Below are 57205 nucleotides of genomic sequence, written 5' to 3' on the forward strand. Positions count from 1 at the left end.
GCCACGAAAGGTTTGCGGCAGGGAACGGCCGTCGTCGGAGCGCAGGATCGGCAGCACTGGCATCCATTCGCCGACTTTCAATTCGGTCTTCGACACCTTGGCCTTGAGGGCGACACCCAGGCGACCGAAGTCATCGGCGGGGCGACCATCGTCATGCACCGGCAGCAATTGCGTACCTGCCGTGCCACGGCCGCCGTCGAGCTTGAGCGAGTACGTGCCGAGCACGTCCACGCCGAAACCGACCACGCCCTGGGTGAAACCGGACTTGGCGTCGAGGATGAAACTCTGGGTCCATTCCTCGGCTTTGCCTTGGGCATTGTTCGGGTTGGTGAAGTTACGGTTGAAATAGGCGTTGCGCAGGTTCAGCGTGGCTTTGGCATCATCGACGAAGCCTTCGGCGCTGGCGGTCATCGGGAGAAACAGAGACAGGCTGCTGCAACCGAGCAGGATCAGTGCAGGGCTGGTGTTGAGAAGGGTACGGTGGTTTGGACGGTGCTCGGGCGAAAAACGGACACGTGTGCTCACTATGACGCTCCCTACTTTTTTGTTGTTTTTATTTGTTATACGTCGTCGTACAACATGAGGGCGATTATTTGGAAGCCGCACGTCGTTGTCAACTGGCCATTATCGGAATTGTCCAAGCCGAGGGTGCTTCAAAATGAGGCATTTCAATGGTTGCAGGTGAGCGAAGTGAAGATAGAAGGCTTTGACGCCAGGCCTGTGCGGGACTCTGAGGGCGCGTTGCGCGGGGTTGGTTGTGCGATGACTGGTCTAAGACATTAGTCGAATGCCCACGATCTAACAGACGAAGAAGTCTCCTGTGGCGAGGGAGCTTGCTCCCGCTGGACTGCGAAGCAGGCCCAAGTGTAGATCGTTCCCACGCTCTGCGTAGGCATGCAGCCCGTGACGCTCTGCGTCACCTCCAGAAGCGGAACGTGGAGCGTCCCTGGCGGCATTCCCACGCGGAGCGTGAGGAACGATCTTCCACAGCCGCCGCGACCCGATCGTTCCCACGCTCTGCGTGGTAATGCATCCCGTGACGCTCTGCGTCACCTTCCAGAAGCGGAACGCGGAGCGTCCCTGGCGGCATTCCCACGCGGAGCGTGAGGAACGATCTTCCAGCGCCTCCGCGACCCGATCGGCAGGCGTTTGTTAACCCGTGTTTCCAGTCCAAACAGGGCAGTGTTTATCCGAATGTAGGATCGTTCTGGATCGGGCTACGTTGTCTTGCGCCATTGCCTACACCTGCGCCAGAATCCGCCGGCTTGTGCGCCTGGCGGTCGGGTTTTATCGTTTCCGGGTCGCTGATGAATCAGCGATCGGGTTTGGTAGCCCGGTTTTTTCTGGCGCAAGTGCACCTGATGCAGAAGATTTTTACGCCTCTGCTTTATGGTGGTCATGCGTAGGGCGTCCTCGGACGCGCCGGGTGCCAGATGACCGGTCTACCAACCTTCGTATGGCCACCACCCTTCGTTTGGTAGCGAGAGTGATGGCTCCAACTTTCTCATCTGGAGTTTCATCATGTTCAAAGCAACCCCGAATCCACCTAATACCGATCCCACGTCACCGCGCAAGAAACTCGACGAAGCCGCTGAGCGCGCCCTCGACTACTACCTCAACCCAAAACCGGACAAACCCGAAGCAGCAACTGCGCCCGTCCAACTCTTCACCGTCATCCAAAACGTCGACACCGAAAGCCTGCTCGCCAACCTCAGCGAAACCCTGGCCTCGGCCAATGTCATGGTCAGTGACCTGGCTTTCGACCTGGATGGTTCACGCCGGCATTTCCTCCTAGGCATCCAACAACTGATCGAACTGGGCAGCCTGCTTGCCAACCGTGCACTGGACAACATCGAAACCCGTCAGCCGACATAACCCCCCGTGGCGAGGGAGCTTGCTCCCGCTGGGTGGCGAAGCCGCCCCAAAAAAATTGTGCTGAAACAAAGAACTTGGGCCTGCTTCGCAGTCCAGCGGGAGCAAGCTCCCTCGCCACAAGGGCACTATGTACATCCGCCTGAACATGCACGGTCAAATAGGGAGCGAGCCCCCAGTGTTATCGAAAGTGAGTGAATGCTAACCTTGGTCAACGCTGTCCCCAGGGAGCCCTCATGGGCAATCACAAGATCGAGATTCGTCGCAGTAACGTCGAGAAAATCCTGCTGGCCGCCGAGAAGGTCTTTGCCGAAAAAGGCTTTGGCAGCACCGCCATGGCCGACATCGCCGCCGAAGTGCAATTGCCCCGTTCCAACCTGCACTACTACTTCAGCACCAAGAGCGAACTGTACAGCGCCGTGCTGTTCGACCTGCTGGAGGTCTGGAAGCAGGACGCCTTGTGCTTCGAAATGTTCGACGACCCCCGGGTGGTGCTCAGCAGCTACATCCGCGCCAAGATGAACCACTCCCGCAGCCGCCCCTACGGCTCGAAAGTCTGGGCCAACGAAATCATCCACGGCGCCCCGACCCTGGGCCAGGCCTTGGACGCCAGCCTCTACGACTGGGCCAAGATGAAGGAAGCGAAGATCCGCCAATGGGTGGAAGACAAACGCATCCTCCCGATAGAACCCTCAAGCCTGCTCTACATGATCTGGGCCTCGACCCAGCACTACGCCGACTTCGACCACCAGATCAACATTCTCAACGACCACCAGCCGCTGTCGGACATGCAGTTCGAGCGGGCGGTGCAGACCGTGACCAGTGTGATTTTGCGGGGGATTGGGTTGGAGCCGTAGTTCGGGCGCTATGGGGGGGCGGTAGCTGATGAAGTTGGATAGCGGTGTTTCACGCTCTATTGTCTGCGAATTTTCTCGGTTTTTCCTCCTCGTTTCTTTCTGAGAGTGATTCCGGTTTCAAATCCCATTTTCCTTAGAGAGATTATTTTCAGGTCCAGCCGAAGCCTTTGGACTCTCGCGGCCTCCTGGATGATCAATTCCGGCTCGGCCCTTTTTTCTCTAAGCGCTTCCAGATTTGCAGTGGCGGCATCGAATTCCGTTGTATCTATCGATATACGTCTGTTGGGGTATTTTTCTATCCATCCACCTACGACTTCATCGTAAAAGTGTCCAGCCGCTTGGCGCTTTCTTGCGTGATTTAGACTGGATTTTTGCTGTGGGGGTTGTTGGCCGGTATGGTGAGAACTGAATCCTCTAGGCTCGCCCTCAGGAAGCAATATTCTAAATCTCATATGGGTCGCATTAGTAATAGGATTGGCAGCTGGCGTGGCCGAAGTTGATCGGGAATTGGCTAGCAAATTCCTCGTTGGGTTAACTCGCCCTATAAGAATGGGTCGGGAAGCAGTGGGGCGGGAAATAATGGTGGATTGGATTGTGAATGTTGAGTATCTATTTGGATAACTTATTGGGATATTCCATACTTTGTAATTCCCACTCGGATCATATTGATTAATCGGATCATTCCCACAATAAGCATACGCATTAATCCCCCCCTCCCCAAAAGGACTCAACTCATCCGGACTATTGAACCGCATCAACACCGGATTAAAAGCCCGATTACCCTGTCCCAACAAATAATGACCGGTTATCGAGTCAGGACGCTCCCCATTAAAACCGAGCAGGCAACTCAAACCGCTTTCCCCAGGGCGATAACCATAGGCGGTATAGACCATCTGTTGCGAGTGCGCATCCGCCACTGTCCTGAGCAACGAACGTTGTTGATCCGTTGCCAACAGCGTCGTCTCAGCGGCGTCGTCGTCGGTGCCTGATCGTTGCGCCAGCGGCTGGGGGCCGTGACGCATGATCGTCAGCTGCGACTCACCCTCTATCTCGTTAACCAACTCGTCTTCTTGATAGAAACGTTGGGTGCCTGGGCTCTCCAGAGGCTTCAAGCCTACGAGGCGATCCAGTGGGTCATATTGATAGCGGCACAGTATTTTCATTGGCGGCGCTGACATGGGCTGGGTTCTGCTTGGCGAACTGGGCTGTGTCAGACTCGGATATTTTTGGGAGGCCGTCTACTAACAGAACTGTTAGTTGGATAGGGCGCTTCTGGTGGGGGAGCCCTGAGGTTTTGTGCTGTGGCTTAGGGCCTCATCGCGAGCAAGCTCACTCCCACAGGGGATTGTGTCGTTCACAGATGTTGTGTACGCCAGAGATCCAGTGTGGGAGCGAGCTTGCTCGCGATGGCGTCAGCCCAGGCACCTCAACTTTCAAACCGCCACATGATAGGGATTACGCGGATCATGGTTCCAATCCAGGAACGGCTTGCCGGTGTCCACCGTCACCATTTCGATGCAGTCCTGCACCGGGCAGGTGATCTGGCACAGGTTGCAGCCCACGCATTCTTCATCGATCACCTCATATTTGCGTGTGCCGTCCGCTTGCTTGAGGCTGGCGATGGCCTGGTGTGAGGTGTCTTCGCAGGCGATGTGGCAGCGACCGCAACCGATGCAGGCCTCTTGGTCGATTTTTGCGATGACCTGGTAGTTGATGTCCAGGTACTTCCAGTCGGTGGTGTTGCTCACTGCGCGACCGGAGAAGGCCTGGAGGTTGGCGTGGCCGTGTTCGTCCATCCAGCGTGACAGGCCGTCCTTCATTTCTTCGACGATACGAAAGCCATGCAGCATTGCGGCGGTGCAGACTTGCACCGCGCCGCTGCCCAAGGCGATGAATTCCGCCGCGTCGCGCCAACTGCCGATGCCCCCTATGCCGCAGATCGGCAAGCCGTGGGTCTGTGGGTCGCGGGCGATTTCGGCGACCATGTTCAGGGCGATGGGCTTGACCGCCGAACCGCAGTAACCGCCGTGGGTGCTCTGGCTGCCGACGCTGGGCAGGGCGACCATGCGGTCGAGGTCGACGCTGGTGATGGAGTTGATGGTGTTGATCAACGACACCGCATCCGCGCCGCCGCGATGGGCGGCCCGGGCGGCGACGCGGATGTCGGTGATGTTCGGCGTGAGCTTGACGATCACCGGCAACGAGCAATAGGTCTTGCACCAACGGGTTACTTGCTCGACGTACTCCGGCACCTGGCCGACCGCCGCGCCCATGCCGCGTTCCGGCATGCCGTGGGGGCAGCCGAAGTTCAGCTCGATGCCGTCGGCGCCGGTGGCCTCCACCAACGGCAGGATGCGTTTCCAGGATTCTTCGACGCAGGGCACCATCAGCGACACGATCAACGCCCGGTCTGGCCAATCCTTTTTCACCTGGGTGATTTCCCGCAGGTTGATCTCCAGGGAACGGTCGGTGATCAGCTCGATGTTGTTGATGCCCAACACCTCGCGATTGGCGCCGTAATGGGCTGAGTAGCGCGACGACACGTTCACCGCCGCCGGATCCTCCCCGAGGGTTTTCCAGACCACGCCCCCCCAGCCGGCCTCGAAGGCGCGGACCACGTTGTAGGCCTTGTCGGTGGGCGGCGCGGAGGCCAGCCAGAACGGATTGGGGGCTTTGATGCCGGCGAAGACAATCGACAGATCGGCCATTTACGCAGCCTCCACGTTGAGCATCAGTTGAGCGTTGATCGCCTCGGCGGCGAGCTTGCCGTGCTGCACGGCCTGCACGGTGAGGTCCTGGTCCAGGCTGGTGCAATCGCCGCCGGCGTAGACACCGGGAATGCTGGTGCGCAGGTGTTCGTCCACCAGGATCCGCCCGTCCTGGCGCTTGAGCTCCCGGGCCAGCGGGTCCACCAGTGCGGTGTCATCGAAGGCTTGGCCGATGGCTTTGAAAATGGCGTCGGCGGGCAGGTCGAAGGTGTCGGTGCCGATGACCAGCCGACCGTTTTCCAGGTGGGTGCGGGAGAAGCGCATACCGCGCACATGCCCCGCGTCGTCGAGCAAGATCTGTTGCGGCTGGGCCCAGGTCAACAGGCGCACTTGATTGGCCTTGGCAATGTCCTGTTCATGGACGGTGGCGCCCATGTCCTCCAGGCCGCGACGGTACACCAGGCTGACGTCTCGGGCGCCGAGGCGGGCCATCTGCACGGCCATGTCGATGGCGGTGTTACCGGCGCCGAGCACGATGCAGCGGTCGGCCAGCGGCAACTGGCTGAGGTCGTCGGCCTGGCGCAGTTCGCGGATGTATTCGGTGGCGGCCAGCAGCCCCGGCGCCTGTTCGTCGCTCAGGCCCAGTTGTTTGCTGGCGGCCAGGCCGAGGCCGAGGAACACTGCGTCGAACTGCTGGTGCAGGTCGCTCAGGCTCAGGTTTTCGCCGAGTTTCTGGCCATGGCGGATTTCGATGCCGCCGATCTCCAACAGGAAGTCCAGTTCACGTTGGGCGTAGTCGTCCACCAGTTTGTACTTGGCGATCCCGTATTCGTTGAGACCACCGGCTTTTTCACGGGCCTCGAAAATCACCACGTCATGGCCGTGCATCGCGCTGCGATGGGCGCAGGACAAGCCCGCCGGGCCGGCACCGACCACCGCGATGCGTTTGCCAGTGGTGGCGGCACGTTTGAACGGGTGTTCGCTGAAATGGGCGTTATCCACGGCGTAGCGTTGCAGCTGGCCGATCAATACCGGCGCGCATTCATGGACGTTGTTGCGCACGCAGGCTTGCTGGCAAAGGATCTCCGTGGGGCAGACCCGGGCACAACTGCCGCCGAGGATGTTGGCCGAGAGGATTTTCTGGGCCGCGCCTTGGACGTTGTCCTGGTGGATGTTGCGGATGAATGAAGGGATATCGATTTCGCTTGGACAGGCGTTCACGCACGGTGCGTCGTAGCAATACAGGCACCGGGAGGCTTCCAGGTGGGCCTGGCGCGCATTGAGCGGTGGCGCCAGGTCGCTGAAGCGGGCGGCGAGGGTGGCCGGGTCTTCCTGGGAATGGGGGAGGTGACTCAAGGGCTGGATCATGGAGTGGGCCTCACGGTGTTTGAGGTGCTGCCTCTGGTGGGCAGTGGTTTTTTTCGTTGCCTTGATCGTTCCCGCGCTCTGCGTGGGAATGCAGCCCGGGACGCTCTGCGTCCCAGAGCGGAACGCGGAGCGTCCCCAGAGGCATTCCCACGCGGAGCGTGGGAACGTTCAAAGGCCCGGATTTCAGCGTTTCACGGCGGTTGGCTTGTTCAACTCCGCCCGCTTGCTCAGCAAATCGAACACCGCCGGATACGCCGGCCGCTCGATGTAGCGCCCGGCGCCGCGCTCGGCCCGCAGGTCGCCGTCGGCCCACACCAGCCGGCCCTGGCTGATGGTGTGGCTGGGCACGCCGCGCACGGTCTTGCCTTCGAAGATGTTGAAGTCCACCTGCTGATGGTGGGTCTTGGCGGAAATCGTGCGGCTGCCTTGTGGGTCCCAGAGCACCAGGTCGGCATCGGCGCCGACGCGGATCGCCCCTTTGCGCGGGTAGAGGTTGAAGATCTTCGCGGTGTTGGTGGAGGTGAGGGCGACGAAGTCGTGCATCGACAATTTGCCGCTGTTGACCCCCTCGTCCCAGAGCACGGCCATGCGGTCTTCGATACCGGCGGTGCCGTTGGGGATCTTGCTGAAGTCGTCGCGGCCGGCAGCCTTCTGTTCGGCGCAGAAGCAACAGTGGTCGGTGGCGGTGGTGTGCAGATTGCCGGATTGCAAGCCGTGCCAGAGAGCCTCTTGATGCCCGCGTGGGCGAAAGGGTGGGCTCATCACGTAGCCGGCGGCGGTCTGCCAGTCGGGGTCGCGATAAACACTGTCGTCCAGCAACAGATGCCCGGCCAGTACTTCACCGTAGACCGGTTGGCCCTTGCTGCGGGCGTAGGTGATTTCGTCCAGGGCCTCTTTGGTCGACACATGCACCAGGTACAGCGGTGTGCTCAGGGTTTCGGCGATGCGGATGGCGCGGCTCGCGGCTTCGCCTTCCACTTGCGAAGGGCGCGACAACGGATGGGCTTCGGGGCCGGTGATGCCCTGGGCCAGTAGCTTGCGTTGCAGGTGATAGACCAGTTCGCCGTTTTCGGCGTGCACGGTGGGCACCGCGCCCAGTTCCAGGCAGCGCTCGAAGCTTGCGACCAAGGTGTCGTCGGCCGCCATGATCGCATTCTTGTAGGCCATGAAATGCTTGAAGCTGTTCACCCCATGATCGCTGACCAGCTCGGCCATTTCTTCGCGAACCTGCTCGCTCCACCAGGTGATTGCCACGTGAAAACCGTAGTCACTGGCACTTTTCTCGGCCCAGCCACGCCATTGGTGAAAGGCTTCCATCAACGATTGCTGGGGGTTGGGAATCACGAAATCGATGATCGAGGTGGTGCCCCCGGCCAGACCGGCTGCCGTGCCGCTGAAGAAGTCCTCGCTGGCGACCGTGCCCATGAATGGCAACTGCATATGCGTATGGGGATCGATGCCGCCGGGCATCAGGTATTGACCGCCGCCATCGAGCACTTCGACAGCGGCCGGAACATCCAGGTTGTCACCAATGGCCTTGATCACGCCGTCGGCGCAAAACACATCGGCGCGATAACTTTCATCATGGGTAATAACGGTGGCGCCACGGATCAACAGAGACATTCCGAGTTCCTCGCAGGCATGACCGACTGTTGCCGGTTCTTTATGTTTTATCGATCACGGTAGGTAAAGTCGTGGCGGTTTATATTCTTGTCACGACTGTCAGGATTAGACGCTAGCTGGAGTTTATGAAATGAGCAAGATTATTTTTTATAAGCTTATGCGTTAATTAACTTATTGAAATTAAAGGATTAATTTATAAATTCACCAAAATGGTGAGCCTGCTCACCATTTTGACGCACTTGACAGGATCGTTATTTGAGCGAGATTTGTCATGGTAAATCAGCGGCTTGAAAGCGTTGCAAGTGCGGTCTAGACACCTTGCGTTGATCCGGGGTGCACCACTTTGAATCTCCCCCTCGACAGGGCGTGAAGGTCATCTAGCCTCAAGAGCGGTAAGCAGGGAGTGAAACAAGGCAACAACGTGGCTTTAAAACGTTAAACATCAAAAGGTTGAAAGGGTTATATCGATCATCCGGTCAGCTCAGCGCATTATCCGGCACGGTTATTGAGTGCCGTCGTGGGTCTGGCGGGGTGGTCGGTAGCACGCGTGCAAGTACTCCGGCCATCGCCCGTCGATGAGCAAAAATAATGAAAACAGTGGAGCGGACATGACCAGATCAACAGTGACCGAGCGCGACGGATTGTTCGAGCTTGAAGCCGGCAGCGACGTCCTCGACAGCCCCCGTTATAACCACGACATCGCGCCGACCAAGGTGCATGAGCGAACCTGGAACAAATGGCACATCACTGCACTGTGGGTGGGCATGGCGATTTGCGTGCCGACCTACACCCTCGGTGGCGTGCTCACCGCCTATTTCGGCCTGACGGTGGGCGAGGCGCTGCTGGCGATTCTGTTTGCCAACATCATCGTGCTGATCCCCCTGACCCTGAATGCCTTTGCCGGAACCAAGTACGGCATTCCGTTTCCGGTGCTGTTGCGCTCATCCTTCGGCGTGATAGGTTCCAACGTGCCGTGCCTGATTCGCGCCCTGGTGGCCTGTGGCTGGTTCGGCATCCAGACCATGTTCGGCGGGCTGGCGATCCACCTGTTTCTCGGCTCGGTGTTCGAAGGCTGGAAGAGCCTGGGTGGCACCGGCGAAGTGATCGGCTTCATGGTGTTCTGGGTCATCAACCTGTGGGTGGTGCTGCGCGGTGCCGAGTCGATCAAGTGGCTGGAAACCTTGTCAGCGCCGCTGCTGGTGCTGGTGGGCGTCGGTCTGTTGGTGTGGGCATTGCCCAACGTTTCGTTGACTGAACTGATGGCGGTCCCGGCCAAGCGTCCCGAAGGCGCCGGCGTGACCAGCTACTTCCTTGCCGGCCTGACGGCCATGGTCGGTTTCTGGGCCACGCTGTCGTTGAACATTCCTGACTTCAGCCGTTATGCCAGGAGTCAGAAAGACCAGATCGTGGGGCAGATCATTGGCCTGCCATTGACCATGTTCCTGTTCGCCTCCCTCGGCGTGGTCATGACCGCCGCCTCGGAAAAACTGGTGGGGGTGACCGTCTCCGACCCGGTGACCTTGATCGGGCACATCCAGAGCCCGGTATGGGTGGCCCTGGCCATGGTGCTGATCATTGTCGCCACGCTCTCGACCAACACCGCCGCCAACATCGTCTCGCCCACCAACGACTTCCAGAATCTTGCGCCGAAACTGATCGGTCGCACCAAGGCGGTGATGCTCACCGGGTTGGTGGGGCTGGCGCTGATGGCCCACGAACTGCTGAAGAAGCTTGGCCTGATTGTGTCCGAGGTCAGCCTGGAGTCGGTCTATTCCAACTGGCTGCTGGGTTATTCGAGCCTGCTGGGGCCGATTGCCGGGATCATGGTGGTGGATTATTTCCTGATCAAGAAACAGCAACTGGACCTGGCCGGGTTGTACCGCGACGACACTTACCCGGCGTGGAACTGGAATGGCTTCATCGCCTTTGGCGTGCCGGTGGTGCTGACGCTGTTGTCCCTGGGCAGCGATGCGTTCAGTTGGTTCTACAGCTACGGCTGGTTCACCGGCTCGGCGCTGGGCGGGGTGATTTATTACGGGTTGTGCAGTATGCGAGCGAGCCCATCCGTCGCTAAAACCGCGGTGTGAGGAAGGGCCTCATCGCGAGCGAGCTCGCTCGCGATAGTGGCCTCAAGTACACCGAAAACATGCCTGAAAAAATGGAGATCCCCATGAACGCAGCCATCGACGTCCTGCAATCCACCCACCCGCACATCAATCGCGATCGCCTGTGGCAATCGCTCATGGACCTGGCCCAGCTCGGTGCCACGGTCAAGGGCGGTGTGTGTCGGCTGGCCCTGACCGACCTCGACCGCCAGGCCCGCGACCTGTTCGTGCAATGGACCCAGGCGGCGGGCTGCACCGTCAGCATCGATGCGGTGGGCAATATCTTCGCCCGTCGCCCGGGGCGCAATCCGAACCTGCCACCGGTGATGACCGGCAGCCACATCGACACCCAACCCACTGGCGGCAAGTTCGACGGCTGCTTTGGCGTGCTCTCCGGGCTGGAGGTGCTACGCACTCTCAATGACCTGAACATCGAAACCGAAGCACCGTTGGAAGTGGTGGTGTGGACCAACGAAGAAGGCTCGCGTTTCGCCCCGTGCATGATGGGCTCCGGCGTGTTCGCGGAAAAATTCACCCTCGAAGAAACCCTCGCCAAGGTCGACGCCGAGGGCATCAGCGTGGGCCAGGCGCTCAATGCCATCGGCTATGCCGGCCCGCGCCCGGTCAGCGGGCATCCGGTGGGGGCGTATTTCGAGGCGCACATCGAACAGGGGCCGATCCTCGAAGACGAGGGCAAGACCATCGGCGTGGTGATGGGCGCATTGGGGCAGAAATGGTTCGACCTGACCTTGCGCGGCGTCGAGGCCCACGCCGGCCCGACCCCGATGCACCTGCGCAAGGACGCCCTGGTGGGCGCCTCGATCATCGTCGGCGCCGTCAACCGCGCCGCCCTCGGTCATCAACCCCATGCCTGCGGCACGGTCGGGTGCCTGCAAGCTTATCCGGGGTCGCGCAATGTCATCCCCGGCGAAGTGCGCATGACCCTGGACTTTCGTCACCTGGAACCGGCGCGGCTGGATTCGATGATTGCCGAGGTCAAGCAGGTGATCGAAGACACCTGCCAGCAGCACGGCCTGACCTTCGATTTGAAACCCACGGCCGATTTCCCGCCGCTGTATTTCGACAAGGGCTGCGTCGACGCCGTACGCGGCGCTGCCCAAGGGCTGGGCCTGTCCCACCTGGACATCGTCAGCGGTGCCGGTCATGACGCGATCTTCCTCGCCGAACTGGGCCCGGCCGGGATGATCTTCGTGCCTTGCGAAGGGGGTATCAGCCACAACGAAATCGAAAACGCCGCCCCGGACGACCTCGCCGCCGGTTGCGCAGTGTTGCTGCGAGCGATGCTGGCCGCCTCACAAGCGATAGCCGAGGGGCGCATGGCGGCTTGAAGGGCCGATGCACTATTGCAAACCCATGTGGTCGTAACCTTCAACGCATCCATGCTTGAAACCTACTGACCACATGGAGACCCAATGAATCAGCAAGTCCCGACCACCGATACCAACCGTCGTCAATTGCTGCAGATCATTGCCGGGCTGTCCGACGGGGTGATGTTGATCGAGGTCGACCAGACCATTGCCTGGGCCAACGCAGCGGCCTTGGCGATGCACGGGGTCAAGGATCTCAGTGAGCTGGGCACCACGGCCAGGCAATACGCCCGGCGTTTCAATTTGCGTTATCGCAACAATCACCCGCTGAGCGACGACAACTACCCCATCGCCCGGGTTGCCCGTGGCGATGAGTTCAGCGATGTGCTGGTGGAAGTCACGCCCCAGGCCGACCCGGATCGGACCTGGGTGCATCGGATCCGCAGCATGGTGCTGGCCGACCGCAACGGCGAGCCGGAGCTTCTCGTGCTGATCCTCAGCGATGCCACCGAATGGGCCAGCGCCGAGCAGCGCTTCGAGAAAACCTTCGGGGCCAACCCGGCACCAGCGGTGATCTGTCGCCTCAGTGACCTGCGTTACATCAAGGTCAATCCGGGATTCCTGGAGATGACCGGCTACAGTCGCGAGCAGGTGATTGGGCGTTCGGTCTATGAGCTTGACGTGCTTGAAGCCGCCGAAAGACGCGACCTGGCCATCGAACGCCTGGGGCAGGGCGCGACCATTCCGCAAATGCAGGCCGAGTTGAAATTGCCTGACGGCACCTGCAAACAGGTGATCGTCGCCGGCCAGCCGCTGGACCTGCACGACGAAGACTGCATGCTGTTTTCCTTCATGGACATGGAGCCGCGACGCAAGGCGGAAACGGCTCTGCGCCAGAGCGAGGAGCGCTTTGCCAAGTCGTTCCGCCTGTCGCCCGTACCCACGCTGGTGTGCAGCGCTGAACAGCAGTTGTTGGAAATCAACGAGGCGTTTCTCCAGACCACCGGTTACGCCAGCGAAGAGCTGCTGGGAAAAACCGTGGAGGAAATCGGCTTTCTCGACAAGGACGCCAGCGCCGCGCTGTTTGCCCGGCTGGAAAAGGCCGCCGCTGTCTCGAGCATCGACGTCAAGGTGCACAAGAAGGGTGGCGAACTCATCGACTGTGAGGTCGCCGCCGATACGGTGCTCATCCAGGACAAGCCTTGCTATCTGCTGGTGCTGATGAACATCACCGAGCGCAAACGCTCGGAGCTGGAGCTGGTGGCGGCTATCGAAGAGGTGATGAAAGACGCGTCCTGGTTCAGTCGGACCCTGATTGAAAAATTGGCTAACGTGAAGAGCATCAACGCCCAGGTGCCCAGTGTGTCATTCACCGAGCTGACGGCCCGGGAGCGTGACGTGCTGGGGCTGATTTGCGAAGGCTTGGCAGACAAGGAAATCGCCGCGCGCCTGAAGCTGGCGCCCAATACCGTGCGCAATCACGTGGCTACGCTGTATTCGAAACTGGATGTCCATAGCCGCAGCGAGGCGATTGTCTGGGCGCGGGAGCGGGGTTTATTCGCAAACGAATGGCGAATGAAGGCACCATGATAGCCAGTGCAAATGCACCGGGCATGCTGGTGCAAATTCGGGTTTTGCATGGGGGGGCGGTTCCTTAGGCTGTCAGTGTGCGACATCGTCTGTGATGTCGCGTCCCCACGAAACAGTCAAGGAATACGCCACAATGCGCAGTGAACTAACCCAGTATGAGAGCGACAGGATGCCTATGCGGACCAGGAGGTCGGTGCTGTCCACCGTTCATTTGTGCCCCCAGGGCTGAGGTGCATTTCATGACCCATCTGGCCCCCTTGCGCACCCGCCTGGAAGAAAGCTTTACGCCGCTGGCCTGCGAATGCAGCCTCAATGGTGACGGCACCCTCACTGTACGCCTGTATCACCGTGAAAGCGGTGAGGTGGACCTGGTGGTGAGCGGCATGAGTGTCGACAGCGTCCGTTCGGAAGAGAGCATCGCCAAGTTGATCGACGAACTGCGTTATGAGCTTGAAAACACCCCGCTGCATCGCAGTGACCCGGTATAAATGATCAGGACAGCCTAATCACCAAAGATCAGGCACCGCACACCTTGTGGCGAGGGAGCTTGCTCCCGCTGGGTCGCACAGCGGCCCTGGAACCCGGCGACGCGGTGGATCAGGTTGATTGAGTGAGCTTGAGAGGGGCTGCTGCGCAGCCCAGCGGGAGCAAGCTCCCTCGCCACAAAAAGCAGTCAGCGCACGGCACTGACCCCGTCCAACGTGGAAAACGACGTGTCCTTGGCCGTCAGCAAAAAGTCGCGCATGTACGGCGCGTCGAGCATGTCGGTGCGCACCGCCGCGTAGAGCGTGGCAAACAAGCCTTTCTCCCCCAGCCGCTTGGCCTTCACGTACCCCCGCGAACTGTATTCATGCAGGGCCCAGTGCGGCATGCCGCAGACGCCGCGACCGCTGGCCACCAGTTGCATCATCATCACCGTCAGTTCAGAGGTGCGCACCTGGGCCGGTTCGATGTCGGCCGGTTCCAGGAAACGGGTGAAGATGTCCAGCCGGTCGCGCTCCACCGGGTAGGTGATCAGGGTTTCGCTGATCAGGTCCTCGGGCACGATGTAGGGCTTGCCCGCCAGTCGATGCTGGTTGGCCACGGCGAGCATCGCTTCGTAGGTGAACAATGGCACGTAGGTGATGCCGGCCAGCTCCAGCGGGTCGGAAGTCACCACCAGGTCGAGGTCGCCCCGGGCCAGGGCTGGCAACGGCGCGAAAGCGAAGCCCGAGGCCAGGTCCAGCTCGACTTCCGGCCAGGCATCGCGGAATTGGTCGATGGTCGGCATCAACCACTGGAAGCAGCTATGGCACTCGATGGCCATGTGCAGCCGTCCGGCGGTGCCGCCAGCCAGGCGGGCGATGTCCCGTTCGGCGCCACGCAGCAAGGGCAGGGCGGCATCGGCCAGTTGCAACAGGCGCAGGCCGGCGCTGGTGAACCGTACCGGCTTGGTCTTGCGCACGAACAACTGCATGCCCAGGCGCTCTTCCAGTTCCTTGAACTGGTGGGAGAGGGCGGACTGGGTCAGGTGCAGGCGTTCGGCGGCTTCGACCAGGCTGTCGGCTTCGCGCAGGGCGTGCAGGGTCTTGAGGTGACGGAGTTCAAGCACCGGAGTTGCTCCATGAGTAAAACTTGTGATCAACACGAAAAGGTTGAGTTTGTCTCATGTAAGGTCAGCTGTCGACAATGGCGCCATCTTTTACAGGAGGACGCACACCATGGCCCTGGCCCACACTCTCGGTTTCCCTCGCATCGGCGCCGACCGCGAACTGAAAAAAGCCCTCGAAGCCTACTGGAAAGGTGACCTGGCCCCGGCCGCGTTGCAGGCGGTGGGTCGCGAACTGCGGGCCCGGCACTGGCAATTGCAGAAAGACGCCGGCATCGACCTGTTGCCCGTCGGGGACTTTGCCTGGTACGACCAAGTGCTCGGCCACTCCCTGACCCTGGGCGTCGTGCCACAGCGTTTCCACAGCACCTTGAATGCCCATGGCCGACCGACCCTCGACACCCTGTTCGCCATGGCCCGTGGCGCCACGGCCAGTTGCTGCGGGGCCGACCACGGCCAGGCGCAATACGCCCAGGAACTGACCAAGTGGTTCGACACCAACTACCACTACCTGGTCCCGGAGTTTTCCGCCGACCAGACCTTCGCCCTGAGCTGGGAACAGTTGTTCGATGAAGTGGACGAGGCCCATGCCTTGGGCCATCAGGTCAAACCGGTGATCATCGGCCCGTTGACCTACTTGTGGCTGGGCAAGGCCAAGGGCGAGGCGTTCGACAAGCTCGGCCTGCTGGAGCGCCTGCTGCCGGTCTACGGGGAGATCCTCAACCGTCTCAAGGCCCAGGGCGTGGAGTGGGTGCAGATCGACGAACCGATCCTCACCCTCGACCTGCCTCAAGCCTGGAAGAGCGCTTTCGAACGGGCTTATCACATCCTCCAGTACTCGCCGCTGAAAAAACTCGTGGCCACCTATTTCAGTGGCCTGCAAGACAACCTCGGCCTGGCGGTCAGCCTGCCGGTGGATGGCTTGCACATCGACGCGGTGCGCGCCCCGGAACAACTGGGCCAGGTGCTGGACCGCCTGCCGACCTACAAGATTCTGTCGGTGGGCCTGGTCAATGGCCGCAACGTCTGGCGCTGTGAACTGGAACAGGCGCTGGCGCAGCTGCAACCGGCCCAGGAGCGCTTTGGCGACAACCTCTGGGTCAGCACCTCATGCTCGCTGTTGCACAGCCCGGTGGACCTGGAGCGTGAAGACCGCCTCGATCCGGAACTCAAGAGCTGGCTGGCCTTTGCCGTGCAGAAGTGTGGTGAAGTCGCGGTGCTGCGCGATGCCCTGAACGATCCACACGCGCCCGCTGTGCAACAGGCCTTGGCCGACAGCCGCGAGGTGCAGGCCAGTCGCGCCCGTTCGGCGCGCATTCACAAACCCGCGGTCCAGGCGCGCCTGGCGGCAATCGGGCCACAGGACAGTCAGCGGCGCTCGCCGTTTGCCAAGCGCATCGAACGCCAACGCGCCCGTCTGAAACTGCCGGCCTTTCCCACCACCACCATCGGCTCCTTCCCGCAGACCCCGGCCATACGCCTGGCGCGCCAGGCCTACAAGCAAGGCAAGCTGTCGGCCAATGACTATCAGGACGCCATGCACACCGAGATCCGCCATGCCGTGCAGATCCAGGAACGCCTGGGCCTGGACGTGCTGGTGCACGGTGAAGCCGAGCGCAACGACATGGTGGAATACTTCGCCGAGCACCTGGACGGCTACGTCTTCACCCGTTTCGGTTGGGTGCAGAGCTACGGTTCGCGCTGCGTGAAACCGGCGATCATCTATGGCGACATCAGTCGGCCGAGCGCCATGACCGTCGACTGGATCCGCTACGCGCAAAGCCTGACCGACAAGGTCATGAAAGGCATGCTCACCGGCCCCGTGACCATGCTGATGTGGTCGTTCCCCCGTGAAGACGTGTCGCGCCAGGCCCAGGCCCGACAACTGGCCCTGGCCCTGCGGGACGAAGTGCTGGACCTGGAAAAGGCCGGGATCAAGATTGTGCAGATCGACGAGGCGGCGTTCCGCGAAGGGTTGCCGCTGCGTCGCGGGCAATGGCAGGAATACCTGGACTGGGCGGTTGACGCGTTCCGTTTGTGCGCGTCGGGGGTGGCTGATGAAACCCAGATCCATACCCACATGTGCTACAGCGAATTCAACGATGTGATCAAGGCCATCGCCGACATGGACGCCGATGTCATCACCATCGAGACCTCGCGTTCGGACATGGAATTGCTGGAGGCGTTCGAGGCGTTCGACTACCCCAACGACATCGGCCCGGGCGTCTACGACATCCACTCGCCACGGGTGCCGGACACGGCCGAGATGGTTGCGCTGATGAGCAAGGCAGTGAAGCGGATTCCCGCCGAGCGGTTGTGGATCAACCCCGACTGTGGGTTGAAAACCCGGGGCTGGCCGGAAACGGAAGCGGCGTTGGTGAATATGGTGGCGGCGGCGCGGCAGTTGCGCAGTCAGTTGGCCTGAGGCCTCGGGTGTTGTGGACGAGCACCCTGTTTCCGACATTTTTTGTGGCGAGGGAGCTTGCTCCCGCTGGGCTGCGCAGCAGCCCCAACATCTATCTGTCGCCGCAGTGCCCCAGGCAGAGCCCCGGGGGTTGCTGCGCAACCCAGCGGGAGCAAGCTCCCTCGCCACAGGGTGTCCACCATGTCCCCGGTCCAAACAGGTGCCCACATGGCTTCAGATCACCACTCGGCAATCTTCATCAAACTGTCACGCAACTGTGGCAGCGCGCTTGAACAAACTTCATCAGACTCGCGCTCTACTGGGGTTCTGCGTTTCGGTGTTTCTTCATGCGTGTATTCATTTTCCTGGCCGCGTTGTTTTTCGGCCTGCCGTCGATGGCGGCTTCTCGGTGTGACATCAATGTTGCGACCCAACGGGTCGATCTGGATCAGGTGAGCCTGGCCTACCAAAGCGTTGGCCGTGCCTCGGATCCGGCGCTGTTGCTGGTGATGGGCCTGGGTGGGCAGTTGATCCATTGGCCGGACGAAGTCGTGGTCGCCCTGTGCGAGCAAGGTTTCCGGGTGATTCGCTACGACAACCGCGACGTCGGCCTGTCCACCTGGCGCCAGGCGCCCGGCAGCGCCAACCTGACCTTTGAAGCCCTGCGCTACAAACTCGGCTTGCCCGTGGCCGCGCCTTATACCTTGACCGACATGGCCGATGATGGGCTGGGGTTGATGGATGCCTTGCAGGTGCAAAGCTTCCACGTATTGGGCGTGAGCATGGGCGGTATGATCGCCCAGCACATGGCCGCCATGGCGCCGCAGCGGGTCGAAAGCCTGACCCTGATCATGACCAGTTCCGGTGCCGAAGGCTTGCCCGCCCCCAGCGCCACGCTGGTGCAGTTGCTGTCGCGGCGCGGTGCGCCGAATCGCGAAATGGCCCTGGAACAGCAGGCCGATCTGCTGGCCGCCCTGGGCAGCCCGATGGTGGTCGATGACCGCGAGGCGCTGCTGCATCAGGCCGCAGTGGCCTATGACCGGGCCTTCAACCCCGAGGGTGTAAAGCGTCAGATCATGGCGATCATGGCCGAGCCAAGCCGGGTGGCACTGCTCGATCAACTGCGCGTGCCGACCCTGGTCGTCCACGGCACCGCCGACCCGTTGCTGCCGGTGATGCATGGCGTGCATCTGGCGGCGCATATCCAGGGCAGCCAGTTGAAGCTGATCCCGGGCCTGGCCCATCGTTTCCAGGAGGCATTCAAGGCGCCGTTGCTGGGTGCCGTGTTGCCGTATCTGCAGCAGCACCGCGAGGACACCTCGCACTGGGCGCAGATCGAGCCGGTGCAGGCGCCTAATCTGCTCTGACAAGCCCGTACTGATCTCTTGAGCCTGGTGGGATCATGTGGCGAGGGAGCTTGCTCCCGCTGGGCTGCGCAGCAGCCCCATCATCTACCTGCCGCCGCAGTGCCCCAGGCAGACCCCAGGGGTTGCTGCGCAACCCAGCGGGAGCAAGCTCCCTCGCCACGGTCCTGTTCATCCTTGAATGATCTGGGTGGCTGACGCTTACCGCGCCTTGGCCTGCTCCACCAACCACCCCATCAAGGCCTGCAACGGCCCTGACACTTCGGGTTTGTGCGGATGCACCAAGTGATAACCCAGCCCGGTCTTGACCTTCAGTTCAAACGGCATCACCAGTCGGCCGGCGCTCAAGTCATCGCCGATCAGCGACCAGTCGCCAATTGCCACGCCCGTGCCTTGGGAAGCCATGGACATCGCCAGGTCCAGGGTTTCGAAATGCTGGCCCTTGCTGACATTGCTCAAGTGCACATCGGCTGCCTTCAGCCAGGCGTTCCAGTCGCGCTCGTCACGGGTGGGGTGCAGCAGCACGTGTTGTTGCAGGTCGGCGGGTTCATGCAGCGGCACCGGCCCTTCCAGGACCGGGCGGGAGCAGACGGGCGTCAGTTGTTCATCGAACAGATGTACGCACGCCAGCGAGGCGTCGGGTGCTGGGCCATAGACCACCGCGGCGTCGAAGGCTTCGCGCTGGAAATCCACGCCGTGCCTGACCGTGGTGGTCAGTTCCACCGGCACGTCCGGTCGTTCCTTCTGCCATTGCAACAGGCGCGGCAGCAGCCAGCGCATCACGCAGGTCGGGGCCTTGAGTTGCAGGGTCTGGCGTTTTTCGCCGACCTGCTCAACCGCTTCGCCGATCAGGCTGAACACCTGCTGCACCCGGGGTAGCCACGCCTGGCCTTCGGCAGTCAGGGTCAGGCCGCGTGCCTGGCGCTGGAACAGTGCATAGCCCAGATGATCTTCCAGCCCGGCGATCTGCCGGCTCACCGCGCCTTGGGTGATATGCAGTTGTTCGGCGGCCCGGGTGAAATTGCAGCATTGGGCCGTGATCAGAAATGTGTGCAGCGCCGGCAGCGGGGGAAGTCGTTTCATTTCGGATCCAAGCCATGACGTGAGGACATGGCTAGTATGACTTTTTATCCATTGTTGCCGCTATGGTCGGACCGTTCCAATAACGCCATTCCCAAGACAGAAAAAGGGTCCCGCCGCATGCCGTGCGAGGCCCTTTACACGACACGAAAAGGCAATGGCAATGGCGACGTGCGGCGAAGTATTGGTCAAGTTACTCCACGCGTATGGCGTGGAGCAGGTGTTCGGCATTCCTGGCGTGCACACCGTCGAGTTGTACCGCGGGCTGGCCCGTTCCAACATCCGCCATGTGACCCCGCGTCATGAACAGGGCGCAGGCTTCATGGCCGACGGTTACGCTCGGGTCAGCGGCAAGCCCGGCGTGTGTTTCATCATCACCGGCCCCGGCATGACCAACATCACCACCGCCATGGGCCAGGCCTACGCCGATTCGATCCCGATGCTGGTGATCTCCAGCGTGCAGTCGCGCAACCAGTTGGGCGGCGGGCGCGGCAAGTTGCATGAACTGCCGAACCAGGCTGCATTGGTGGGCGGTGTCGCGGCGTTTTCCCACACGCTGATGTCCGCCGCTGAATTGCCCGGTGTGCTGGCCCGGGCGTTCGCCGTGTTCCAGGCTGGGCGCCCGCGGCCGGTGCACATTGAAATTCCGTTGGACGTGCTGGTCGAAGACGCCGATGCCTTGCTCGCCAGTGTGCCGGTGAACATCAACCGTGCCGGTGCTGCGCCGAGTGCCGTGGCGCAAATGGCTGCAAAGCTGGCATCGGCTCAACGGCCGTTGATCCTGGCCGGCGGCGGTGCCATCGACGCGGCGGCCGAATTGACTGAACTGGCCGAACGTCTCGGCGCACCCGTGGCGTTGACCATCAATGCCAAGGGCCTGTTACCGTCCCGGCATCCGTTGCTGATCGGCTCCACGCAGAGCCTGGTCGCCACCCGCGCGTTGGTGGCCGAAGCGGATGTGGTGCTGGCCATTGGCACCGAGCTGGCCGAGACCGACTACGACATCACCTTCGCCGGCGGCTTCGAGATTCCCGGTGCGTTGCTGCGCATCGACATCGACCCGGACCAGACCGTGCGCAACTACCCGCCGTACCTGGCGCTGGTGGCCGACGCTCGCGTCGCCACCCGGGCCGTGCTCGATGCGTTGAGCCAGCACCCCTTGGCCGAGCGCCGTGACGATTGGGGCACGACGCGTGCCGCCCGGTTGCGCGCAGATCTTCAAGGCAGTTGGGACGCCGCGACCCGCGCCCAGACCTTGTTTCTCGACACCGTCTTGCAAGCGCTGCCGGAGGCGGTGTTCGTCGGCGATTCGACCCAACCGGTGTACACCGGCAACCTGACCTTCAACCCGGAGCAGCCACGCCGCTGGTTCAATTCATCCACCGGCTACGGCACCCTCGGCTACGCCTTGCCGGCGGCCATTGGCGCCTGGCTTGGTGGCAAGGACCGGGGCCATGGTCGCCCGGCAGTGGTGTGTTTGATCGGCGACGGCGGGTTGCAGTTCACCCTGCCGGAATTGGCCAGCGCGGTGGAGGCGCGCACACCGGTGATCGTGCTGCTGTGGAATAACCAGGGCTACGAAGAGATCAAGAAATACATGGTCAACCGCGCCATCGAACCGGTGGGCGTGGACATCTACACCCCGGATTTCATCGGTGTCGCTAGGGCTTTGGGCTGCGCTGCGCAAGCCATCGACGGCGTGGCGCAACTGCACGCCGCGTTGCTCGCCGCTTGCGACCGGCAGGGCCCGACGCTGATCGAAATCGACCAGGCAACCTGGATGGCGCAGGTGTCGAAATGAATTTCCCTACGACGCAAGACGGGCTGTACATCAACGGTGAGTGGTTGGCCGGCGATCAACCGCTGCGGGTGATCAACCCGGCGACCGAAGCGTTGCTGACCACCGTTCATGGCGATGGTGAACGCGCCGTCGATCAGGCGTTGAACGCCGCGACCCAGGCTTTCACGCACTGGTCGATCACCACCGGCGCCGAGCGTGGCGCGATCCTGCGCCGGATTGCCGCTGGCGTGCAGGCAGGCCGCGAGCGGTTGATGCAATTGCAATCGAGCAACAACGGCAAACCGTTGTTCGAAGCGGCCATCGATGTCGACGATGTGGTCGCCACCTTCGAGTATTACGCCGAGTTGGCCGAAGGCCTGGACGCTCGGCAAGACAGTCCGTTGGCATTGCCCAGTGCTGATTTCAGCGCACGCCTGCGCCGCGAACCGTGCGGCGTGGTCGGCTTGATCGTGCCATGGAATTTCCCGATGGTTACCACGGCCTGGAAACTCGCCCCGGCGTTGGCTGCCGGCTGCTGCGTGGTGCTCAAACCCTCGGAAGTCACACCGTTGCCGGAGCTTGCGCTGGCGTCGATCATCGCCGAATCCGGCTTGCCCCACGGGGTGTTCAACCTGGTCTGCGGCACCGGCCTGGCAGTTGGCGCGCCGCTGGCGGCGGACCCGCGCGTGGCGAAGATCTCCTTCACCGGCAGCAACGCGGTGGGCGTGCAAGTGATGCAACGGGCGGCGGAAACGGTGAAGGGCGTGAGCCTGGAACTGGGCGGTAAATCGTCCCTGCTGGTACTGGCGGACGCCGACCTGGACCTGGCGGTGGAGCTGGCCTGTGGCGGCGCTTTCTTCAATGCCGGACAGATGTGTTCGGCCACCAGCCGCGTGCTGGTGGCCGATGAGCTGGCCGATGAATTCCTGCGCCGGCTCAAGGCCCGTGCCGAAGCGATCCGCGTGGCCGATCCGTTCGATCCGGACGTGGAGATGGGGACACTGGTCAACCAGGCGCAATACCAGCGGGTGCTGGGGCACATCGACCGAGGCCTGAGCGCCGGAGCGACCCTGGTGTGCGGCGGCCAGCGACCGACGCACCTGCCGCGCGGCTTTTTTCTACAGCCGACAATCTTCACTGACGTGCCCCTCGACAGTGCGCTGTGGTGCGAAGAGATCTTCGGGCCAGTGGTGTGCGTACGCCGTTTCAGCAGCCAGGCGCAGGCCATCGCCCTGGCCAACGACAGCCGTTTCGGTCTGGTGGCCAGCGTGGTCAGCCGCGATGCCGAAGCCGCCGGGCAGGTGGCCGACGCGTTGCAGGCTGGGCTGGTGTGGATCAACGCGCCCCAGGTGATTTTTCCCCAGGCGGCGTGGGGAGGGTACAAGCAGAGCAGCCTGGGCCGCGAGTTGGGACCTTGGGGGTTGGCCGCGTTCCAGGAAATCAAGCATGTGGTCCGGGCGATCTGACGGCACGTTTTCAGGTCATGCATGCCTCGAAAAAAGGCATGCGCCAAGGACATGGCTCCAATGAGTTTTTTTCGATAGTCAGGGATTTTGCACAACCTCAGGATGGCCGCAGGCGGCGGCAAAGCCCAGGCAATACGGGGCTTTCGTCGACGCCGAACGGTGCGGGCACAACGGTTTTACCCACCTCATACTTAAAAGAATAAAGGGAGTCCTCATGGGCGAGCATGATCTGAACAGACGTCAATTCATCAAGACTGCAAGTGTGGTTTCGGTTGCAGCGGCGGCCATGAGCATGCCGTTCATCAGTGCGCGGGCCAGTGACACGCGGTTCGTCGGCAAGACCCTGCGCCTGCTGACCTGGTCCGATGACACCGGGCTGGCGGCGCTGCGCAACATCGCCGCCACCTTCGAGGCCAAGACCGGGGCCAAGGTCATCGCCGACCGCACCGGCAGTACCTCGGAGATGGTGGCCAAGCTCAAGGCCGGTGGCGACCGGCCGCAGTACGACATCATCACCCTGGCAGGCGTCGGCGCCGAGGGCCTGGCCGTCGCCGGGCTGCTGGAAAAGCCTGACCTCAACCGCATTCCCAACCTGGCTGACGTGCCGGCGCAATACCGCACCGGCGCTGGCGGCCATGGCATCGGTTACCTGCTGTGGTGCAACAGCCTGGTCTACAGCACCCGTACCTTGCAGCAGGCACCGGACAGTTACGCTGCGCTGTGGGACGCGGAGCTGGCGCCGAACATTTTCCTGCCGCCGCCGAACTGGACCGAGGCCATGGACCTGATCATCATCGCCGCCAAGCTGGCCGGTGGTGATGAACACAACATCGAACCCGGCTTCAAGAAACTCGCCGAACTCAAGGATCGGGTGGTGACCCTGGGGGAAAACCCGAACCAGATCGCCGAGCTGTTCCGCACCGGTTCCCTGGACATGGGCGGCTTGTATGCGCCGGCGTTTTTCCCCAAGCAGATCCGCGACCCGGCCTACGGCCTGGGGGCGACGTTCGGCATGAAGGAAGGTTTCTACACCGACCTGATGCTCTCGGTCATGCCAAAAAACCGCCCGGGCGACACTGACCTGGCCTACGCCTTCATCGACCACTCCCTCGACCCGCTGGTGCAGGGCAAGATGGCCGAAGACATCTTCAACGGCCCGGTCAACGCCAAGGCCATCATCTCCAGCGAAGCGCGCAAGAGCCCCTACATCCTCACCCCGGAGCAAATCGCCGACAAAGCGATCATGCATGACAACGCCTTCCTGGCGACGGTGCATGACCAGTGGATTCGTCGGTACACGGAAATCTTCTCTTCCTGAAACAAGCGCTGCACACCGCCTGCCCAGCATAGGGAATTGAGGAGTACGCGGCCTCTGTGACCACCCGAGATCCAGTGTGTGAGCGAGCTTGCCCGCGATAGCGGTAGGTCAGTTGAAGGAGATGTCGACGGTGCTGCCGCCTTCGCGAGCAAGCTCGCTCCACAGGGAAGTGGGTTGTTTTGAAATTGTGTTTGTCCTGTCGTGTTCCTCTGACGAGATCTTGCCATGGAACCCCAACCGTTAACCCATCCCCAGCGCGTCGCATCCATGCGTCCACCCCGGGAGATTTCACCCACCGGCCGAGCCTGGCTGTTCCTGTCGCCGTCGATGTTGTTTCTCGGTGTGCTGATCGCTGCCAGTCTGTTGGTGCTGCGCATGAGCGTCGGCACCAAGGGCGCGGAGTGGAGTGGGTTCAGCCTCGCCAGCTATGGGCAGTTGCTGGAGCCCTATTACCTCAAGTCCCTGTTGCTGACCTTGCGCCTTGCATTGATCAGCGCGGTGATTGCTGTGCTGCTGGCGATCCCCGTGGCCTACACCATGTCGCGCCTGGCCTCGCCGTTGTTGCGGCGGGTGTTCCTGGCGGCGGTGCTGTTGCCTCTGTTGGTCAACCTGCTACTGCAAAGCTATGGCTGGCTGGTGATCCTCGGCCCTGCCGGCATGCTCAATCAGGCGCTCCTGGGCCTGGGTTTGATCAAGCGGCCGGTCATGCTGCTGTACAACCAGAATGGTGTGTTGATGGGCCTGGTCCAGACGGCCTTCCCCCTGGCCGTGCTGCCCATCGCCAGCGCCATGCGTGGGGTCGCCCGCAGCTATGAAGAGGCCGCCGCGACCCTCGGCGCCAGCCGCTTCCAGGTGTTTCGCCAAGTGGTGCTGCCCATGAGCCTGCCGGGCATCATCACCGGCGCGACGCTGGTGTTTGCCTACAACGCCAGCAGCTTTGTCGTGCCGCTGCTGTTGGGCGGCCGGCGGGTGCCGATGCTGGCGGTGATGGTCCACGATCAGATTGCCCCGTTGATGAACTGGCCCGCCGCGTCCGCCGCTGGGGTGGTGCTGATTGTCACCACGTTGATGATCATGACCCTGTCCGAATATTTCACCGGCCGTCGGCGGCGGATGCTGGAGGCTTCTCAATGACCGCGTTGAGCAAAAAACGCCAGTCGCTGTTGCCCGGTGAAACCGGGCGCGCAGTGGGGCTGCTGTCGGGTTTCATCCTGCTGCTGGCGGTGCTGCCGATCCTGACCATGATCGTCATGTCCTTCAGCGGCGCCGCGAACCTGGACTTTCCGCCGAGCAGCTACAGCCTGCAATGGTACCGGGCGGCCTGGCACACCTTCGTATCGCCGGATGCCAGCGATGTGCTGAGCCTGGGCCAGGCCATGGGCACCAGTTTGTTGGTGGCCTGCCTGACCATGATTTTCGCCACGCTGATCGCCGTGCCGGCGGCCTACGCGCTGACTCGTTGCGAGTTCCGGGGCAAGGCCGTGGCGTTGCAACTGATGTCGCTGCCGCTGGTGTTTCCCATGGTGGTGCTGGGGTTGGCGCTGCTCTTGGTGTTCGACAGCCTGCCGTTCCAGATGACCACCTCGCGGCTGGTCATTGCCCACGTGATCCTCGCCTTGCCGTTCGTGGTGAAGAACTGCACCGCCGCCATGCTTGGCATCGGCAGCGAAGTCGAAGAAGCCGCGCGAATGCTCGGGGCGACACCGCGGCGGGCCATCGTCGACGTGGTGGTGCCATTGATGAAGTCGGGGATTCTCGCCGGGATGCTGCTGGCGTTCATTGTCTCGTTCAACGAATTCACCGTGACCTATTTCCTCTACACCATCGATGTCATGACCGTGCCGATCTGGATGTACAGCCGCACCGTGTCGTCGCTGGACCCCACCGTTTTCTCGTTTGCCGTGCTCATCGTGCTGATCGACTTCGTGCTGATCTGGGCGTTGGAGAAGCTGGTGGGCGAGGGCGGCGTTTCCTTTTGATTTCAAGGTGAAGACATGACTGGACTGATACTGGAAAACGTCGAGAAACATTACGGCTCGGCCTGCGCGGTCACGGACGTGAACCTGCATTTGCCCGAGGGCAAACTGGTGTGTTTCCTCGGGCCTTCAGGCTGTGGCAAGACCACTTTGCTGCGCATGATCGCCGGCCTGGAAAGCCTCAGCGGCGGGGAAATCCGCCTGGATGGGCAAGACATCGGCCATACCCCGGCGCACCTGCGTAACTTTGGCATGGTGTTTCAATCGCTGGCGCTGTTTCCCCACATGACCGTCGGCGAGAACATCGCCTATCCGCTGAAGCTGCGGGGTGTGGGCAAGGCCGAGCAACAAGCGCGGGTGGTGGAGTTGCTGGAACTGATCCAGCTCCAGGCGATGATCGACCGGCCCGTGGCCAAACTGTCCGGCGGTCAACGCCAGCGCGTGGCGATTGCCCGGGCCATTGCTGCCCGGCCGAAGATCCTCTTGCTGGACGAACCGCTGTCGGCCCTGGACGCCAAGCTGCGCGAGTCGATGCAAGTGGAGATCCGCCAACTGCAACAGCGGTTGAACATCACCACTATTTTGGTGACCCACGATCAACGCGAAGCCATGACCATGGCCGACATCGTCGTGGTGCTGGGGGAACATCGGGTGCAACAGGTCGGTACGCCAATCGAGATCTACCGGCACCCGGCCAATGAGTTCGTCGCCGACTTCATCGGCTCAGGCAACATTTTTCCGGCGACCACCCTGGGTAACGGGCGAGTGGGGCTGCCGGGTGGCGATGCGCTGGAGGTGCCGGCCAGCGATAGCCTCAAGGTTGGCGAAAAGATCAAGCTGCTGGTGCGCCCCGAAGACCTGCAACTGTCCGCGCCCCAGGCCACGGTGGGCAACCGGTTGCTGGGCAAGGTCACGTTCGTGCGCGACATCGGTGCGACGATCGAGACTACGGTGGAGTGTTCCGGCATTTCGTTCACGGCATTGAGCACGCCGTGCCAGGGCATGGACCTGGGCATCGGGCATGCGGTGTCGGTGACCATACCGGCGCAGGCATGTCGGGTGCTCGCTGCCTGATTTCAAAAGGCAATGCAAACCCAGATCAAACCGTCATCCGCAACCGCGCCAAGTCCCGCAACGGCGGCGCGCCGAACAACCGGCTGTACTCGCGGCTGAACTGCGAAGGGCTTTCGTAGCCCACCCGATAGCCCGCCGCCGAAGCTTCCAGCCCTTCGGCCAGCATCAGGCGCCGGGCTTCCTGCAAGCGCAGCTGCTTCTGGTACTGCAGCGGGCTCATGGCGGTCATGGCCTTGAAGCGGTGATGCAGGGTCGAGACGCTGAGGTTCACTTCCCGGGCCAGGTCATCGATGCGCAGCGGCTGTTCGAAATGGCCGTTGAGCCATTTGATCGCCTGGCTGATGCGATGGCTCTGACTGTTGGCGATGGCTATTTCGTACAGCCGAAAGCCCTGGGGACTGCGCAGCAGACGATAGAGGATTTCCCGGCGCACCAGGGGCGCGAGCATGGCGATGTCTTTCGGCGTATCGAGCAACCGCGCCAGGCGCAGTACGGCGTCGAGCATTGGCGTGTCCAGGCGTTCGACATACAGCCCGCGCCCGGCGGGGCGGGTCGGTACGCCCAGGGGGCCGGCGTCGGCGATCAACGCGGTGATTTCCGCGGGGTCGATGTCCAGGCGCAGGGCCAGGATTGGTTGCTCGGGCGTCGCGTGGGCCATGCAGCCGCTCAACGGCATCGACACCGAGACCACGAGGTAATGCAGCGGATCGTAGTCGAACAATTCGTCGGCCAGGCGCACCTGTTTGCTGCCTTGGGCCATGATACACAGGGCCGGTTGCGCCAACACCGGGGCGAAATTCTGCGGCTTGCTATGCCGCGACAGGTTAAGCGAGCCGATGGCGGTGGCATAGCTGCCGTCTTCGCTGGTGTTGCGGTCGATGATCGACGCCAGTTCGGCGCGCTGTTGTTCCAGATACGTGTCCAGCGGGACGTGGGCGTGGTCGAGCGGCGACATGCCGGGATCCTCAGGCAATAGGGAGCGATGAACAAAGCTTATGTTTGTGCAAGGCGCAGCGGTAGCAACATCCTGTTGAAAGCTTGCCTGATCCTGCACGGCGCAAAGGGCCATGACGCTGCAATGCTGTGGAAACTTGCTTGAAACCTTTTGTTTCAACTTCCCGGGTTTCGACCGGATCGATAGCAAATTTTATGATACCGACGCGCAGGATCGTGCAATGGGTCGGCAGGAATCGACTAACGAAACTGGCAGGGCGGCGCTTAACCTTTGATCCTGTCGCGGCCTGTCCCCGGCTGCACAACGGATGACCTGGGAGGGTTGAACATGTCTACACAGATCCCCGTCAGTCACATGGCTTTTGTCCGGGCCCGCGTCGGTTGCTCCAAGCAACTGGGCGCACGCCTGAGTACGCTCATCGCGCCTTCGCGCCAGGCCTCCGGTTGCCTGTACTTTGCCTTGCAGCATTCGCAGTGCGATGCCGATTTGTGGCTGGTGTCCGGGCTTTGGGTCAATCAGGCGGCCATGGATGCCTACTTCAATTCCCCGGCCATGGCGATATTTGCCGAGCTGGTGCAAGACCTGGTGGTGAGCAGCCTGGATTTCCATACGTTCCGCGACGTGTCCGCCGCCCAGGCGACCGAAGGGTGCCGGGCGCAGGTACACAAACTGGCTGGTTGAAGGTTTAATGAGCGTCATTTTCCACCGCCAGGATGCACAAGACATGGCACGTAAAGCCTTTGAAACCTTTGAAGCTGTTTCCGCTGTAATCCCCAAAGAAGGCGGCGGCTACCATGCCGCCATCGCCACCAAGGCCATCGGTGGTTCCGGTGCGCCACGTTTCAACAAGATCCTTGAAGAGCAAACCTTCGAGACCGCGGTCAAAGCCGATGAAGCGGCAGCCCCGCAGCTGACCCACCTCAAAGGTGTCGACGACGAGGGCGGGTTGGTCTGGTAGCGGCACGATCACCCGGTAGGGCTTTTGTGGCGAGGGAGCTTGCTCCCGCTGGGCTGCGAAGCGGCCCCCCCGGTTTGTCTGACACACCGCAAGGGGACGCTGCGCGTCCAGCGGGAGCAAGCTCCCTCGCCACAGGTTGCTGTTTCTTCTTGAGAGCCGTGTCGCTTACTTCGGGCGATGCATCTTGAACAACGCCTCAGGCCCCAGCTGGAAATAATCCGCCGGCCCGCCACCGCGCAAGATCGGCTCGGCGGCGGCGGTGTCGTACACCCCGTCTTTCAACAACCACTTGGCGATATGCACGGCGACCACTTCGCCGAGGATCAGCCAGCTTGGCACCAGCCCTTTGTCCGCTCGCTGCAGTTGAATAATCTGCGTGACCTTGCATTCGAAGGACACCGGGCTTTCGGCGACGCGTGGAACCTGGATTACCCGTGATGGGGCGGCCGTCAAACCCGCCAGTTCGAACTCATTGACCTCTGGGGCGACCATCGCGCAGCTCTGGTTCATCTGCTCGGCCAGCGGGCGCGTGGCCAGGTTCCAGGCGAACTCGCCGGTCTGTTCGATGTTGTTCAGGCTGTCTTTGCGCCCAACGCTGGAGAACCCGATGATCGGTGGAATGTAGTTGAAGGCGTTGAAAAAACTGTAGGGCGCAAGGTTCAGGCGGCCTTCGGCATCCTGGGACGAAATCCAGCCAATGGGGCGCGGGCCAACGATGGCGTTGAACGGGTCATGGGGCAGGCCGTGGCCGTTGGCGGGTTCGTAGAAGTGGATGTCATCGGGCATGGTTGAAGAAGGTCCTGCGGTGGGCTTTCAAAGGGATTGGAAGATAGTGCAGGGCCGCGCTGTTTTTGTCAGCACCCTGGGACACTGTGGGAGCAGGCTGCTCGCGAATGCGCAGGTTCAGACACATAGATGTCGACTGACATACTGTCTTCGCGAGCAAGCCCGCTCCCACAATTTGATGAGTGGCGATAACAAAACCACTGGCGGTCTTCCTTTTTCCATAGCCCATGAATAACTAAGCCCGGCCGAAGCCGGGCTGTGAGGGTGTCGTTCTCGGGTTAGCTGATGGCAGCAGTGTTAGTGCGGTCGAAGCCGTCTTCAGCAACGGTGGCGCCGTTAGTGCGGTCGAAGCCATCTTCAGCAACGGTGGCGCCGTTAGTGCGGTCGAAGCCGTCTTCAGCAACGGTGGCGCCGTTAGTGCGGTCGAAGCCGTCTTCAGCAACGGTGGCGCCGTTAGTACGGTCGTAACCATCAGATGCGACGGTGGCGGCGCTCGTACGGTCATAACCATCGGCGGCGATGGCCGAGCTGGTGCGGTCGAAACCGTCGGCAGCAAAGGTGTTGGCAGCCAGTACGGAAAGGGTCAGGGCGATGATCAGTTTGGTTTTCATGGTCGTGCTCCAGAATGTTTGGCGTTAGCGCCTTGGGTGTGGAGTTGATATTACGCTTGTTAATTTGATTAAAAAGCGCAAAAAAATGCTAAAATGAATCGATAAAATCGATGTGTTCGCCGTTGCAGCAGAGCGGTCAATGAGGCCATTGCCGGCGTATTCGAGTGGCGTTCTGTTGAGGATGAGGATGAAGGTCAGGCATTAACCAGGGATTAATGTCAGAAAAATCTTTAGCCAAGGAACGAAAAAAGGGGCGAACCCTGTCAGGTTCGCCCCTTTTTGTTTGTACGACTTGGAGGTCAGTCGGTCACGATCCGCGAATGCTTGCGGGTGTCTTTCATGGTGATGTACACCAGCAGCGACACAGCGATGCAGGCCGTCACGTACCAGTAGTAACCGGTTTCCATGCCGATGCTCTTGAACCATAGGGCGATGTATTCAGCGGTGCCGCCGAAGATCGACACGGTCAGTGCGTACGGCAGGCCGACGCCCAGGGCGCGGATTTCGGTGGGGAACAGCTCGGCTTTCACCACGGCGTTGATCGAGGTGTAGCCGCTGACGATGATCAGCGCGGCCATGATCAGGAAGAACGCACCCCACCAGGTCTGGATGGTGTGCAGGGTGGTGAGGATCGGCACGGTGAACAGCGTGCCGAGGATGCCGAAGGCGATCAGGATCGGCCGGCGACCGATCTTGTCCGACAGGCCGCCGATCACCGGTTGCAGGCACATGAACAGGAACAGCGTGGCGGCGGAAATGGTGGTGGAGTCGGAGATGCTCATGCCGACGGTGTTCACCAGGTATTTCTGCATGTAGGTGGTGTAGGTGTAGAACGCCAGCGTGCCGCCCATGGTCAAGCCGACCACGGTCATCAGTTCCTTGGGATGGCGCAGCAAGGTGCGCATGGCGCTTTCCTTGGCTTTTTCCTTCTTGGTGAACGACTCGGTTTCTTCCATGCCGCGCCGCAGGTACAGCGCCACGATCGCACACAGCGCGCCGATGGCGAACGGGATGCGCCAGCCCCAGGCATACAGCTGTTCGGTGGTGAGGAACTGTTGCAGCACGATCAGCACGCCGAGGGCGATGAGCTGGCCGGAGATCAGGGTCACGTATTGGAAGCTGGAGAAGAAGCCGCGACGTTCCTTGGTCGCCATTTCGCTCAGGTAGGTCGCCGAGGTGCCGTACTCGCCACCCACCGACAGGCCTTGGAGCAGGCGGGCAAACACCAGCAGGATCGGCGCACCGACGCCGATGGTTTCGTAGCTCGGGCTCAAGGCGATAATCAGCGAGCCGAAGCACATCAGGTACACCGAAGCCATCAACGCACGTTTGCGACCGGCGCGGTCGGCGTATAGGCCCATCAACCACCCGCCGATCGGGCGCATCAGGAAGCCCACGGCGAAGATCGCGGCGGTATTGAGCAATTGGGCGGTGGTGTCGCCCTTGGGGAAGAAGACTTTGGCGAAGTACAACGAGAAAGCGGCGTAGACGTACCAGTCATACCACTCGACCATGTTGCCGACCGAGCCGCTGAAGATCGATTTGATCCGGCTGGCGGTGGTTCTTTCACGGGCGGGCACGGCAGCCGACCCAAGGGGCAGGGCGTTGGAGTTATCCATTGAAGGATCCTTCGTTTAATTGTTTTTGTGGAGCGCGTGGGAACGCAGCCTGCCAGGGCTATAGCAGGACCTGTGCCAGCGGCTGGAGGGCCGGGCTAGAGGGGTTTGTGGTGTTGAGTGAGCGGAAATCCGCTTGTTTTTGATTCGGCGTGAGCGGGAATCCGCTTATGTTGATCGTTCCCACGCTGCGTGGGAATGCATCCCGTGACGCTCTGCGTCACCTCCGGAGCGTCCCTGGCGGCGCTCCCACGCGGGAGCGTGGGAGCGTGGGAGCGATCAACACCCTACAAAAACATCTCCCGACTCAACCCATGGCGTTGCATCTTTTCATTGAAGGTGCGGCGCGGCAGTTGCAGTTCTTCGAGCACCGCTTTCACATCGCCTTTGTGCCGCGTCAGGGCGGCGCGCAGGCATTGGGCTTCGAAGGCTTCCTGCTGGGCCGCGAGGGACTGGCCCGGCTCCGTCTCCAGGGCCTGTGGTTGATCGAGCCCCAACACCTGGCGTTCGGCGACATTGGCCAGCTCTCGCACGTTGCCAGGCCAGTCGTGGCTGAGCAGGTGGCTCAATTGCGGGCCGCTCAGGGGCGCGGCGGCGCGGCCCAGGCGTTCGGCGGCGCTGTGGGTGAAATGCTCGAATAGTAGGGGAATGTCCTCGCGCCGTTCTCGCAGCGGCGGCAGGCGCAGCTCGGCGATGTTCAAGCGATAGGCCAGGTCTTCGCGAAAACGCCCGGCCCGGGCTTCGTCCAGCAGATCGGGCTTGGTGGCGGCGATGATGCGCAGGTCCACCTGGATGCTCTGGTTGGAACCCAGGCGTTCGAGCTTCTGCTCCTGCAACACCCGCAGTAACTTGACCTGTTGGGCCAGGGGCATGCTCTCGATTTCATCGAGGAACAGCGTGCCGCCGTTGGCGTATTCGAGCTTGCCGATGCGCTTGCCCTGGGCGCCGGTGAAGGCACCGCTTTCATGGCCGAACAGTTCGGCCTCGAACAGCGCTTCGGGAATGGCTGCGCAGTTCAACGCGACGAAGGGCTTGCTCGCCCTCGTGCCGAAGTCGTGCAGGCAACGGGCGACCAGTTCCTTGCCGCTACCGGTTTCGCCGCGGATCAGCACGTTGACCGGCAGTGCGGCCAGGTCCAGCACCTGGCGCCGCAGGTTTTGCAACGCGCGGGAAACGCCCAGCAGCGTGCCATCGAGGCGGGCCCGGGCGTCGGCTTGTTCATGCAGGCGACGGTTTTCCAGGACCAGGGTGCGCTTGTCCAGGGCCCGGCGCAGGCTGCCGAGCAGGGCTTCGGGGCTGAAGGGTTTTTCCAGGAAGTCGTAGGCGCCGTCACGCATGGCCTCCACGGCCATGGGCACGTCGCCGTGGCCGGTCAACAGAATCACCGGCAGGTCCGGATCGCGGCGACGCACTTCGGCCAACAGCTCCAGGCCGCTGAGGCCGGGCATGCGCACGTCGCTGAGGATCACCCCGGGGAAATGCTCCGGCAACCGGGCCAGGCATTCGTCGGCGCGGCTGAACAACTGCACCTGGAACCCCGACAGGCTCAACCATTGCTCGACGGCACTGCGGATGCTGCCTTCGTCATCCACGACCATGACAGAATCAAGCATGCAGTTGGGCCTCCTGATCGATGGGCAAGGTCACGCAGAATACTGCGCCATGTTCGTGATTGTCTGCCGTCAGCCGCCCGCCGGATTCATGAATGATCGCGAAGGAAACCGCCAGCCCCAGGCCCAGGCCGTCGCCTACCGCCTTGGTGGTGAAAAACGGATCGAACACCTGGGCCAGGTGTTCCTCGGCGATCCCGGTGCCGCTGTCGCTGACGGTCAGGCGCCACAATTGCTCATCGGCCTCCAGGCGCACTTCCAGGCGCTTGATGGGTTGCTCGGCCATGGCGTCGAGGGCATTGCGCAGCAGGTTGATCAACACTTGTTCGAGGCGGATCGCATCGCCGCGCACCCAGGCCGGTCGAGTCAGGTGCAACACGGTGCTGATCTGTTCGTCGCGCAGGCGCGTGTCCAGCAATTGCAGCGCCTGGTCGACCACCGCCGCCAGGTCCAGGCGTTCGCGCAGGCCGCTGGGGCTTTTGCGGGCAAATGTTTTCAGGTGGCCGGTGAGGGCGGCCATGCGCGTCAGCATGTCGTCCACCGGCTTGAGGGCCTTGTAGGCGTCATCGACCCGACCGTGATCGAGCAACAAGCGCAGGGTCGCCAATTGCATGCGCTGGGCGGTCAAGGGCTGGTTGATTTCATGGGCCAGGGCCGCCGACATCTGCCCCAGTGCCGCCAGCTTGGCCGATTGCACCAACCCGTCCTGGGCCGTGCGCAGATCCCGGGTACGTTCTTCGACCAACCGTTCGAGCTCTTCGCGGCTGCGCTGGCGCAACCTTGCCAGGCGCCAGCGCTGGTTGAGAAACAGCAGCAGGAACACCAGCGCCAGCCACGAACCGGCGGCCGCGAGCCCGGCATTACGCCGGTCTTCGAAGGCGATCTGCGGACGGCGCAGCAAGTGCAGCGTCCAGCCTTCGGTGGTCAGCGGCAAGGATTCCCACAGGTAGTCCGCCGCGCCATCGGGCGTCTCGACCCGGGCCAGATGGCTATTGTCGTCAAAGCGCCGCAACGTTTCGTAAGCCAGCGGTTGCAACGGTTGTTTGTCGTATTGACGGGTGGCCTTGAGCTCGGCGCGGTCGCTGTCGCTCAGCGGCTGCAAGTGGCGATAACGCCAGCCCGGGCGGTTGGCGATGAAGATGATGCTCCGCGCATCGCTGACCAGCAGAGTGTCGCTGCCCTGGCGCCATTCGCGTTCCAGCTCCGGAAACTCCAGCTTTACCACCATCGCGCCGAGGAATTCGCCGTTGTCGTCGGTCACGGCGCTGGAGAGGAAGTATCCCGGGATGCCGCTGGTCACGCCCACCGCATAAAAACGTCCGGTGCCCTGGGTGCGGGTCTGGAGGAAATACGGACGAAAGCCATAGTTGTGCCCGACATAGCTGCTGGGCAGGCGCCAGTTGCTGGCCGCGACGGCCAAGCCTGTGTGGTCGAGCAATTCCAGGGTGGATGACTGGGCGGCGCCATTGATCCGTTCCAGCTTGCGGTTCAATACATCCTGCTGCGCCGCGCCGACCGGTCCCTTGAGGGCCGAACGTAACTCCGGGTCCAGCGCCAGCACGGCAGGCAGGGCGCGATAGCGCTCGATCAGGGTGTGCAACGAATTGGCGTACAGCGCCAACTGCTGGTTGGCACGGCTGGCGTCTTCTTCCAGGGCCACGCGTTCGGCGTGGCGCACGGCGAGGGTGGCGGCAACGGCTGCGCCGGTGAGGATCAGCAAGGTGTACAACGACAGACGCAAGGTACGGGTAGTTGGCAGCATGCTGGTGTGAACAGTTGCAAGTCGGGCGGGCACGATAGCATGGCGGTTGCGAAGACGGCTGCACATCCATATTCAAGGTGTCATTCATTGTGGCGAGGGAGCTTGCTCCCGCTGGGCTGCGTAGCAGACCCTTTTGTGAGCGCTGCGCACTCAAGCGGGAGCAAGCTCCCTCGCCACGGTTTGCACAAAAAAAGGCCGGTGGGCTTGTCGCCCACCGGCCTTTTTTTACAGCAGCAAAGTGCCTGTTACTGCACTTCCACCGCCAGGCTGTCACTGATCTTCTTTTGCCAGATGGCAGGACCGGTGATGTGCACCGACTCGCCTTTGCTGTCGACCGCAACGGTCACCGGCATGTCCTTGACCTCGAACTCGTAGATCGCTTCCATCCCCAGTTCGGCGAACGCCAGGACCTTGGATTTCTTGATCGCCTGGGCCACCAGGTAAGCGGCACCGCCGACGGCCATCAGGTAGACCGCCTTGTTGTCCTTGATCGCTTCGATGGCGGTCGGGCCGCGCTCGGATTTGCCGATCATGCCCAACAGGCCGGTCTGCTCGAGGATCTGGCGGGTGAACTTGTCCATCCGCGTGGCCGTGGTCGGGCCGGCCGGGCCGACGACTTCGTCGCCTACCGGGTCGACCGGGCCGACGTAGTAGATGAAGCGGCCCTTGAGGTCCACTGGCAAGGTTTCACCCTTGTTCAGCATCTCGACCATGCGCTTGTGCGCCGCGTCGCGGCCGGTGAGCATCTTGCCGTTGAGCAGCACGGTTTCGCCCGGTTTCCAGCTCTGGACTTCTTCCGGGGTCAGGGTGTCGAGGTTCACGCGGCGAGCCGACGGGCCGGCTTCCCAGACGATTTCCGGGTAGGCGTCCAGCGGTGGCGCTTCCAGCGACGCCGGGCCGCTGCCGTCGAGCACGAAGTGGGCGTGACGAGTGGCGGCGCAGTTGGGGATCATGCACACCGGCAGCGAAGCGGCGTGGGTCGGGTAGTCCATGATCTTCACGTCGAGCACGGTGGTCAGGCCACCCAGGCCCTGGGCGCCGATGCCCAGTTGGTTGACCTTCTCGAACAGCTCCAGGCGCATCTCTTCGATACGGTTCTGCGGGCCGCGAGCCTTGAGCTCGTGGATGTCGATGGATTCCATCAACACTTCCTTGGCCATCACCGCGGCTTTCTCGGCGGTGCCGCCGATGCCAATACCCAGCATGCCCGGTGGGCACCAGCCGGCGCCCATGGTCGGCACGGTTTTCAGCACCCAGTCGACGATGGAGTCGGACGGGTTGAGCATGGCCATCTTCGACTTGTTCTCGGAGCCGCCGCCCTTGGCCGCCACGTCCACTTCCACGGTGTTGCCGGGGACGATGGAGTAGTGGATGACTGCCGGGGTGTTGTCCTTGGTGTTTTTGCGGGCGCCTGCCGGGTCGGCGAGGATGGATGCACGCAGGACGTTTTCCGGCAGGTTGTAGGCGCGACGCACGCCCTCGTTGATCATGTCGTCCAGGCTCATGGTCGCGCCGTCCCAACGCACGTCCATGCCCACGCGCACGAACACGGTCACGATGCCGGTGTCCTGGCAGATCGGCCGGTGGCCGGTGGCGCACATGCGCGAGTTGATCAGGATCTGCGCCATGGAGTCACGGGCCGCCGGCGATTCTTCGCGCAGGTAGGCCTCGTGCATCGCCTGGATGAAATCCACGGGGTGGTAGTAGGAAATGAACTGCAAAGCGTCGGCAACGCTCTGTATCAGGTCATCTTGCTTGATCACGGTCATGAGTCGCGCTCCTCTCTAAAGACGGGAACATTCAATAAGGTGCCGGCCGCTTGGGTGCATCGGTCGACGGGCGGCACCTCTATAAGGCACGCCGGGCATGCTGGCGCGACGCTAAAAAGGCGCGGCAGTATATCGCAGGCCGGCCCCCTGTGGGAGCGAGCTTGCTCCCGATCACGACGGATTGATGAGGTGGGGAGTGAAACCTGTGGCGAGGGAGCTTGCTCCCGCTGGGCTGCGTAGCGGCCCCCTGGTTTGTCTGACACACCGCAAGGGGACGCTGCGCGTCCAGCGGGAGCAAGCTCCCTCGCCACGGGGACCAGGACGACCTACGGATGCGTCAATCTGGGCCATTGCTTTGACGCCATTTTTCTGCTCCAGAATTGAATGGTCATTTGTCCTACACGCCACTAAAGTGGCGTCTGGCCTGTAGCGTAGGACGCCTCCTGTCAGTTTCCTTTCCCATGGTGAGTCAACGATTGACCCATAACGCCATTCAACGTCTTTTGCTGAAACGCTTCGCTTTGGCGGCCGCGACGTACGCGCTGGCACTGGTTTTATTGTGGCTGGCATTTTTCAGTGGTCATTACCTCGATTCGTTGCGTGGTGTCATCATCGGCAGCGTGTTGGTCGTGCTGTGCCAGGCTGGGCTGTTCGCGCTGTTTATCACGGATCGTAACCTGCGCTTCGCCGACCCCAGCCTTACCGAAGCGCAGGTGTTGATCGGCCTGGGCTGGCAGACCTGGATGATGGCGCACCTGGACCAGGCTCGGGGCGTGTTCCTGGTGTTTTATGTATTGATCCTGCTGTTCGGGCTGTTTCATCTGTCGCGCCGGGCCTTCGTGCGCTGCGCGACGCTGGTGTTCATCAGCTTCGCCGCTATTACCCTTTGGGACGGTTACTTCTTCAGGCTTCCCGATCCCACCTTGGCCGGGTTGCAGGTGGCCGTGCTGTTTCTGGTGCTGGTGTGGCTGGTGTTTTACGCCCGCTACGTCCAGATATCACGTCAGCGCATGCGTCAGCGGCGGTTTGCCCTGCAGGCGCACCAGGACACCTTGCGCGGGATGATGCGCCAGCTCGAAGACCTGGTGGCCACCGACGAGCTGACCGGGCTGTTCAATCGCCGACACTTCCTGCGCCTCGCTTCGCGCGAACTCAACACGCTCAGGCCCGGCGTCGCCCATGGCCTGGCCCTGATCGACCTCGACCATTTCAAGCGCATCAACGACCTGCACGGCCACGCCGCCGGCGATCAGGTGCTGCAGGCATTTGCCGCGGTCGCCACAGCGTGCCTGCGCGAGGGCGATGTATTGGCCCGTTATGGTGGCGAGGAGTTCGTCATGCTGCTGCCTGCCTGCGACCCCCAGCGCCTGACGGCCTGCTGTGAAAGGCTGCGGCTGGCATTCACAGAAGTCGAGCTGATCGGTCTGCAGGTCGGCGCCCTCAGCTTGTCGGCGGGCATGACGATGCTGGGAATGGGCGATGACCTGGACAACGCGTTGCAGCGTGCCGACCAGGCCCTGTACCGTGCCAAGCGAGACGGCCGCAATCGGTGCGCTGCCGCCTGGGAGAACGTCGATGCCTGAACTGACAGTCGCCGGTCGGCAATGGACGGTGGCGGTGGGCAGTAACCTGCTGGACGCCTTGAACGGTGCAGGCGTGGCGGTGCCCTACAGTTGCCGCGCCGGGAGTTGCCACGCCTGCCTGGTGCAGTGTGTGGGCGGCGATGTGCGCGACAGCCGCCCCGACGCCCTGAGCCCGACGCAGCGCGACCAGGGTTGGCGGCTGGCCTGCCAATGCCAGGTGGTCGAGGATGTGCAGATCCACACCTTCGACCCGCAACGTGACGGCCAGGCCGCTAACGTGGCGGCGGTGGATTGGCTTGGTGGCGATGTGCTGCGCCTGCGCATCACCCCCAAGCGGTCGCTGCGTTATCAGGCCGGGCAGCATCTGGTGCTGTGGGCCGGCGACGTGGCCCGGCCGTATTCCCTGGCGAGCCTGCCCGAGGAGGACCGTTTCCTGGAATTCCACCTCGATTGCCACGAGCCCGGTCAATTCATCGATGCAGCCCGGCGGATGAAGGCCGGTGATCCGATCCGCCTGGGCGAGTTGCGCGGCGGTGCCTTGCATTACGACCCCGACTGGCACGCCAGGCCGCTGTGGCTGCTCGCCGCCGGCACCGGCCTGGCGCCGCTGTTCGGCTTGCTGCGCGAAGCCTTGCGTCAGGATCACCAAGGCGCGATTCGCCTTATTCACGTGGCCCATGATGCGGCCGGGCATTACCTGGCCAAACCCCTGGCGGCGCTGGCGGCCAAGCACCCAAACCTCACCGTGGAACTGTTGACCGCGGCCGAGGCGCCGTCCGCCTTGGCGCAACTGCGGCTTGTTTCACGGCAAACCCAGGCCTTACTCTGCGGCCATCCCGACCGGGTCGAGGCCTTTGCCAAACGCTTGTACCTGGCCGGCTTGCCGCGCAACCAACTGCTGGCCGACGTCTTCCTGCCCCGTGGTTGAGCGCTGATTTCCAGACGCGAGACCGACCATGACCCCAACCCTGTTGCTCGACCGAGAACGCGGCCTGCTGACGGTGCGCTTGAACCGTGCGGAAAAGAAAAACGCCCTGACCCGGGCCATGTACAGTCAGTTGGCCCAAGCCCTGGCGATGGCGGACAGCGACCCGCAGATTCGCGCAGTGCTGCTCACCGGCTCCAGCGACTGCTTCACTGCCGGCAACGACATCGTCGACTTCCTCGAACAACCACCGAACGACCTCGATAACCCGGTGTTCCAGTTCATGCTCAGCCTGCTCGATTGCCGCAAACCGGTGATCGCCGCCGTGGCCGGGCCGGCGGTGGGCATCGGCACCACGTTGCTGTTGCATTGCGACCTGGTCTACGTCAGCCGGGACGCGCGGCTGCGCATGCCGTTCGTCAACTTGGGGCTATGCCCGGAATTCGGCTCCAGCCTGATCCTGCCGCGGTTGCTGGGCCAGGCCAGGGCCGCGCAATTGTTGCTGTTGGGCGAGGGCTTCAGTGGCGAACAAGCGGTCGCCTGGGGCATTGCCACCGAGGCAATGGACAGTGGCGAGGCGGCATTGGCCAAGGCCCGGGAAGTGGCGCTGCGCTTCGAATCGCTGCCGGCTGAAGCGGTGAGTATCAGCAAGCAACTGATGAAAGCGCCGGACCGGGAACTGTTGCGCAAGGTGATCGAAGGAGAGGGCAAGCTGTTCACCCAGCGGCTGCGTTCGCCCGAGGCGGTAGCTGCGTTGTCGGGGTTTATCAACAGGCATTGAGTTCAGGCACTACATTCTCCAAGAGCAAAAACCAAAAAGCCCCGCCATTCACATGGCAGGGCTTTTGTTTTCCAGCGCTCGGTCACTCAGACCATCGGGTCGCCAACATGCAGGATTTTCATCCCGTTGGTGCCGCCGATGGTGTGGTAGCTGTCGCCTTTGGTCAGGATGACCCAGTCACCGGTCTGCACCACGCCGCGCTTGACCAGCTCATCCACCGCCGCCTGGCTGACTTCGCCCGGTTGCAGGGCGGCCGGGTCGAACGGCACGGTGTAGACGCCACGGAACATGGCGGCGCGAGCCTGGGTTTCGCGGTGCGGGGAGAATGCGTAGATCGGCACCGAGGAACGGATGCGCGACATGATCAACGGTGTGTAGCCACTTTCGGTCAGGGCGATGATCGCCTTCACGCCCGGGAAATGGTTGGCGGTGTACATCGTCGCCAGGGCGATGCTCTCGTCGCAGCGCTCGAAGGTCTTGCCGATGCGGTGGCTGGAGGTCTTGCTGGTCGGGTGCTTTTCAGCGCCGATGCAAATACGCGCCATGGCTTGCACCGCTTCGAGCGGGTAGAGGCCCGCGGCGCTTTCGGCCGAGAGCATCACGGCGTCGGTGTAGTCCAGTACGGCGTTGGCTACGTCGGACACTTCGGCGCGGGTCGGCATCGGGTTCTGGATCATCGACTCCATCATCTGGGTCGCCACGATCACCGCTTTGTTGTGGCGGCGTGCGTGCAGAATGATTTTCTTCTGGATGCCCACCAGCTCGGCGTCGCCGATTTCCACGCCCAGGTCGCCACGGGCCACCATCACGGCGTCGGACGCCTTGATCAGGCCATCGAGGGTTTCGTCGTCGGCGACGGCTTCGGCGCGCTCGATCTTGGCCACCAGCCAGGCAGTACCGCCGGCTTCGTCGCGCAGTTGACGGGCGTATTCCATGTCGGCGGCGTCACGGGGGAAGGACACGGCCAGGTAATCGACTTCCATCTCTGCGGCCAGCTTGATGTCGGCCTTGTCTTTTTCGGTCAGGGCCGGTGCGGTCAGGCCACCACCGCGACGGTTGATGCCTTTGTGGTCCGACAGCGGGCCGCCGATGGTCACGACGCAGTTCAGTTCGGTGGCGGTGGCGGTCTCGACGCGCATCACCACGCGACCGTCGTCGAGCAGCAACTCATCGCCCACGCCGCAGTCCTTGACCAGGTCCGGGTAGTCGATACCCACCACCTGTTGGTTGCCTTCGGTCAGCGGATGGCTGGTGGAGAAGGTGAAGGTGTCACCAATCTTCAGCTCGATGCGCTTGTTGGCGAATTTGGCGATACGGATCTTCGGGCCTTGCAGGTCGCCCAGCAGGGCAACGAAACGGCCGTGCTTGGCGGCGAGGTCGCGCACCAGCTTGGCACGTGCCTTGTGTTCTTCGGGGGTACCGTGGGAAAAGTTCAGGCGGGCGACGTCCAGGCCAGCCAGAATCAGCTGTTCGAGAACTTCCGGCGAATTACTGGCCGGGCCAAGGGTAGCGACGATTTTGGTGCGACGGACGGACATGCAAGACTCCTCAAGTTCAAGCGCCAGCGAAGGCTACTATGCTCTTTGGGTGTAGTCATTGTTCATATGCACTACTTTTTCGTTTGTTTTTCGAAATGAACATTCCTGAAAATTTTCACACCTCCTTAAAGCCTGCCACAGGCTCTTGTGGCGAGGGAGCTTGCTCCCGCTGGGTTGCGAAGCGACCCCAAAACATGTTGAACGCGGGCTGCCTGATACACCGAGGGGCCGGTTTCAGGGCTGCTGCGCAGCCCAGCGGGAGCAAGCTCCCTCGCCACGGGGGGTGTGCCAGCCATGGCAAGCGTTTTCAGGCTGAAGATTTTCCCAGCCAGGTCGATACAGAGCTCAAGACAGGAGAACCTCCCATGCGATTCGTGCTTTTTGTTGCCCTGGCCCTGAGCGTCACGGGCTGCACCCGTTGGTCGATGAACCATCACATGAACCTGGCCTATAAGGCCTATGACCGCGGCAATTGCGAGCAGGTCATGCTCGAACTGTCCCAGGTCGACCGCGCCAGCCGTGCCCGCCGCTACATGCAGCCGGAAGTCTCGATGCTGCGCGGCCAGTGCCTGGAACGGCAGAAGCTGTTTGTCGATGCGGCGCAGACCTACCAGTTCATCATCACGCAATACCCTAACAGTGAATACGCCTTCCGCGCCCGCGCCCGGCTCGAGACCTTGCAGAGCCTGGGCCATTACCCGACCCGCAGCGCGTCGGCGATCCGCCCGACGGCGTCCTGACAGGCTCATCAAGCCATGGGCCGGGGGCGATCCCTGGCCACAAGCCCCCCGGGTATTTTTGTTTATGAAAGGTGTGCGCACGGACTGGCTGCCACACGACCATGAGCTATATTTGTACAAATCGTCATTAGAGCTAAATCTCTAACTTCAAGCGGCACCTGTGACCGGCAGCACTAGGCTTGAACGCTTGCGAGCGTCTGGCACCGGGATCGGGGAGAGCGAGCTGGCGTGTGCTCGTTCCGAAGTATTCGGTTGCCCCGATTCGGGGTCGTTCAAAAAGCGATACAGGATATGTACAAAAAACGGCGCATCGAACGGCAGCAGCTGCCGTATTTCCTGAGAGTGTTTAATGGCGTCAACGGCAAGCCCATCGGTTTTTTGGGCAACGTTTCTGCAGATGGCCTGATGCTGATCAGCCATTTACCGTTGATGGTCGGTGCGGACTTTGACTTGCACCTGAAAATCCCTTCCGATGAGGGACCGCAGCAGAACATTGTGCTCAGAGCCAATTGCCTGTGGTGCCGCGAAGACGTGACGCCGCAGCATTTCGACGCCGGTTTCAGCCTGCAATGGGCGCCGCCGGAGTACGGGCAACTGATTAGCGCATTGCAGCAATATTTCAGTTTTTATCCGTTGCCGGAATCGGCCTGAGCCCCGGTCACTTTTGTTGGCGCAACACTTTGTGGGAGCGAGCAAGCTCGCTCCCACAGGTTTCTCATACACCTCTTCTAGCGCTGAACCTTCGCCTCGTTATCCAGCATCTTCTCCAGCAACAACACCCCCATCTCGCCCATCTGGTGAATCGCCAGGGCCAGGTTGCGCGGGGCGCCTTCCAGGTCTTCCGATAAATCCAGGATCAGCGTGCTCACCGAGCAGAAGGTTTCGTAGGTGTGCGCGAGCATGCCTTCGGGGTCGGCGTCGGGGGCGACGATGAAGTAGTCCGGTTGTTTGCCAGGCTTCTTGTCGGGTTGGCCGTGGTTGGGCTTGAGGTAGTAGTCCAGGGCTCTTTGGGCGGCTTCGTCGAGCTTTTCGGGGTCGAGGGTTTCGTGGGGGGAGAGCGGGTCGGTATGGGGGGGATTGGGGGTTGGTTTGATCATATTCGTTTTTCCATGATTGGTGCTGCCACCCGGTTCGCGACTAAACGAGGGGTGGCGGCTGGACGCAGGTTAGTCGACCGGTGGAAAAACGAAGCCCGGCGCGCCCGAGGGCGCCCTGCGCACAGCCACCATCAAGTGCGGGGATAGGGGAACCCGACTGGATGACGCTTGTGCACACCGTTTTTACCACCGGGCGACTAAACCCGATCGCTGGATATCAGCGACGCGAATCAAGTTACGGGGCAAGGCCAAGGCACACAAGCCGGCGGATTCTGGCGGATCTGTAGTCCGTTGCGCAAGGCGCTGTAGTCAGCTGGAGCTTTGCTGGCTCGCTGTAGGACCTATGCGGTCCCCGCCTTTTTCCATGCAAGATATTGCGTCACCAATTGCGCCCCCAACTCACTGGGGCGCGCATCCAGGGTCGGGATGCCATGGGCGCTCAGTTGCTGATGCAGTTCGGCCCGGGCATTCAAGTAGTCCACCGTTCCGCAATAGGCCAAGGCTTCAGGCAAGGTTTGCACCGGCGCCTGGCGCAACCGGTCGAGGGCTTCTTCCCGCAGGCTGGCCACCAGCACCCGATGCTGTTGGCCCAACCGTTTCACGGCGGCGAGCAGATCGGCGTCGTCCTCATCCCGCAAGTTGGTCACCAGCACCACCAGGGCCCGGCGTTTTTGCCGAGCCAGCAGTTGGGTGACGGCTGCCTGGTAGTCGGCGGGGCGTTGGCTGCTGTCGAGGTCGTACACGGTGTTGAGCAAGACGTTGAGCTGGCCCGGGCCTTTGACCGGGGCGAGGTAGCGGGGCTGATCACTGGCGAACGTGTTCAGGCCCACGGCATCGCCCTGGCGCAGCGCGGTGTAGCTGAGCAGCAGGCAGGCGTTGAGGGCGTGGTCGAAGTGCGACAGCTCGCCGTCCTGGCTGCGCATGCGCCGGCCGCAGTCGAGCATGAAGATGATCTGTTGGTCGCGCTCGTCTTCGTATTCCCGGGCAATCGGCGTGCGATGGCGGGCCGTAGCCTTCCAGTCGATCTGGCGCAGGCTGTCGCCCTCGCGAAATTCGCGCAGTTGATGAAATTCCTGGCCCTGGCCGCGCCGTTGCCGCTGACGGATGCCGAGTTGGCTGAGCCAGTTGTCCACCGCCAGCAGTTGACCGTCGTAGAGCCTGGCGAAATCCGGGTAGACCCGAGTCTCATCGACCGCATCCAGCAGACGCTTGTCGGTCCACAGGCCCAACGGGCTCGGCAGGTTGATTTCGCAATGTTCGAAGGCGAAGTGCCCGCGCTTGAGCGGGCGCAGGCGGTAGCCGACCTGGCTGTGTTGGCCGGGTTGCAGCTCGACGGACAGGGGCAGGTTTTCGAAGTCCAGGCCGTCGGGGACGTGATCGAAGACCTGCGCCTCCTGCGGTTGGGCAAAGTCATGGCTGATGTCCAAGCGGATTTCACCCCAGCGACCCAGGGCCAGGCTGCCGGGCATCTGCCGTTGTACCCGCGGCGAGGGCAGGCGCCTGACGCGCACCGCGTCGAGCAGCGCCAGGGCCAGCAAGGCCAGCAGCAGCCCCCAGTTGATCGACAGCAGCGCCGATGGCACCGTCACGCCGAGTGCCCGCAGCGCGCCCAGCGCGATGCCGAGGGCCAGCAGAAGCGCGAGCCAGATCAAGAGCAGGCGCGAGGGTTTCATGGGTGCATTCCCTCGCAGGGGGCGTTTGCCTTGGCAAAGGAATTTGCTGCTGTGAGGTTCCCCGTGGCGAGGGAGCTTGCTCCCGCTGGACGCGTAGCGTCCCCTTGCGGTGTGCCAGGCAAAACCAGGGGGCTGCTTCGCAGCCCAGCGGGAGCAAGCTCCCTCGCCACAATGAGTTTCTCCATCATGAAATGCGTATTCACAACCGCGGCGCCGGCACTTGATCGAGCAACTGCCCCAGCACCTGATCCACCGACAGCCCTTCGATGTCCAGCTCCGGCGCCAGCCGCACGCGATGGCGCAGCACCGCCAGGGCGCAGCCCTTGATGTCGTCCGGCACGACGAACTCGCCGCCGCGCAACAACGCCCGGGACCGGGCACACCGCACCAGGGCAATCGACGCGCGCGGCCCGGCGCCTAGGGTCAGGCCCGGCCAACTGCGGGTGGTACGGGCCAGGCGTACGGCGTAGTCGAGCACCTGGTCGTCCATCGGCAGGTCGCTGGCAATGCGTTGCAGCGCTTGCACGTCCTTGGCCTGCAACACCACGCGCAGCGGTTGCACGTCGAGCATGTCGGCGCGGGTCGAACGGCTGACCTGGCGCACCATGTCCAGCTCCTGGTCGGCGTCCGGGTAGTCCATGCGCACCTTGAGCATGAAGCGGTCGAGCTCGGCTTCGGGCAACGGGTAGGTGCCTTCCTGTTCGATGGGGTTCTGGGTGGCGAGGACCATGAACGGCTGGCTGATGGGCAGGGCGCGGCCTTCGAGGGTGACCTGGCGTTCCTGCATGGCTTCGAGCAGCGCGGCCTGGGTCTTGGCCGGTGCGCGGTTGATCTCGTCGGCCAGCAGCAGGTTGGTGAACACCGGGCCCTTGCGCAGCTTGAACTGCTCGGTCTGCAAGTCGTACACCGCGTGCCCGGTGACGTCGCTGGGCATCAGGTCGGGGGTGAACTGGATGCGCGCGAACTCGCCGTTGAAACAGCGGGCCAAGGCCCGCACCAGCAAGGTCTTGCCCAGCCCGGGAACGCCTTCGAGCAGCACGTGACCACCGGCGATCAGCGCGGTGAGCACATCGTCGATCACCGCGCTCTGGCCGACCACCGCTTTGCGCAGCTCGGTGCGGATGGCCTGGGCCAACTGACTGGCGCGCTGGCGCTGTTGGGCGGCGTGGGCCTGGCCGTCGGTAGGTTCGTTCTGTTCAGTCATAAGGCATTCCTGAGGGTTTGCAAATGGGCGACCTGGCGGCAGAACTCTGCGCGGGACATCCGCTGTTTCGGCCGGGGGCTCAAGGCCTGGCTGATGGCTCGCGTGGGCTGGCGGGTCAGGCGGGCGAGTACCTGCCATTGTTCGGCGACGGCCAGTTGTTCGAAGCCTGGGTGAAGATGACGTGTCCGGCGCAGCACGTCTTGTTGCAAGGCATGCAACAGGTACGCCTGGCCGTTGTGGCGCAGGTGGAAACCGGCGCCGGCCTGCACATGCTCTTCCAACTGACGCCGCGCCTTGGGCGCCGGTTGTTGCAGTGGGCCATGGCGTACCGCCGAGCGCCAGAGCCATAGCGCAACCAGAGCCAGCAGGGCCACCAGTGCCTGGGGGAAATAGCGCAGCAGCAAGGTCAGCAGGTCGTCGTGGTCGGTGTTGAACAGCAGGGTGACGTCCGTGTCGGCGCTCAAATACCAGAGCAGCCAGGCGTTGTCGTATTGGTCGATGGCGTCGTTCTTCCACAGCTCGGCGTCGGTGATCACGGTGATCGAGCCCAGGCCGAGGTTCAACTGCATCATGTGGGTCGACAGCGCGCTGTTGGCCCAGGCCTGGGCCAGGTTATGCGGGTCTTCGAGGTGGAAATCGGTGTCGAAGCCGATATACGCCGGCGCCTCTTCATCTTCCAGGTAGAGCTTGGTCAGTTCCGGGTAACGGTCCTTGATCAGTTCGGGCGCGGGCTCCTTGAGGTCTTCGCTCAGGAGTTGACGCAGGCGCACGCGATCGAGCAGCAGGTCGCCGCTGCTGCCGGTGTTGTTGTCCCACAAGGCTTCGGCAACGAAGAGCAAGCGCCCGCCGGCCCGAGTCCAGTTCATCAACTGTTCGACTTCCCGTGGCGTCATGTGGGTTCGCTCACCCAGCAACAGCAGGCTGTGCTGGCGTGGCTCCAGGGTGGGCAGCACCTGCAGGCTGTTGGCGTGCTCGACGTTGATACCCCGCTGGCGCAGGAAAAGTTCGGCGGCCAGGTAAGGATTGGCCTGGGCTTCAGGGGAGGGGCCGTGCTCGACGACCTCTTCATAGGGTTCGGCCTTGGTGTAGAGGTAGAGGCCGAATGCGCACACCAGCGCGGCCAGCACGGCGCCGATCAGCCACCCTGCGTGCCGGCTCATCGAGAGGCTCCCGGACCGAACAGCTCGCGCCAGCCGTCACACAATTCCTGTTGCAGGTGTGTCGGCGGTGGACGATGCCCATAGGCAATATTCTGCCAATGCAGGGTCAGGTTTTTGCTGAAGCCCAGCAGGTTGTTCTGCTTGAGTTGTTCGACGCGTTCCAGCACCTGGCCTTCGGTGTCGGCCGGTTTCAAGGGGATCTTGAAGTCATGATGCAACCGACTGAGCAGCGCCCGGTACAGCAGGCCCAGGGCTTCACGGGGTTGCGTGGCCCACAGTTGTTCGACGCGGGTGGCCACATCGGCGGGCAGGCTCTCTTCGCGAATATCCAGGCCGAACATGCGCGCCGGTACGGCTCGTTCCACCGGCAGGCGCTGCGTCGGTCGGCGATTGGCCAGGGCCTTGAGTCTTTCACGGTAGCGCCAGGCCAGCCAGGCGATCGCTGCCCCCAGGCAGGCCCACAGCACCACCTGGATCAGTGCGGCGGCGATGTCGAAACGTTGGCTGCCGAGCCATTTGAACAGGTCCTTGAGCCAGCTCGGTTTGGCCTCGGTCTCGGCCTCGGGGGATTCGGCAGTTTCTTCGCCGAAACGATAACGGATGACGGTCTCGGGGTTCTTGAACGGCGGGGCGTCGAGGATTGCCTTGATACCGTCCCGGGAGGCTTCGCTGGTGAGGGGCTGGTTGAGCAGCCGCGGGCTATCGGGGGCGTCGCTGTCTTCGGCGGCAAACGCCGGGGGCGTCGGCGGCAGCAGCATGAGCGCCAGCAGCATCAACACCGGGGCCACGCCGCTCAGGCGCTGACGCAGGCGTCGGAACACCAGTTCGATGTCCCACGCTTCGAGGATGGTGCGCCGGTTCAGGTAGAGGCTGAAGCCGCAGGCCACATACACCGGCTCCCACAAGATCAGCAGCAGCGGGTAGAGGAAGTTGACCAGGTGTTCGAACCACAACCAGTCGTGCTCGGCCGCTGACACCAGCGTCTCCCAATCCCATTGCAGTTCGACTTGTTGTGGCACGAACAGGTAGAACAGGGCCATCAGGCCGAACCACAAGGCGGTTTCCAGGTGCACGCCGATGATGGTCAACCATTGCGCCGCGCCGCGGTTGCGTTGCATCAGTACCCGCAAGCGCTGCGTCCGCGCCTCACCGCTAAGCCCCTCCAGTTGCACCACCGGCATCAGGAAGCTGCGGCTCAGGCTCAGCCGGCGCCAGGTCAGGCTGGCCAGCAACTGCGGCTTGAGCAGCGCCGGCCACTGGCGCAACGCCTGGCGCAAGGTGGGGGTTTCACCAAACAGAGCCTTGGACAGAATGTACAGCGGCAGCCGGTCGAAGGCCGGCTTCAACCACCAGAACAGCATCACCACCAGCGACGGTGAATCCCACAGCAGCAGGGTCAGCAACAGATACACCGGCAACGTGATGAGCGCCCAACTGGTCATCAGCAGGCGTCGATGCTGCTGGCTCATCAACACCCCAAGGTCCATGGCTTCCCAGGTGGTGCGTGGGCGGATGACGACGGTGGCGTCACTCAGGCGCATGGCGGACCCGTCCGGCAAGCGACAGATAGCTGATGACCAACAGCCACAACAAGGCGCCCACCGTGTATTTGGTGGCGGGCGTCACGGCGCTGGAAGACCAGTAGGCCTCGATGAACGCGGCAATGAGCAGGAACAGCATCACACCGCCGATCATCAGTACGCTTTTGCCCGCCGCGAGCCGCAAGGCCTCGCCTCGGCTCAGGCGTCCCGGCGCAATCAGAGCCCAGCCCAGTTGCAGGCCCGCGGCCCCGGCCAGGGCGATGGCGGTGAGTTCGAAGGCGCCGTGGCCAATCACGAACGACCAGAACGTTCCCCCGGAGCCGATCTGGGTCAGGTGCCCAGCCACCGCGCCAATGGTCAGGCCATTGAAAAACAGGAAGAACGCGCTCCCCAGGCCAAACATCAAGCCACTGGCAAAGGTCTGAAAGGCAATGCCGATGTTGTGCATGATGTAGTAACCGAACATGACCCAGTCCTCGCTGGCGGCGCGCTCGACCGAACGCCCCAGGTGCCCGGACGCGGGGTCATACATGCTGCGGATCTGGCTGATTTCGTCGGCGCCGAGCACGCTGTAGACCAGTTCCGGGAACAGATAGACCAGCAGCCCGATACCCACCAGGCTGCCCAAGAACATCAGGCTGGCGGCCAGCACGAATCGCCATTGTTCACGCACCAGTCGGGGAAAACCGGCCAGGATAAACGCCGAGAGACCGGTCGATGGCCGGCTGCGATCCCGGTACAGTTGCTGGTGACCGCGCAGCGCGAGTTGTTGCAGCGTGTCGACCAGCAAGCTGCTGTAGCCCCGGGCCTGGGCCAATGCCAGGTGGTGGCAAAGCCGTCGGTAGGTGGCGGGAAAGTCGCTGCTCTGGGGCACGCTGCGGCTGCGCTCCAGTTGGTCGAGTTGCCGGGCCAGGTGCTCCCATTCCCCTTGGTGACGGCTTTCGAACAGGCTTTGCTTCATGTTGGCCCCAGCAGGCCGCGGGCGACGCCATTGAGTTCGGCCGCGGCGTTTGGCACCTGGACGTTCAGTGGCGCGGCCAGGATGGCAGCCAGTTCGTTGACCCGCGCCTGGGACAGTTCTGCCTGGCGTTCGGCGAAGCCCAGCACGGCGCGTTGCTCATGCAGGCTGAGGGTGAAAGGTGTTCGTATCGGTGCTGCCATTGGTAATGCAGGGCGTTTGACCGGCTGTTCGCGATACACCACCAGCGTGCCGGCCGCGAGATCGCCCAAGCGCTTGAACGCCGGATGCTGCAGGCAACTGATGGCCCCGAAGGTGTAGCCGAAGGGCAGCATGTCGACGAAACGCAGCAGGTTGCGGATCAACGACGCCGACCAGCCGATGGGCCGGCCATCGTCCTGCACCACGCGCAGCCCCATGATCTGCTTGCCGGGAGAGCGCCCCTGGTTGAGCACCTCGAACAGCACCATGTACCACCAACTGACGACAAACAGCAGGATGGACCCAAGGCCGATCCCCAGCTCGCCGAAAAACGCCAGGACCAGAAAGAAAAGTCCCAGGACCAGCCCGCGTATGCCCAGGTCGATGGCGAAGGCGATTGCACGCGGCATCAGCCCCGCCGGGCGCAGCGGCAGGTCGATGCCTTCGGGCGTTTCAACCTGATAGCGCGTGTCCAGGGGCGCGGGCAGCGTCGCGTTCCTTTGCAGTGCTGGTGTCTCGAGCATGGGCAACCTGTGATGGGCCAGACCGAATGTCAATCTCGGCCCAGATGCTAGCAGTCTTCGTGCGGGCAAACGATACAACTGTGCAGGTCATTTCATGGTTTGCAACAGGATTGAGAAGGCGAACACTGCCCGTATGAGCACCAGGGTTCAAACTGTGGGCGTGGAACCCGTGTTGGAATTCAAAAGTTACAGGACTGCTGGTCTCGGGCGGGCCCGAGCGCCTAGACTTCGCCAGTCTTCAGTTCAGGAACAGCCCGTGACTTCCATCTTCTGGTACGACTACGAAACCACCGGCATCAACCCGCGTTGCGACCGGCCCTTGCAGGTGGCGGGTATCCGTACCGATTTCGAACTCAATGAAATCGACGAACCGGTGAACCTGTATTGCCGGCCCAGCGATGACATCCTGCCGCATCCGGCGGCCTGTGCGATTACCGGTATCACCCCGACATGCCTGGCCGAAAAAGGCTTGAGCGAAGCCGATTTCATGACCCGTGTCCACGGGCACCTGGTCGCGCCCGGAACCTGTGGCGCCGGCTACAACACCCTGCGCTTCGACGATGAAATGACCCGCTACAGCCTCTATCGAAATTTCTTCGACCCGTACGCACGGGAATGGCAGGGCGGCAACAGTCGCTGGGATTTGATCGACCTGGTGCGCGCGGCCTATGCGCTGCGCCCGCAAGGCATTGTCTGGCCGCAAGAGGACGGGCGCGTCACCCTCAAGCTCGAGCGCTTGACCGCCGCCAATGGCATCGACCATGGCCAGGCCCACGATGCGTTGTCGGACGTGCGCGCGACCATTGCCCTGGCCCGGCTGATCCGTCAGCAGCAGCCCCGGCTCTACGACTGGCTGTTCCAGTTGCGCAGCAAACAGAAGGTGATGGACCAGATCCGTCTGTTGCAGCCCATGGTGCATATTTCCGGTCGCTTCTCGGCGGCGCGCAACTACATCGGTGTGGTCTTGCCGCTGGCCTGGCACCCGAAAAACCGTAACGCCCTGATCGTCTGCGACCTGCACCTGGACCCCCAGGGCCTGCTGGACCACGATGCCGAAAGCCTGCGCCAGCGTTTGTATACCCGTCGTGAAGAATTGCTCGAAGGTGAGTTGCCGGTGCCGCTCAAGCTTATCCATATCAACAAATGCCCGGTGATCGCACCATTGTCGGTGCTGCGTGCCGAGGACCAGCAGCGACTGGAGTTGGACATGGAGGGCTATCAGCAACGGGCATCGCGGCTAACTGACGCACAGAAAGTTTGGCAAGATAAACTTCAGGCTGTTTATGGTCGCGAGGATTTCACCGCCAGCGAGGATCCCGAGCAACAGTTATACGCGGGCTTCCTGGGGGATCGCGATCGACGTTTATGTGAACAAGTCCGCATGGCGGATCCGGCGCAATTGGCTCGAGAACGCTGGCCTTTCGATGATGAGCGTTTACCAGAACTATTGTTCCGATATCGTGCACGCAACTTTCCAGACACGTTGAATCCTGAAGAGCAGGAGCGTTGGAGACTTTTCTGTCAACAACGGCTGTCATCCCCGGAGTGGGGCGCGCCTAATACCTTGGAAAGTTTTGATGCGGCGATGGGGGAGTGGATGGACCTGTCTACACCAGTGCAGCAAGAAGTACTCAGGGAGTGGCAGGGTTACAGCCAGCAATTGCGCAAACGTTTAAGCCTTGGGCCGCGATGAAGTGAAAAGATGACAGGCAAAAAAAACGCCAGCAATCGCTGGCGTTTTTTTGTTCGCTAAGAACGCTGCGAACCGGTGGGGCTTAGCCCAGCAGGGTTGCCCAGCCTTCAACCACGTCACCGCCCCACTTGGCTTTCCACTCTTTCAGAGTCTTGTGGTTGCCACCTTTGGTTTCGATGACTTCGCCGTTGTGCGGGTTCTTGTATTGCTTAACTTTGCGAGCGCGTTTGGTGCCGGTAGTTTTCACGGCGCCACGTGGTGCTTTGCTCGACTTGGCTTCTGGATCCAGCAGGGCAATGATGTCGCGCAGCGACTTGGAGTATTCGCCCATCAGAGTGCGCAGTTTGCCTTCGAATTCAAGCTCGGTTTGCAGTTTGTCGTCTTGGGACAGGTTTTTCAGGCGAGCTTGCAGTTCTTTGATAGCTTCTTCTGTGGCGCGGTATTCATTGATCAAGGACATGTGGACTACCTTATGTAGGACGCGGGTGACAAGGACACAGTGCGACAATAGTAATCAGACAGTTTCATCAAGTAAACATTTAACCGGTGTTTTATTTAATTAATTAGTGCTACGCCACAAAAACGCCTGTTGCAGTTAAATACCGCGACAGAGTCTTCACATCTGTTCACACATATAGCTTGCTTTCCCGGGCCTCGCCGGTCGTGGCCCGGGAGCCGTCGTCGAGATTTGGCGTCTCATCGATACTGCAGTTTTGCCGCGCAATGGCTAGAATGGCCGCCTTTGCGAAGTTCTGGAGTTTCCCTAATGCGCACTTTTCGTCTGGTGATTGCTTGCCCGGACCGCGTCGGCATCGTTGCTAAAGTCAGTAACTTTCTGGCGTCCCATAACGGCTGGATCACCGAAGCAAGCCATCACTCGGACAATCAAAGCGGTTGGTTTTTCATGCGTCACGAGATTCGTGCCGACTCGCTGCCCTTCGGTATCGAAGCCTTCCGTGAAGCATTCGCCCCCATTGCCGAAGAGTTCTCGATGGACTGGCGTATCACCGACACCGCGCAGAAAAAGCGCGTGGTGCTGATGGCCAGTCGTGAGTCCCACTGCCTGGCCGACCTGTTGCACCGCTGGCACAGCGATGAGCTCGATTGCGACATCGCCTGTGTGATTTCCAACCATGACGACTTGCGCAGCATGGTGGAATGGCACGGCATCCCTTACTACCACGTGCCGGTCAACCCGCAGGACAAGCAGCCGGCGTTCGCCGAAGTCTCGCGGTTGGTCAAGCAGCACGATGCCGAGGTGGTGGTGCTGGCCCGCTACATGCAGATCCTGCCGCCGGCCTTGTGCCGCGAATACGCCCATAAGGTCATCAACATCCACCACAGTTTCCTGCCGTCGTTCGTCGGGGCCAAGCCGTACCACCAGGCCTCGATGCGTGGTGTGAAGCTGATTGGCGCCACCTGCCACTACGTGACTGAAGAGCTGGATGCCGGCCCGATCATCGAGCAGGACGTGGTGCGCGTCAGCCACAGTGACAGCATCGAAGACATGGTGCGTTTCGGCCGTGACGTAGAGAAGATGGTGTTGGCCCGGGGCCTGCGTTATCACCTGGAAGACCGGGTGCTGGTGCACGGCAACAAGACCGTGGTGTTCTGACCACACTGCAAAGGGCCTGGACGAGCGATCGCCAGGCCTTTTTACTGAAGCACAATGATTCATGAAACCTTCAGGGACAACGTTGCACCATGACCGATCCACTGGATAAAGCCACCTCCCGTGCGCCGGACACCCTGGGCGAAGGCTGCCTGAGCCGCTACGACCCTGATGCACTGGGGCCCGAGGATGGCACTGAGTTCCCCGATGCCGCGCAACTGTGGGAGCAGTTACATCCCCAGGATGAGCCCGGGCAGAAGCGCTGATCGCTCAGGCCTGCTTGAGCTTTATCAGCTTCTTGATCAGGGGGCGCCCGACCATCAGGAAGAACACCGGTCCGCCGGCCACCAGGTAAAAGTAATAGGTCACCGCTCGCCAGATCAGGATCGCTGCCGCCGCCGTGGATTTGCCCACCATGGGCGCCAGCAACGCCGCCGAGGTCACCTCGGCCGCCCCGGCACCGCCGGGCAAGAGGCTGAATTGCCCCGCGCTCAAGGACAGCATCTGGATCAGGAAGCTCCAGGCCCACTGCAAGTCCGCGCCCAACCCTTTCAACGCCAGGTACAACACGCTGTAGCGCAGGGCCCAGTGCAGGCACGTCAGGCCAAAGACCTGGAACAGCGTCTGCCGTGGCAATTTCAAGGTATCGGTAAAGGCCGCGAGAAAGTGCAGGATCTTGCGCGCCCAGCGTCGGCGGGTGCTGCCCTTGACCCGCAAATGGCACAGCAGCCGCGCGCCCAGCAGGATCAGTCGGCGATGGAAGCGGGCCACCAGTGCGCAGGCGAACAGTCCGCCAAACATTGAAACCGCACTCAACCCCAGCATCCACTCCATGCGCTGGCTGAGGTTCTGGAACAGCGCATAAAACAGAATGCCCACCAAGGCGCAGAGGAAGAACAGCAAGTCGCTCAACTGATCCATGGCAAACACCGCGCTGCCATGGGCCGGGCGCACGCCGTTTCGTGCCAGCAGGGCCATCAGCGTCAGTGGGCCGCCACTGCCACCGGGCGTCGCGCACATGGCGAACTCGGTGGACATCACCACGCCGATGCTTTTCAGCCTGCCGATGCGCCCACGGTGTTCCCCCAGCAGCAGGCGCAAGCGCACGGAGTTCAAGGTCCAGCACAGCACGATCATGCCGAGCATGGCCAGCAGCAGGGACAGGGGAAAGCGCTGCACCCGCGACCACATTTCCCCACCGCCGACCAGCAGCGGCACCAACAGCGCCGTGAGCAGGGCGGCGCCCAGCCAGATCAGCCGTTTCATGCGGCGCTGCGGGCCCGCAGCCCCTGGGTTGCCAGCCAGCCGACCTTGGTCATCGGCACTCGACCGTCGTTGAGCAGGCGTTCGAGGGTGCGCAGCCAATAGTCCCGGGAAAAGCTATGGCGCATGTCCACCGGGTGCAGGCCCAGGCGAATCACCGGCGCCTGGCGCCAGCGCTGTTCACGCTGGTCGCTGATGACTTTCGACAGGCCTCGGCGCCAGGCACTGCGGGCACTCCAGACCAGCCCCGGCGCGTCGATGGCTCTGAAGTCGGGCAGGCGATAGAGGTGTTGGGTGTCACTGGTGTAGCTCAGCGGTAACTGGCGCAAGGCTTGGCGCGTGCCTTCGCTCATCAGCCAGGCCGGGGCGACGAAACCCTCCAGTGGCCAGTGGTAGCGTTCAAAGGTTTCGATACCGGCGCGCAGGCGGGCGAGGGCGGCGGCCTCGGACAGGTTGTAGAACTCACCCTCATGGGTATAGACCCGGCGCATGAACCAGTCCTTGGGGTGGCGGGCGACAGGACCGTCGTCGCAATGGTAGTAGCCGTGCAACACCAGTTCGTCGCCACGCTCGACCCGGCTATCGAGCAGGCGCCGAAAGCCGGGGTGAGCCTCCAAGGCATTGTTGCGGTGAAAGTCAGGTACCACCAACCAGGTCATCGGCACGTGGCCGAGGGCGTCAACGGCTTCGACGAAGGGCTGGTAGTCGGGCCAGGTTTGCGGTGCCACGTCGTGCAGCACCAGGAGCACACTGGGCAAGTGATTCATCGACACGGACCTCGCCTCACCCATTGGCCAACAGTGGCATCTGCTCGCCGAGCACGGCGTAGTAGTGCCCCAGCAAGCTGTTGACCACGGTATCCCAGGCGTAATGACGCTCCACGTGCCGGCGTGCCAATACCCCCCGGCGCTGACAACCTTCGGAAAACAGCTGGCGCACGGCATTGGCCATGGCCTGTGGATTGTTGGGCATGCACAGCAGGCCGCAGTCTTCGTTGACGATTTCGGTAAAGGCCCCGGCCGCCACCGCTACCACGGGAATGCCACTGGCCATCGCTTCGAGGATCACCAGGCCGAAGGTTTCCTGGTCTCCGGCGTGCAGCAAGGCATCGGCGCTGGCCATGAGCCGGGCGACTTGCGGTGCC

50 protein-coding genes (1 of these 50 cut by a window edge) are annotated in these 57205 nt (G+C 62.2%); 24 read left to right on the forward strand and 26 right to left on the reverse strand.

The window, feature by feature from the left end:
• Nucleotides 1–411: OprD family outer membrane porin (locus tag V7773_RS12320; RefSeq protein WP_336073720.1), on the reverse strand; the 411-nt coding region annotated here is incomplete at its 3' end.
• Nucleotides 412–1521: 1110 nt separating this feature from the next.
• Between V7773_RS12320 and V7773_RS12325 the strand changes: the two genes are divergently transcribed.
• Both V7773_RS12325 and V7773_RS12330 read left to right on the forward strand, forming a co-directional pair.
• Nucleotides 1522–1875 (forward strand): DUF6124 family protein, encoded by a 354-nt coding sequence (locus tag V7773_RS12325; RefSeq protein ID WP_336073608.1) that lies wholly within the window; start codon nucleotides 1522–1524, stop codon nucleotides 1873–1875.
• 233 nt (nucleotides 1876–2108) lie between these two features.
• On the forward strand, nucleotides 2109–2729 hold the full coding sequence (locus V7773_RS12330) for a TetR/AcrR family transcriptional regulator (protein ID WP_092146051.1): 621 nt from the start codon (nucleotides 2109–2111) through the stop codon (nucleotides 2727–2729).
• 56 nt (nucleotides 2730–2785) lie between these two features.
• Here the strand turns inward: V7773_RS12330 and V7773_RS12335 are convergent, their stop codons facing one another.
• The 4 genes from V7773_RS12335 to hydA form a co-directional block, all read right to left on the reverse strand.
• Nucleotides 2786–3907, reverse strand: a complete 1122-nt coding sequence (locus tag V7773_RS12335; protein ID WP_336073610.1) for an RHS repeat-associated core domain-containing protein — start codon at nucleotides 3905–3907, stop codon at nucleotides 2786–2788.
• A gap of 255 nt (nucleotides 3908–4162) precedes the next feature.
• Complete coding sequence (gene preA / locus V7773_RS12340; protein ID WP_336073611.1) at nucleotides 4163–5437, reverse strand: NAD-dependent dihydropyrimidine dehydrogenase subunit PreA; 1275 nt, start codon at nucleotides 5435–5437, stop codon at nucleotides 4163–4165.
• Nucleotides 5438–6805, reverse strand: coding sequence for an NAD(P)-dependent oxidoreductase (locus V7773_RS12345; RefSeq protein ID WP_336073613.1), 1368 nt, complete (start codon nucleotides 6803–6805; stop codon nucleotides 5438–5440).
• Nucleotides 6806–6988: 183 nt separating this feature from the next.
• Complete coding sequence (gene hydA, locus V7773_RS12350) at nucleotides 6989–8428, reverse strand: dihydropyrimidinase (RefSeq protein ID WP_336073614.1); 1440 nt, start codon at nucleotides 8426–8428, stop codon at nucleotides 6989–6991.
• Between the two features lie 608 nt (nucleotides 8429–9036).
• On the opposite strand from hydA, the gene V7773_RS12355 reads away from it, so the two are divergent.
• The 4 genes from V7773_RS12355 to V7773_RS12370 all read left to right on the forward strand — a co-directional run bounded on the left by V7773_RS12355 (nucleotide 9037) and on the right by V7773_RS12370 (nucleotide 13939).
• The gene (locus V7773_RS12355) at nucleotides 9037–10515 is read left to right on the forward strand and encodes an NCS1 family nucleobase:cation symporter-1 (RefSeq protein WP_092146041.1); all 1479 of its coding nucleotides are present in this window, start codon (nucleotides 9037–9039) and stop codon (nucleotides 10513–10515) included.
• Nucleotides 10516–10598: 83 nt separating this feature from the next.
• Complete coding sequence (locus tag V7773_RS12360; protein WP_063320667.1) at nucleotides 10599–11882, forward strand: Zn-dependent hydrolase; 1284 nt, start codon at nucleotides 10599–10601, stop codon at nucleotides 11880–11882.
• An 84-nt stretch (nucleotides 11883–11966) separates the two neighbouring features.
• A complete protein-coding gene (locus V7773_RS12365; RefSeq protein ID WP_092146039.1) occupies nucleotides 11967–13451 on the forward strand; it encodes a helix-turn-helix transcriptional regulator in 1485 nt (494 codons plus the stop codon).
• Between the two features lie 239 nt (nucleotides 13452–13690).
• Complete coding sequence (locus V7773_RS12370) at nucleotides 13691–13939, forward strand: DUF1652 domain-containing protein (protein WP_092464339.1); 249 nt, start codon at nucleotides 13691–13693, stop codon at nucleotides 13937–13939.
• A 185-nt stretch (nucleotides 13940–14124) separates the two neighbouring features.
• On the opposite strand, the gene metR is transcribed toward V7773_RS12370, so the two are convergent.
• A complete protein-coding gene (gene metR / locus V7773_RS12375) occupies nucleotides 14125–15042 on the reverse strand; it encodes a transcriptional regulator MetR (RefSeq protein ID WP_058546066.1) in 918 nt (305 codons plus the stop codon).
• A gap of 109 nt (nucleotides 15043–15151) precedes the next feature.
• On the opposite strand from metR, the gene metE reads away from it, so the two are divergent.
• Nucleotides 15152–17464 (forward strand): 5-methyltetrahydropteroyltriglutamate--homocysteine S-methyltransferase, encoded by a 2313-nt coding sequence (gene metE / locus V7773_RS12380; RefSeq protein WP_336073617.1) that lies wholly within the window; start codon nucleotides 15152–15154, stop codon nucleotides 17462–17464.
• A gap of 326 nt (nucleotides 17465–17790) precedes the next feature.
• Entirely contained in the window at nucleotides 17791–18810 is a 1020-nt protein-coding gene (locus V7773_RS12385; RefSeq protein WP_336073619.1) for an alpha/beta fold hydrolase, read from the forward strand.
• Nucleotides 18811–19008: 198 nt separating this feature from the next.
• Here the strand turns inward: V7773_RS12385 and V7773_RS12390 are convergent, their stop codons facing one another.
• Complete coding sequence (locus V7773_RS12390) at nucleotides 19009–19890, reverse strand: LysR substrate-binding domain-containing protein (RefSeq protein WP_336073621.1); 882 nt, start codon at nucleotides 19888–19890, stop codon at nucleotides 19009–19011.
• A 160-nt stretch (nucleotides 19891–20050) separates the two neighbouring features.
• Between V7773_RS12390 and V7773_RS12395 the strand changes: the two genes are divergently transcribed.
• The 6 genes from V7773_RS12395 to V7773_RS12420 all read left to right on the forward strand — a co-directional run bounded on the left by V7773_RS12395 (nucleotide 20051) and on the right by V7773_RS12420 (nucleotide 27501).
• Complete coding sequence (locus V7773_RS12395) at nucleotides 20051–21688, forward strand: 5-guanidino-2-oxopentanoate decarboxylase (protein WP_336073721.1); 1638 nt, start codon at nucleotides 20051–20053, stop codon at nucleotides 21686–21688.
• Nucleotides 21685–23133: an aldehyde dehydrogenase family protein gene (locus V7773_RS12400; RefSeq protein ID WP_336073623.1), complete on the forward strand. Its 1449-nt coding sequence runs from the start codon at nucleotides 21685–21687 to the stop codon at nucleotides 23131–23133. Before V7773_RS12395 ends, V7773_RS12400 begins: the two co-directional genes overlap by 4 nt.
• A 214-nt stretch (nucleotides 23134–23347) precedes the next feature.
• On the forward strand, nucleotides 23348–24451 hold the full coding sequence (locus tag V7773_RS12405; RefSeq protein ID WP_092145053.1) for an extracellular solute-binding protein: 1104 nt from the start codon (nucleotides 23348–23350) through the stop codon (nucleotides 24449–24451).
• A gap of 225 nt (nucleotides 24452–24676) precedes the next feature.
• A complete protein-coding gene (locus tag V7773_RS12410; protein ID WP_336073624.1) occupies nucleotides 24677–25585 on the forward strand; it encodes an ABC transporter permease in 909 nt (302 codons plus the stop codon).
• Nucleotides 25582–26430, forward strand: coding sequence for an ABC transporter permease (locus V7773_RS12415; protein WP_003205149.1), 849 nt, complete (start codon nucleotides 25582–25584; stop codon nucleotides 26428–26430). Before V7773_RS12410 ends, V7773_RS12415 begins: the two co-directional genes overlap by 4 nt.
• A gap of 15 nt (nucleotides 26431–26445) precedes the next feature.
• Nucleotides 26446–27501, forward strand: coding sequence for an ABC transporter ATP-binding protein (locus tag V7773_RS12420; RefSeq protein WP_336073625.1), 1056 nt, complete (start codon nucleotides 26446–26448; stop codon nucleotides 27499–27501).
• Between the two features lie 25 nt (nucleotides 27502–27526).
• Here V7773_RS12420 and V7773_RS12425 read toward each other — a convergent pair whose 3' ends face one another.
• Nucleotides 27527–28456 carry an AraC family transcriptional regulator gene (locus V7773_RS12425; RefSeq protein ID WP_336073626.1) on the reverse strand — a complete coding sequence of 310 codons (930 nt, stop codon included), beginning with the start codon at nucleotides 28454–28456 and terminating at the stop codon, nucleotides 27527–27529.
• A gap of 327 nt (nucleotides 28457–28783) precedes the next feature.
• Here V7773_RS12425 and V7773_RS12430 point away from each other — a divergent pair, with 327 nt between their 5' ends.
• Together V7773_RS12430 and V7773_RS12435 are read left to right on the forward strand one after the other, a co-directional pair.
• Nucleotides 28784–29137 (forward strand): putative quinol monooxygenase, encoded by a 354-nt coding sequence (locus tag V7773_RS12430; protein ID WP_336073628.1) that lies wholly within the window; start codon nucleotides 28784–28786, stop codon nucleotides 29135–29137.
• A 43-nt stretch (nucleotides 29138–29180) separates the two neighbouring features.
• Nucleotides 29181–29414, forward strand: a complete 234-nt coding sequence (locus tag V7773_RS12435; RefSeq protein ID WP_336073630.1) for a hypothetical protein — start codon at nucleotides 29181–29183, stop codon at nucleotides 29412–29414.
• A gap of 165 nt (nucleotides 29415–29579) precedes the next feature.
• Here the strand turns inward: V7773_RS12435 and V7773_RS12440 are convergent, their stop codons facing one another.
• From V7773_RS12440 to V7773_RS12465, 6 genes are all read right to left on the reverse strand, one after another.
• Complete coding sequence (locus V7773_RS12440; RefSeq protein ID WP_063324578.1) at nucleotides 29580–30200, reverse strand: flavin reductase family protein; 621 nt, start codon at nucleotides 30198–30200, stop codon at nucleotides 29580–29582.
• Nucleotides 30201–30478: 278 nt separating this feature from the next.
• Nucleotides 30479–30811 (reverse strand): hypothetical protein, encoded by a 333-nt coding sequence (locus tag V7773_RS12445; protein ID WP_092145065.1) that lies wholly within the window; start codon nucleotides 30809–30811, stop codon nucleotides 30479–30481.
• Nucleotides 30812–31110: 299 nt separating this feature from the next.
• The gene (locus V7773_RS12450; RefSeq protein WP_063324580.1) at nucleotides 31111–32430 is read right to left on the reverse strand and encodes an MFS transporter; all 1320 of its coding nucleotides are present in this window, start codon (nucleotides 32428–32430) and stop codon (nucleotides 31111–31113) included.
• A gap of 284 nt (nucleotides 32431–32714) precedes the next feature.
• Nucleotides 32715–34040, reverse strand: coding sequence for a sigma-54-dependent transcriptional regulator (locus V7773_RS12455; RefSeq protein WP_336073632.1), 1326 nt, complete (start codon nucleotides 34038–34040; stop codon nucleotides 32715–32717).
• Complete coding sequence (locus V7773_RS12460) at nucleotides 34033–35799, reverse strand: sensor histidine kinase (RefSeq protein WP_336073633.1); 1767 nt, start codon at nucleotides 35797–35799, stop codon at nucleotides 34033–34035. The genes V7773_RS12455 and V7773_RS12460 overlap by 8 nt, the downstream gene beginning before the upstream one ends.
• Nucleotides 35800–36044: 245 nt before the next feature.
• Nucleotides 36045–37568, reverse strand: coding sequence for a fumarate hydratase (locus tag V7773_RS12465; RefSeq protein ID WP_063324582.1), 1524 nt, complete (start codon nucleotides 37566–37568; stop codon nucleotides 36045–36047).
• Between the two features lie 476 nt (nucleotides 37569–38044).
• Between V7773_RS12465 and V7773_RS12470 the strand changes: the two genes are divergently transcribed.
• Genes V7773_RS12470 through V7773_RS12480 form a run of 3 tightly spaced genes read left to right on the forward strand, consistent with a single transcriptional unit; the run spans nucleotide 38045 to nucleotide 40857 of the window.
• A complete protein-coding gene (locus V7773_RS12470) occupies nucleotides 38045–39151 on the forward strand; it encodes a GGDEF domain-containing protein (RefSeq protein WP_336073636.1) in 1107 nt (368 codons plus the stop codon).
• Nucleotides 39144–40079, forward strand: a complete 936-nt coding sequence (locus tag V7773_RS12475; protein WP_336073637.1) for an iron-sulfur-binding ferredoxin reductase — start codon at nucleotides 39144–39146, stop codon at nucleotides 40077–40079. Before V7773_RS12470 ends, V7773_RS12475 begins: the two co-directional genes overlap by 8 nt.
• A gap of 28 nt (nucleotides 40080–40107) precedes the next feature.
• Complete coding sequence (locus V7773_RS12480; protein WP_336073638.1) at nucleotides 40108–40857, forward strand: enoyl-CoA hydratase-related protein; 750 nt, start codon at nucleotides 40108–40110, stop codon at nucleotides 40855–40857.
• A gap of 86 nt (nucleotides 40858–40943) precedes the next feature.
• Here the strand turns inward: V7773_RS12480 and pyk are convergent, their stop codons facing one another.
• The gene (gene pyk, locus V7773_RS12485) at nucleotides 40944–42395 is read right to left on the reverse strand and encodes a pyruvate kinase (RefSeq protein WP_063324585.1); all 1452 of its coding nucleotides are present in this window, start codon (nucleotides 42393–42395) and stop codon (nucleotides 40944–40946) included.
• A 365-nt stretch (nucleotides 42396–42760) separates the two neighbouring features.
• Here pyk and V7773_RS12490 point away from each other — a divergent pair, with 365 nt between their 5' ends.
• Nucleotides 42761–43135 carry a tetratricopeptide repeat protein gene (locus tag V7773_RS12490; protein ID WP_053124682.1) on the forward strand — a complete coding sequence of 125 codons (375 nt, stop codon included), beginning with the start codon at nucleotides 42761–42763 and terminating at the stop codon, nucleotides 43133–43135.
• A gap of 291 nt (nucleotides 43136–43426) precedes the next feature.
• Nucleotides 43427–43786, forward strand: coding sequence for a PilZ domain-containing protein (locus tag V7773_RS12495; protein WP_063324586.1), 360 nt, complete (start codon nucleotides 43427–43429; stop codon nucleotides 43784–43786).
• A 77-nt stretch (nucleotides 43787–43863) separates the two neighbouring features.
• Here the strand turns inward: V7773_RS12495 and V7773_RS12500 are convergent, their stop codons facing one another.
• The 7 genes from V7773_RS12500 to V7773_RS12530 all read right to left on the reverse strand — a co-directional run bounded on the left by V7773_RS12500 (nucleotide 43864) and on the right by V7773_RS12530 (nucleotide 51493).
• A complete protein-coding gene (locus tag V7773_RS12500) occupies nucleotides 43864–44232 on the reverse strand; it encodes a DUF6124 family protein (protein ID WP_336073639.1) in 369 nt (122 codons plus the stop codon).
• A gap of 341 nt (nucleotides 44233–44573) precedes the next feature.
• Nucleotides 44574–45905, reverse strand: coding sequence for a DUF58 domain-containing protein (locus tag V7773_RS12505; protein WP_336073640.1), 1332 nt, complete (start codon nucleotides 45903–45905; stop codon nucleotides 44574–44576).
• Between the two features lie 199 nt (nucleotides 45906–46104).
• Nucleotides 46105–47109 (reverse strand): AAA family ATPase, encoded by a 1005-nt coding sequence (locus V7773_RS12510; protein WP_336073642.1) that lies wholly within the window; start codon nucleotides 47107–47109, stop codon nucleotides 46105–46107.
• Complete coding sequence (locus tag V7773_RS12515) at nucleotides 47106–48269, reverse strand: DUF4350 domain-containing protein (protein WP_336073643.1); 1164 nt, start codon at nucleotides 48267–48269, stop codon at nucleotides 47106–47108. The genes V7773_RS12510 and V7773_RS12515 overlap by 4 nt, the downstream gene beginning before the upstream one ends.
• Entirely contained in the window at nucleotides 48266–49810 is a 1545-nt protein-coding gene (locus tag V7773_RS12520) for a DUF4129 domain-containing protein (protein ID WP_336073644.1), read from the reverse strand. Before V7773_RS12520 ends, V7773_RS12515 begins: the two co-directional genes overlap by 4 nt.
• Nucleotides 49797–50771: a stage II sporulation protein M gene (locus V7773_RS12525; protein WP_063324592.1), complete on the reverse strand. Its 975-nt coding sequence runs from the start codon at nucleotides 50769–50771 to the stop codon at nucleotides 49797–49799. The genes V7773_RS12520 and V7773_RS12525 overlap by 14 nt, the downstream gene beginning before the upstream one ends.
• Nucleotides 50768–51493 (reverse strand): RDD family protein, encoded by a 726-nt coding sequence (locus V7773_RS12530; RefSeq protein WP_092145087.1) that lies wholly within the window; start codon nucleotides 51491–51493, stop codon nucleotides 50768–50770. The genes V7773_RS12525 and V7773_RS12530 overlap by 4 nt, the downstream gene beginning before the upstream one ends.
• Nucleotides 51494–51749: 256 nt before the next feature.
• Between V7773_RS12530 and sbcB the strand changes: the two genes are divergently transcribed.
• Complete coding sequence (gene sbcB, locus V7773_RS12535; RefSeq protein ID WP_336073645.1) at nucleotides 51750–53186, forward strand: exodeoxyribonuclease I; 1437 nt, start codon at nucleotides 51750–51752, stop codon at nucleotides 53184–53186.
• A gap of 82 nt (nucleotides 53187–53268) precedes the next feature.
• On the opposite strand, the gene mvaT is transcribed toward sbcB, so the two are convergent.
• Nucleotides 53269–53646, reverse strand: coding sequence for a histone-like nucleoid-structuring protein MvaT (gene mvaT, locus V7773_RS12540; protein WP_003205091.1), 378 nt, complete (start codon nucleotides 53644–53646; stop codon nucleotides 53269–53271).
• Nucleotides 53647–53952: 306 nt separating this feature from the next.
• Here mvaT and purU point away from each other — a divergent pair, with 306 nt between their 5' ends.
• Nucleotides 53953–54801: a formyltetrahydrofolate deformylase gene (gene purU, locus V7773_RS12545; protein ID WP_003205089.1), complete on the forward strand. Its 849-nt coding sequence runs from the start codon at nucleotides 53953–53955 to the stop codon at nucleotides 54799–54801.
• A gap of 89 nt (nucleotides 54802–54890) precedes the next feature.
• Nucleotides 54891–55064: a hypothetical protein gene (locus tag V7773_RS12550; protein ID WP_170862114.1), complete on the forward strand. Its 174-nt coding sequence runs from the start codon at nucleotides 54891–54893 to the stop codon at nucleotides 55062–55064.
• A gap of 4 nt (nucleotides 55065–55068) precedes the next feature.
• On the opposite strand, the gene V7773_RS12555 is transcribed toward V7773_RS12550, so the two are convergent.
• The 3 genes in view from V7773_RS12555 to V7773_RS12565 are tightly spaced (at most 16 nt apart) and all read right to left on the reverse strand, a layout consistent with a single transcriptional unit that may run on beyond the window.
• A complete protein-coding gene (locus V7773_RS12555) occupies nucleotides 55069–56064 on the reverse strand; it encodes a lysylphosphatidylglycerol synthase transmembrane domain-containing protein (protein WP_063324595.1) in 996 nt (331 codons plus the stop codon).
• On the reverse strand, nucleotides 56061–56828 hold the full coding sequence (locus V7773_RS12560; protein WP_336073647.1) for a DUF2334 domain-containing protein: 768 nt from the start codon (nucleotides 56826–56828) through the stop codon (nucleotides 56061–56063). The genes V7773_RS12555 and V7773_RS12560 overlap by 4 nt, the downstream gene beginning before the upstream one ends.
• Before the next feature lie 16 nt (nucleotides 56829–56844).
• Nucleotides 56845–57205, reverse strand: the final stretch of a protein-coding gene (locus V7773_RS12565; RefSeq protein ID WP_083569156.1) for a glycosyltransferase family 4 protein. The gene runs 731 nt beyond the window's last position; 361 of the gene's 1092 nt are visible here — the last part of the coding sequence; its start codon lies off the right edge, out of view — the gene reads right to left on this strand; the stop codon is at nucleotides 56845–56847.

Origin of the sequence: Pseudomonas sp. 3JA (genome assembly GCF_036961705.1) — a bacterium.
GTDB lineage: Bacteria > Pseudomonadota > Gammaproteobacteria > Pseudomonadales > Pseudomonadaceae > Aquipseudomonas > Aquipseudomonas fluorescens_Q.

Bases quoted from the DNA above. Each gene is read 5' to 3' on its own strand.
- V7773_RS12360 (WP_063320667.1), top strand. From the start codon at position 10,599: ATGAACGCAGCCATCGACGTCCTGCAATCCACCCACCCGCACATCAAT.
- V7773_RS12395 (WP_336073721.1), top strand. From the start codon at position 20,051: ATGGCGACGTGCGGCGAAGTATTGGTCAAGTTACTCCACGCGTATGGC.
- V7773_RS12465 (WP_063324582.1), bottom strand. From the start codon at position 37,568: ATGACCGTGATCAAGCAAGATGACCTGATACAGAGCGTTGCCGACGCT.
- V7773_RS12390 (WP_336073621.1), bottom strand. From the start codon at position 19,890: ATGAAACGACTTCCCCCGCTGCCGGCGCTGCACACATTTCTGATCACG.
- V7773_RS12510 (WP_336073642.1), bottom strand. From the start codon at position 47,109: ATGACTGAACAGAACGAACCTACCGACGGCCAGGCCCACGCCGCCCAA.
- V7773_RS12500 (WP_336073639.1), bottom strand. From the start codon at position 44,232: ATGATCAAACCAACCCCCAATCCCCCCCATACCGACCCGCTCTCCCCC.
- V7773_RS12430 (WP_336073628.1), top strand. From the start codon at position 28,784: ATGTCTACACAGATCCCCGTCAGTCACATGGCTTTTGTCCGGGCCCGC.
- V7773_RS12560 (WP_336073647.1), bottom strand. From the start codon at position 56,828: ATGAATCACTTGCCCAGTGTGCTCCTGGTGCTGCACGACGTGGCACCG.
- V7773_RS12495 (WP_063324586.1), top strand. From the start codon at position 43,427: ATGTACAAAAAACGGCGCATCGAACGGCAGCAGCTGCCGTATTTCCTG.
- V7773_RS12550 (WP_170862114.1), top strand. From the start codon at position 54,891: ATGACCGATCCACTGGATAAAGCCACCTCCCGTGCGCCGGACACCCTG.
- V7773_RS12450 (WP_063324580.1), bottom strand. From the start codon at position 32,430: ATGGATAACTCCAACGCCCTGCCCCTTGGGTCGGCTGCCGTGCCCGCC.
- V7773_RS12475 (WP_336073637.1), top strand. From the start codon at position 39,144: ATGCCTGAACTGACAGTCGCCGGTCGGCAATGGACGGTGGCGGTGGGC.
- V7773_RS12330 (WP_092146051.1), top strand. From the start codon at position 2,109: ATGGGCAATCACAAGATCGAGATTCGTCGCAGTAACGTCGAGAAAATC.
- V7773_RS12455 (WP_336073632.1), bottom strand. From the start codon at position 34,040: ATGCTTGATTCTGTCATGGTCGTGGATGACGAAGGCAGCATCCGCAGT.
- hydA (WP_336073614.1), bottom strand. From the start codon at position 8,428: ATGTCTCTGTTGATCCGTGGCGCCACCGTTATTACCCATGATGAAAGT.
- V7773_RS12435 (WP_336073630.1), top strand. From the start codon at position 29,181: ATGGCACGTAAAGCCTTTGAAACCTTTGAAGCTGTTTCCGCTGTAATC.
- V7773_RS12420 (WP_336073625.1), top strand. From the start codon at position 26,446: ATGACTGGACTGATACTGGAAAACGTCGAGAAACATTACGGCTCGGCC.
- purU (WP_003205089.1), top strand. From the start codon at position 53,953: ATGCGCACTTTTCGTCTGGTGATTGCTTGCCCGGACCGCGTCGGCATC.
- mvaT (WP_003205091.1), bottom strand. From the start codon at position 53,646: ATGTCCTTGATCAATGAATACCGCGCCACAGAAGAAGCTATCAAAGAA.
- V7773_RS12405 (WP_092145053.1), top strand. From the start codon at position 23,348: ATGGGCGAGCATGATCTGAACAGACGTCAATTCATCAAGACTGCAAGT.
- V7773_RS12345 (WP_336073613.1), bottom strand. From the start codon at position 6,805: ATGATCCAGCCCTTGAGTCACCTCCCCCATTCCCAGGAAGACCCGGCC.
- V7773_RS12415 (WP_003205149.1), top strand. From the start codon at position 25,582: ATGACCGCGTTGAGCAAAAAACGCCAGTCGCTGTTGCCCGGTGAAACC.
- V7773_RS12445 (WP_092145065.1), bottom strand. From the start codon at position 30,811: ATGAAAACCAAACTGATCATCGCCCTGACCCTTTCCGTACTGGCTGCC.
- V7773_RS12490 (WP_053124682.1), top strand. From the start codon at position 42,761: ATGCGATTCGTGCTTTTTGTTGCCCTGGCCCTGAGCGTCACGGGCTGC.
- metE (WP_336073617.1), top strand. From the start codon at position 15,152: ATGGCCCTGGCCCACACTCTCGGTTTCCCTCGCATCGGCGCCGACCGC.
- V7773_RS12555 (WP_063324595.1), bottom strand. From the start codon at position 56,064: ATGAAACGGCTGATCTGGCTGGGCGCCGCCCTGCTCACGGCGCTGTTG.
- V7773_RS12515 (WP_336073643.1), bottom strand. From the start codon at position 48,269: ATGAGCCGGCACGCAGGGTGGCTGATCGGCGCCGTGCTGGCCGCGCTG.
- V7773_RS12480 (WP_336073638.1), top strand. From the start codon at position 40,108: ATGACCCCAACCCTGTTGCTCGACCGAGAACGCGGCCTGCTGACGGTG.
- V7773_RS12325 (WP_336073608.1), top strand. From the start codon at position 1,522: ATGTTCAAAGCAACCCCGAATCCACCTAATACCGATCCCACGTCACCG.
- V7773_RS12410 (WP_336073624.1), top strand. From the start codon at position 24,677: ATGGAACCCCAACCGTTAACCCATCCCCAGCGCGTCGCATCCATGCGT.
- preA (WP_336073611.1), bottom strand. From the start codon at position 5,437: ATGGCCGATCTGTCGATTGTCTTCGCCGGCATCAAAGCCCCCAATCCG.
- V7773_RS12385 (WP_336073619.1), top strand. From the start codon at position 17,791: ATGCGTGTATTCATTTTCCTGGCCGCGTTGTTTTTCGGCCTGCCGTCG.
- V7773_RS12530 (WP_092145087.1), bottom strand. From the start codon at position 51,493: ATGCTCGAGACACCAGCACTGCAAAGGAACGCGACGCTGCCCGCGCCC.
- V7773_RS12400 (WP_336073623.1), top strand. From the start codon at position 21,685: ATGAATTTCCCTACGACGCAAGACGGGCTGTACATCAACGGTGAGTGG.
- V7773_RS12355 (WP_092146041.1), top strand. From the start codon at position 9,037: ATGACCAGATCAACAGTGACCGAGCGCGACGGATTGTTCGAGCTTGAA.
- V7773_RS12425 (WP_336073626.1), bottom strand. From the start codon at position 28,456: ATGTCGCCGCTCGACCACGCCCACGTCCCGCTGGACACGTATCTGGAA.
- V7773_RS12460 (WP_336073633.1), bottom strand. From the start codon at position 35,799: ATGCTGCCAACTACCCGTACCTTGCGTCTGTCGTTGTACACCTTGCTG.
- V7773_RS12525 (WP_063324592.1), bottom strand. From the start codon at position 50,771: ATGAAGCAAAGCCTGTTCGAAAGCCGTCACCAAGGGGAATGGGAGCAC.
- V7773_RS12505 (WP_336073640.1), bottom strand. From the start codon at position 45,905: ATGAAACCCTCGCGCCTGCTCTTGATCTGGCTCGCGCTTCTGCTGGCC.
- V7773_RS12365 (WP_092146039.1), top strand. From the start codon at position 11,967: ATGAATCAGCAAGTCCCGACCACCGATACCAACCGTCGTCAATTGCTG.
- V7773_RS12520 (WP_336073644.1), bottom strand. From the start codon at position 49,810: ATGCGCCTGAGTGACGCCACCGTCGTCATCCGCCCACGCACCACCTGG.
- V7773_RS12335 (WP_336073610.1), bottom strand. From the start codon at position 3,907: ATGTCAGCGCCGCCAATGAAAATACTGTGCCGCTATCAATATGACCCA.
- V7773_RS12440 (WP_063324578.1), bottom strand. From the start codon at position 30,200: ATGCCCGATGACATCCACTTCTACGAACCCGCCAACGGCCACGGCCTG.
- pyk (WP_063324585.1), bottom strand. From the start codon at position 42,395: ATGTCCGTCCGTCGCACCAAAATCGTCGCTACCCTTGGCCCGGCCAGT.
- V7773_RS12370 (WP_092464339.1), top strand. From the start codon at position 13,691: ATGACCCATCTGGCCCCCTTGCGCACCCGCCTGGAAGAAAGCTTTACG.